Origin of the sequence: Chryseobacterium sp. R2ACT005, assembly GCF_049949215.1 — a bacterium.
Taxonomy (GTDB): Bacteria; Bacteroidota; Bacteroidia; order Flavobacteriales; family Weeksellaceae; genus Chryseobacterium.
The window spans coordinates 4842768-4900438 of sequence record NZ_CP188192.1; the positions used below are offsets into that span (position 1 = coordinate 4842768).

The following is a 57671-nucleotide window of genomic DNA, read 5'->3' on the forward strand; positions in this document are numbered from 1 at the left end:
GCTTATAGATTACCAATGGATCTTTCTGCTCGTAAACAGCTCCTTGTGAAGATCTTCTTAAATCATCCATCTCACGAAGGTGAAGTTTCCAGTTTTCATCAATGATAGATAAAGTGATGTTCTTTTCGAAATCGTTCACTAAACTTTCACAATGTGTATCGTAAGCTTCTTTAAGATCAGCAACAATAGTCATTGTTTTGTGTCCGTCTGTGAAAGGAACCTGGATCATTTTGAACATTGAACCTTGATTTTGGTATACATTCTCAATGATTGGGAATGATTTTTCTTTCAATAGATTCAGTTTCATTCTGTAATCTTCCTGAGCTGCGTTGAATAAGATATTCGTCAGATCCTGAACATTTTTATTATTAAAATCATCTTGGGAAACCGGAGATTCCATTGTAAATGTTTTAATGATTTCGTATTCAAAATCTTTATAACTTCCTGAAGCTTTTCCTTTCGCAACGATAGAATTGGAAACATCGAAAATCATATTCGTAATGTCATACTTCAGGTGGTCTCCGAATAAAGCATTCTTTCTTCTCTTGTAGATTACGTCACGTTGTTTGTTCATTACGTCATCATACTCAAGAAGTCTCTTTCTTGTTCCGAAGTTGTTTTCTTCTACTTTCTTCTGCGCTCTTTCAATAGATTTGCTGATCATAGAATGCTGAATTACTTCACCTTCTTTATGACCCATTCTGTCCATCATTTTAGCGATTCTCTCAGAACCGAACAAACGCATAAGGTTATCTTCAAGAGATACATAGAACTGCGAACTTCCCGGATCTCCCTGACGTCCTGCTCTACCTCTTAACTGTCTGTCAACACGTCTTGAATCGTGTCTTTCAGTACCGATAATAGCTAAACCTCCAGCTTCTTTTACTTCTTTTGAAAGCTTAATATCCGTACCACGACCTGCCATGTTCGTTGCAATAGTTACAACTCCCGGCTGTCCTGCTCCTGCCACGATCTCAGCTTCTTTCTTGTGAAGCTTCGCATTCAATACCTGGTGAGGAATTTTTCTTAACTGAAGTGCTTTTGAAAGCAATTGTGAAATTTCAACAGAAGTTGTCCCTACAAGTACAGGTCTTTTTGCCTCTGTTAATTTTTCTACTTCTTCAATTACAGCATTATATTTTTCTCTGTTAGTTTTGAAAACTAAATCCTGTTTGTCATTTCTTAGAATTGGACGGTTTGTTGGGATAACCACTACATCTAGTTTGTAGATTTCCCAAAGTTCACCAGCCTCAGTTTCAGCTGTACCAGTCATCCCCGCAAGTTTATTGTACATACGGAAATAATTCTGAAGCGTGATTGTTGCAAAAGTTTGAGTAGCTGCCTCAATTTTTACATTCTCTTTCGCTTCAATTGCCTGGTGAAGACCGTCTGAATAACGACGACCCTCCATGATACGCCCTGTCTGCTCATCAACAATTTTTACTTCACCATCAATCACCACATACTCGTCATCTTTTTCGAATAATGTATATGCTTTCAATAGCTGGCTCATTGTGTGAACACGCTCAGACTTTTCAGCAAAGTCCGCAAATAGTCTTTCTTTCGCTTCAAACTCCTCTTCTTTAGAAAGGTTTTTAGCTTCTACTTCAGCAATTTCAGTCCCGATATCAGGAAGAACGAAGAAGTTATTGTCAGAGTTTCCTTGAGACATATACTCAACCCCTTTATCAGTAAGGTCTACCTGATTGTTTTTCTCCTCGATAACGAAGTAAAGATCTTTATCTACAATCGGCATGTCACGGTTGTTGTCCTGCATATATTGCGATTCAACTTTTTGAAGCAAAGCTCTGTTTCCGCTTTCCGATAAGAATTTGATTAATTGTCTGTTTTTTGGAAGACCTCTGTACGCCTGAAGCAATTTAAATCCACCTTCTTTTGTATTTCCTGCAGCGATTAATTTTTTTGCTTCGTTGAAAATAGCAGAAACGGTTTTCTTTTGTACTTCAACAATTCTGTCAATAGAAGGTTTAAGAACATCAAACTCCTGTCTGTCTCCCTGAGGAACCGGACCGGAAATAATCAATGGTGTTCTTGCATCATCTACCAATACAGAGTCAACTTCATCCACGATAGCAAAGTTCAATTCTCTTTGTACCAATTCTGAAGGTGAAGTTACCATGTTATCTCTCAGATAATCGAAACCAAATTCATTGTTCGTTCCGTAAGTAATATCTGAGTTGTATGCTTTTCTTCTTCCGTCTGAGTTCGGCTGGTGGTTATCGATACAGTCGATAGACATTCCATGGAACTGATAAAGAGGACCCATCCATGCGGAGTCTCTTTTTGCAAGATAGTCGTTCACTGTTACAACGTGTACTCCTCTTTCCGGAAGTGAATTTAAGTAAATAGGTAATGTTCCTACCAAAGTTTTACCTTCACCGGTTGCCATCTCGGCAATTTTACCACTGTGAAGAATAACCCCTCCGATAAACTGAACATCATAGTGGACCATATCCCAAACTACTGGAGTTCCGGCAGCATCCCATGAGTTTTTCCAAACAGCTGTGTCTCCCTGAATGCTCACGAAATCTTTTCCTGCATCAGCCAGTTCTCTGTCCCAGTCACTTGCCGTTACACGGATCTCTCCATTCTGTGCCCATCTTCTTGCCGTTTCTTTGATCAATGCAAAAGCTTCGGGAAGAACCTGAATAAGAACTTTCTCTTCAATTTCGTATGATTCCTTCTTTAGAGACTCAATTTTTGAAAAAAGAGCTTCTTTTTCGTCAACATTTGTTGAATTTTTTATCTGCTCTTTTATCTGTTCTATTTGAGCTGTGATCTTGCTGGTTGCAGATTTTATATTCTCTTTAAACTCAGCGGTCTTTTGTCTCAAACCATCATCCGACAATTGTTGAATGTTAGGTTCTACAGCCTTGATTTTTGTTACAACTTTTTTTACTTCTTTTAGGTCCTGCGCTTTTTTGTCTCCCAAAAACCCTTTAAGAACTTTGTTTAAAAAACTCATAAATTTTTTGCTTTATGCTTAATGCAAAATGCTTTAAGCGTTTTAAATAACACTTATCGTGTAGATTAATATATAAAAAGGGCAAAAAAGCTCTAAGCACGCAGCCTAAAGCTTATCGCTTTATTAATATTCGTCCTCGTTCCAAAGGAAATCTTCGTCAGTAGGATAGTCGCTCCATACTTCTTCGATAGATTCATAAATCTCTCCTTCGTCTTCGATTGCCTGAAGGTTTTCTACTACCTCCATAGGTGCACCAGTTCTGATTGCGTAGTCAATAAGCTCTGCTTTTGTCATTGGCCAAGGTGCGTCACTTAGATATGAAGCTAATTCTAATGTCCAGTACATAATTTTCTAATTTTTTGCAAAAGTATAAAAATAGGTTGTATAATAAACTTTTTTATACTTGATTTTCAATTCTTTTTATAATTTTTTCTTATAAACGGCTGTCACAAACTGAATGGCAGCTATGTCAGCAATTTACTTATTGTCGTTTTCTCAAAAACCATTCCACAAATTTTTTTATGCCATTTTGGAAGTCTGTGGCAGGTTTGTACCCTATTAAATCCTTTGCTTTTGTAATATCGGCATTTGTTTTTGTGACATCTCCCGGCTGCATTGGCAGAATTTTTTTGATGGCAGTTTTTCCCAGTACATTTTCTATAGTAGAAACCATCTCGGATAAAGTGATCACCTGGTTTTCTCCGAGATTAAGAATCTCATAAACCCCGGAATTATTTTCCAGGTAAAGGATAGACTTGGTAATTCCGTCAATAATATCATCTATATAAGTATAGTCTCTGGCGGTACTTCCATCACCATAGAATGGAATTTCCTGATCCTTTGAAATAAGCTTTACAAACTTGTGTATTGCGAGATCTGGTCTCTGTCTTGGCCCATATACAGTGAAGAACCTAAGCTGGATCATATCTATATGGTATAGATTGTGGTAAACATGTCCTATGACTTCACCACTTTTTTTAGTAGCTGCATAAGGAGAAATAGGATTATCTACATTATCTGTTTCTGCAAAAGGAATCTTTTCATTGTTTCCATAAACACTTGATGAGGAGGCGCAAATAAATTTTTTGATATTAAAATCCTTACACAGTTCCCAAAGGTTCATAGTACCTCTTACATTGACTTCCTCATATTCTAAAGGACGCTCAATGGAAGGACGTACACCAGCAAGTGCAGCCAGATGAATCACCATGTCGATATGGTGGTTTTTAAAGATGTTTTCAAGACCTTTCTGATCCCGGATATCCTGCCAATAGAGGGAATATTGGTCAGAATGAGCAAGTGATACTAAATGACGGATATCAGTCTCTTTGTCTGAGTATTCAAAATCCGAAATTTTACCAATTGACTCTAAAGTATTTTTAATTTTTACCGGATAATTATAGAAATCATCAAAATTGTCAATGTTTATGACAGAATGTCCATTTCTTAATAATCGTTCAATTAAATGAGATCCGATGAACCCACTACCGCCTGTTACAAGATAAACCATTTGTATTTTTTATGAGTACAAAAATATAAATTTTACTTTTTGAAAAATATAATCATTAAATTTACTTAAAAAAGTAATATAAATATAATATGCAGTTTCAAGGGCAAATTTTAAAGATGACAAGCTACGATGCAAAGCCAATCCAATACTATCTCAATCTTTCAGGAGATCTGGTTCATATGAATGAGTTGATTGGAAAGGAGTTAAGCATCAGGCATACCGGATTCCAATGTGTAAACTGTGGGGAAAACAAGCCTATTTACAGGATGGGATTCTGCAAAAACTGCTTTTTTGAAAGTCCTTATGCAAGTGATACCATTATCCGTCCGGAGCTTTCTACAGCACATTTAGGAGTTGCCGAACGAGATCTGGAGGTTGAAAAACAAATTCAGCTTCAGCCGCACACCGTCTATCTGGCTTATACCGGAGATGTAAAAGTAGGAGTAACAAGAAATACTCAGATTCCAACACGATGGATTGATCAGGGAGCAACTTTTGCATTGCCTATAGCAAGAACCGAAAACCGGTATGAAGCAGGAATGATAGAAGTGGCTTTAAAAGAACACCTGGCAGATAAAACCAATTGGAGAAAAATGCTGCAGGATGATTTTGAAGGGGAAGTAGACCTTGCGGACTTCAGACAAAAAATCAGAGAATATTTTCCTGAAGATTTTCAGAAATTCTATAGAGATGGAGAAGAATTATGGATGTTCGATTATCCTTTTGAAAAACCGGAAAAGGTTACTTCATTTACATTAGATAAAAAACCTGAATTTACCGGAAGGCTTTCCGGCATCAAAGGACAGTACCTGGGATTTGAAGGAGGAAACTTTATCAATGTAAGAGGACACGAGGGATATGTAATAGATCTTGAAATAAGAAATTGATTGATGTAAAATAAAAACCAAATCACAAAATATGGGAAAATGGGTTAAAAGACTATTGATAAGTTTCGGAATCCTGGCAGGAGTTCTTCTGGCTGCGAATTTCGGACTGAATATATGGCTTAAAACCCAGCTTCCAGAGTATATAAAAAAGAATACTGACTACAAAGTTTCCTACAAAACCCTGGATGTAGATTTAGGAACAGGAAATATCTTCTCCTCAGGAATTTCTGTCAACAGTAAAGATCCTCAAAACATAGACGTTATTGGACTGCAGGGAACTATTGATACCCTGAAAATAAGCCGTTTTGGGATTTACGATGCTATTTTTAATAAAAGAATAAGCTCCTCTGATCTGTTGCTGGCAAAACCTAATTTGAATGTCATTCTCGCAAAACCTGTTGATCGTAAAACAGGAAAAAAGAGAAACCCGTTTTTGTTTGAAAATATCAGGATCAGCAACGGGAAAATTGCCATTTTCAAACATACCAAACAGAAATTTTTGTCTGTACAGCAACTGGATCTTTTTGTAGAAAACTTACAGATGACAGAAGAATCTGTTGAAAATAAACTTCCTGTAATTTTCGATCGATACAGCATTAAAGGAGAGAAATTCTTTTTCCGGCCTAATGAAACGTATGCTATTACTATCAGTAGTATCAATACAAGTAATAGGCAGATGTCAGTTGGAAATTTCAGACTGACTCCGCTTCTTTCTTTTGCTCAGTTTAAAAAGTTTTATCCCCAAAAGACTCAATTATTTGAATGCATCATTCCCAAAATGGAATTCAAAGATGTGGTTTTAACTAAAAATAAGGTAGCACTTACCAACGCGGATTTTCAAAATCCAGCTTTTACAGTATATAAAACAGGAATAAAAGCTAAAAAGAATGAAAAAAAATCAAATTTTGAGGTTGATTTAAAAAATATAAAACTAAATAATGCCATAGTTCAGGTCAACAAACCTGATGGTAATACACTTTTGTCTGTCGGAAATCTTAACTTAAATATTAATGAGCTTAAGTTTGATAAGGAAAGTTCAGAACAGGTCATTCCTATCGGATATAAAGATTTTCTGCTTTCGGGAAGGGATATACTATATTCTAATCATCAGAATATTGCAATAAGAAGTCTTGCCCTGAAGCCTACAAATGGTGAAATTCTGGACGTTGTATTGACACCAGGTTCTTCCCCAGCTGGAAAAACAACAGTTAATTTAAAAACAAATCATATTGCTTTTAATATCAATAAGCTGGAATTTGTTGATAAAAAACTCAATCTGGATATCAAAGATGTTCTTGTTGATAATGTAAACGGAACGCTCAAAGCAGGGGAGAAGAAGCAAAATAAAACTTCTGAGCCAGGTATTATACAATCTGTTATTGTAAGGAAAATGTCTTTGAAAAATTCAAATATTACCTATGATAACGGAAAAGAGCCATTGAGTTTTCATGATTTGAATGCCACAATAAATAATATTGAGTTATCACCCAAAGCCAATCAGCAGGGACTATCTTTTAAGGTGAAAGATTATTATCTCACCACCCGGAACTTTGCTTACAAAACACAATTCTATAATATGAGTTTAGGACTGCTGAAGCTTAACAAAAATAAAGTTCAGATCAATAATTTTGCAATGAAACCTCTTGTTTCGAGGGCGCAGTTTATCAAAATGATTCCTGTGGAGAGAGATCTGTATGATATAAAAGCCGGGCAAATAACAGCAGAAGGAAACTGGGACCTGTTTTCTCATCATAAAATGATAAATGCTTCCCATGTCATGATCCAGTCGGCAGATGCCAATATTTTCAGAAGCAAAATTCCGAAAGACGATCCAAAGGTAAAAGCTTTGTATTCCAAAATGCTGCGTTCTATTAAAATTCCGATGACAATCAATAATCTTGATATTAAAAACTCAGTATTAGTATATGAAGAAGATACTCCAGAAAGTATGGGGCCCGGAAAACTGATCTTCAGTAACTTTAATATGAATGTCAGAAACCTGAATTCTGCTAAAATAAAAGGAAAATCCACAAAAGTAGACATCAAAATCAATTGTTCATTCATGAACCTCTCACCACTTTCCGTAAACTGGAACTTTGATGTTGCTGATAATAACGATAATTTTGCAATTTCCGGAAAAACCACCAATCTTCCAGTCAGTGGTATTAATCCGTTTATCAGGCCCTACCTTCATGTGACAGCTATTGCGGGAACAATTCAGGAAATGCTCTTTAATTTTAAAGGAAACCCTGCCGGATTACACGGAACCTTTAATCTTAAACATAAAGATCTGAAAATTGCCGTACTCAATAAGAATAATCATGAGGAAAAAGGCTTCCTTACGGCCGTTGCCAATGTTTTTCTAAAATCAAATTCGGGTAATTTCCCCGAGGCTGTTACCGTAGAAAATGTAGAGCGTGATCCAACAAAATCTTTCTTTAATCTGTTCTGGAAAGGAATTGAACAAGGATTAAAGAAAACCCTTATTGGTAAAAATGTAGAAAAGACAGAAAAAAAGGTAAAAGAGGCAGTTTCTTCTGTGAAAGAAATGAAACAATCCGTAAAAGAAATAAAACAGGAGATCAAAAATAAAAAAGAAGCTCCCAAACCGGAAGCAGAAGAAAAAGAAAAGAAAGGCTTTCTGAATAATATTTTCAAGAAGAAGGAAAAATCTGAAGAATAATTCTTAAACCATTAAGATTGACCCCATTAATTGATGATCATATAAGCAGATGTCTTTTTTAATTTAAAACAACCTTAATGGTTTAAAAAATTAATATAAGTATAGATTCAGTTAAAAGTTGAATTCGTCACTTTCCAGAATGGGAATATCTCTTAAAAATTTATCAAACTCTTCACCGGGATAATTGCTGTCCGCCCCGTAAGAGTCTATAATCATTCCACGGTTTCCGGCACCATCTTTTACGACATAAAGCACCGCGTTGTCATCAGGATTGCTGTCTCCTTCAAAACGATATGTTTTTAAAATTACCAGTTCTGCAGGCTGATAAACTTTATCAGAATTTTCAAACTTCATTTCACATTTTTCGTTCATTCTGAATTCTCTGTGTATTCCTCTTTCAGAAAGCGTTTTCATGACTTCACTTAAAGTTGTCATTGCATCAAAATTCCCTGAATTTTCCATAATAATATTTTTCTTGTTAAGTACAATAATTAAACCATTGCAATCTTTAAATATAAGAAAAATAGTGGATTGTAATTTTCCTAAAAATAAAGTTTAATGTTAACAAAATTTATAATTTAAAAAAATAAAATAGGTATACTTTTTGCAATGCTAACAATATTAAATCAATGAAAATATGAAAAAAGAAGTTGGAGTTCTACTGGCAGGAGGAGTTGGTCTTTTGGCAGTATTAAGTTTAATCAGCATCAAGAAAATATTGACTAAAAAAGATAAAAAATATAGTGATTCCTATTCGGATTATCACAGACACTTTGATGAAAAGAATCAAGAAGATGAAACTCATGGAGTGGAATTTTACGCACTGAAGTAGTAAAAAAATATATTTAATTATGTTAAATCCAACGCTTTTGAAAGTGTTGGATTTTTTTGTGGAAAACTTTAATGTTAAAACTCATTATTTTATACAAATTCCATTCTAATTTTACAAAGGAATGCAAAACGAAAATTTCATAAAAGGTCAGGGCGCTCAGCGAAACGTTATTAATCGTTTCGACAGATATACCTATGAGCCTGAAGATGAAGATTTCGAAACAGTAAAAACCTCCTTCACTGAAGTTTTTCCCAAAACAATTGTTAATCAGGTGAAAAGCGAAGACCTTCCGATGGAATATTCCATGAATCCTTATCAGGGATGCGAACATGGCTGCTCTTACTGTTTTGCAAGACCTACCCACGAGTATTGGGGATACAGTGCCGGGATTGACTTTGAAAGAAAGATCATGGTAAAGAAAAACGCTCCCGAATTACTGGAGAAATTTTTTCAAAAAAGAGGCTATAAAGCAGCCCCAATTCTGCTATCCGGAAATACAGACTGCTACCAGCCCGCCGAAAGGCAATTTGAAATCACCCGAAAACTCCTGCAAGTTTGTCTTGATTACAGACATCCTGTCAATATTCTGACAAAAAATGCAATGGTACTAAGAGATCTTGATATTTTAAAACCCATGGCGGAGCAGAACCTGGTTTCAGTTTCTTTAAGTATTCCCACCATCAACGAAGAACTGAGACGAAAGATGGAACCCAGGACGAGTTCTGCAAAAAATAAATTGAAAGCCGTAGAGATTCTCTCCGGAAACAATATTCCCGTACATGTGATGGTTGCTCCCGTCATTCCCGGACTCAATAGCGATGAGCCGTTGAATATATTAAAAGCGATTTCCGATGCAGGTGCTTCAGGATTCGGATATACCCTGGTGAGATTAAATGATACTGTTGAACCTGTTTTTGTGAATTGGATAGAAACCCATTTTCCGGACAGAGCACAAAAAGTCTTAAATCTTATCCGCTCTATGCGGGGTGGGAAGCTTGGTGATAAAAGATATTTTGAAAGACAAAGGGGAGAAGGTAACATCGCTGAAATGATTCATACAACCTTTAAGATCGGCAGAAAGAAGTTTTTTGAAGGCAAAGAATTTCCAAAACTCTCAACGGCCAATTTTACTGGGACCCGTGATCAACAATTGAGATTGTTCGATTGATTACGACATCCGGGTTGATCCCACCTATTATATATAGTATAAAAAGGAGCTATTTTCAACATTGTTGTTCTTAATAAACTTTCCACTGCTCATGTTTCCTGGGCTTATCATATATATAGTATATAATGCGAATCTTTTTCAGGAGCTATTTCCTGCTATCCATTCATACTCCTCACGCCCGGGCTGTGCGATTCTCAAATCCACCTGCTCTCCAACGCATGCTGCGGGGTACCCATTCCTGTCAGGGCTAGGGGTGAGGTTAATGATGAATTATAAATTATAAATTATGAATTTCCCCCGAATGAAATACCCTATACTAAATATACATCATCACCTGTGCAAATCTGTGTGATCTGTGGTTACCCCAATACTCATTCCATAAGAACGCACTATTATCCTGAGCGTAGACGAAGGGAGCCTGTTTTATAAAAGCTTCCCCCTGCACCTTTCCCCCAAACTTCCCTTTATCTTATATATAATAGAATGTATCTTTCATTACTCATTACTCATTACTCATTACCCATGATTCCCCTTTCACGCTCCAACCCTCAAACGCTCAAATTCTCCCACCCTCCAACCTTCCACTTGGAATCCCAAACAAATGTTTAAAATTTTTCTCCCTGCGTTCCAGTGTATTAGGGTTAAATATTACGGTGGTGTAAAATTTATGTTAAATAAAGTTGTTTTGCGTTGCAATAAGTTGTTATCTTTGCCCCACTGAAAAACGAGAGTAGTTCGGTAGCGCAGGAGAGCTTTTAGATAAGCATAGACATTATGATACTTCAAAAAGAGGCAGACAAAAAACTTTAATTTTTTTATCAAAAAAAGTTGCGAGTTTAAAAAGAGTTTGTATCTTTGCAATCCCAAATAAAGGGAGCGCAGGAGTAGGGTGATTAAGGTTTAGGAGAGGGGTTAAGGTTACTTAAAAAACTTTAAAATTTTCTTTCAAAACATTTGGTCATTAAGAAATAAAGTTTTACTTTTGCACTCGCAAATACGGAGCACCACTGACAGAAGAGAGTGTTTCGTTATAAAGCGAAAGATATAAAGATCATTGACATACAATATAACAACCAAGTAAGGAAAAACTAAAGCGTAAAAAAACTTTGAGTGAGTCAGACAAACATACAATGGAGAGTTTGATCCTGGCTCAGGATGAACGCTAGCGGGAGGCCTAACACATGCAAGCCGAGCGGTATTGTTTCTTCGGAAATGAGAGAGCGGCGTACGGGTGCGGAACACGTGTGCAACCTGCCTTTATCTGGGGGATAGCCTTTCGAAAGGGAGATTAATACCCCATAATATTTAGAATGGCATCATTTTAAATTGAAAACTCCGGTGGATAGAGATGGGCACGCGCAAGATTAGATAGTTGGTGAGGTAACGGCTCACCAAGTCAACGATCTTTAGGGGGCCTGAGAGGGTGATCCCCCACACTGGTACTGAGACACGGACCAGACTCCTACGGGAGGCAGCAGTGAGGAATATTGGACAATGGGTGAGAGCCTGATCCAGCCATCCCGCGTGAAGGACGACGGCCCTATGGGTTGTAAACTTCTTTTGTATAGGGATAAACCTACCCTCGTGAGGGTAGCTGAAGGTACTATACGAATAAGCACCGGCTAACTCCGTGCCAGCAGCCGCGGTAATACGGAGGGTGCAAGCGTTATCCGGATTTATTGGGTTTAAAGGGTCCGTAGGCGGATCTGTAAGTCAGTGGTGAAATCTCACAGCTTAACTGTGAAACTGCCATTGATACTGCAGGTCTTGAGTGTTGTTGAAGTAGCTGGAATAAGTAGTGTAGCGGTGAAATGCATAGATATTACTTAGAACACCAATTGCGAAGGCAGGTTACTAAGCAACAACTGACGCTGATGGACGAAAGCGTGGGGAGCGAACAGGATTAGATACCCTGGTAGTCCACGCCGTAAACGATGCTAACTCGTTTTTGGGTTTTCGGATTCAGAGACTAAGCGAAAGTGATAAGTTAGCCACCTGGGGAGTACGTTCGCAAGAATGAAACTCAAAGGAATTGACGGGGGCCCGCACAAGCGGTGGATTATGTGGTTTAATTCGATGATACGCGAGGAACCTTACCAAGGCTTAAATGGGAAATGACAGGTTTAGAAATAGACTTTTCTTCGGACATTTTTCAAGGTGCTGCATGGTTGTCGTCAGCTCGTGCCGTGAGGTGTTAGGTTAAGTCCTGCAACGAGCGCAACCCCTGTCACTAGTTGCCATCATTAAGTTGGGGACTCTAGTGAGACTGCCTACGCAAGTAGAGAGGAAGGTGGGGATGACGTCAAATCATCACGGCCCTTACGCCTTGGGCCACACACGTAATACAATGGCCAGTACAGAGGGCAGCTACACGGTGACGTGATGCAAATCTCGAAAGCTGGTCTCAGTTCGGATTGGAGTCTGCAACTCGACTCTATGAAGCTGGAATCGCTAGTAATCGCGCATCAGCCATGGCGCGGTGAATACGTTCCCGGGCCTTGTACACACCGCCCGTCAAGCCATGGAAGTCTGGGGTACCTGAAGTCGGTGACCGTAAAAGGAGCTGCCTAGGGTAAAACAGGTAACTAGGGCTAAGTCGTAACAAGGTAGCCGTACCGGAAGGTGCGGCTGGAACATCTCATTTTAGAGCGTCTAAAGACGATAAAAAAACAAAGGTACTTAAATGTACCATGCACTTACTTCAAAGTAAAGCTTTAGTTTTTTGTTTGGTTGGTTATATTAAAAATACAACACCCACTAGAAATTAGTATAGGGAAAGAGATTGAGAAATGAAGAAGAGGAAAAGTATAACTTACTTACTCATCCCCATAACTCATATAAAGTCTCGTAGCTCAGCTGGTTAGAGCGCTACACTGATAATGTAGAGGTCGGCAGTTCGAGCCTGCCCGAGACTACTAATTAAAGCGGCTGGCAAATAGCTTATAGCTTATGGCAAAAATGCCAGAAGCCAGAAGCAAATAGCCAACAGCAACTAGAGGGGGAATTAGCTCAGCTGGCTAGAGCGCCTGCCTTGCACGCAGGAGGTCAAGGGTTCGACTCCCTTATTCTCCACAGTTTTAGAAGACTGATTTAAAAGTTACGGATAGAGCCAAAAACAATATCTGTTCATCAGTTGGATAAAAAGAAATTAAGATCATTGACATTAACGGTAAAGACATCACAAAGAGATAACCGAGCACTTTCGAGTGCCGAGTTTATAAAAATATCGATAAATTAAATTTATCAAAAAATACTGAACTAATATAATTATTAGGAAAGAAATCGTTAAGGGCGTATGGCGGATGCCTAGGCTTTCAGAGGCGACGAAGGACGTGGTAAGCTGCGAAAAGCTGCGGGGATTGGCACACACGAATTGATCCGCAGATGTCCGAATGGGGCAACCCGGCTGGTTGAAGACCAGTCACCTCTAAGGAGGAGCAAACCCGGAGAACTGAAACATCTAAGTACCCGGAGGAAAAGAAATCGAAGAGATTCCGTAAGTAGTGGCGAGCGAAAGCGGATTAGCCCAAAAGCTGATATATGTTTAATAGAATGTTCTGGAAAGAACGGCCGTAGAGGGTGATAGCCCCGTATATGAAAGGCATATTTGAGTGATAAATGAGTAGGGCGGGACACGTGAAATCCTGTCTGAATATGGGGGGACCATCCTCCAAGGCTAAATACTCCTGAAAGACCGATAGTGAACAAGTACTGTGAAGGAAAGGTGAAAAGCACTTCGAATAGAAGGGTGAAATAGAACCTGAAACCGTACGCCTACAAGCGGTCGGAGCAGCATTAAGCTGTGACGGCGTGCCTTTTGCATAATGAGCCTACGAGTTAATTTTACTAGCGAGGTTAAGGTATTAAGTACCGGAGCCGGAGCGAAAGCGAGTCTGAATAGGGCGTATAGTTAGTAGGATTAGACGCGAAACCTTGTGATCTACCCATGGGCAGGTTGAAGCTCTGGTAACACAGAGTGGAGGACCGAACCGGTTGACGTTGAAAAGTCTTCGGATGACCTGTGGGTAGGGGTGAAAGGCCAATCAAACTGGGAGATAGCTCGTACTCTCCGAAATGCATTTAGGTGCAGCGTCGTATATAAGTTTATTAGAGGTAGAGCTACTGATTGGATGCGGGGGTTTCATCGCCTACCAATTCCTGACAAACTCCGAATGCTAATAAATGTTCTACGGCAGTGAGGGCATGGGTGCTAAGGTCCATGTCCGAGAGGGAAAGAACCCAGACCAACAGCTAAGGTCCCCAAATATATGTTAAGTTGAAGCAACGCGGTTGGACTGCATTGACAGCTAGGATGTTGGCTTGGAAGCAGCCATTCATTTAAAGAGTGCGTAACAGCTCACTAGTCGAGCGGTCCGGCATGGATAATAATCGGGCATAAACATATTACCGAAGCTATGGATTTGTACTTTATGTACATCTGGTAGGAGAGCATTCTATTTGCGCTGAAGCAGTACTGTGAGGTATTGTGGAGCGGATAGAAAAGAAAATGTAGGCATAAGTAACGATAAAGCGGGCGAGAAACCCGCTCACCGAAAGACTAAGGTTTCCTCAGCCATGCTAATCAGCTGAGGGTTAGTCGGGACCTAACGCGAACCCGAAAGGGGTAGTGGATGGACAATGGGTTAATATTCCCATACTTGCTCACACTAAAAAGGGGACGGAGTGCCGTACTTACTGGAGACTGACGGAATAGTCAAGGCCTAGCCTTCGGGCGAAGCTGCTGTAGGGAAAGTGCTTCCAAGAAAAGCCGAAGTGAAGCAACCCGTACCAAAACCGACACAGGTAGTCGAGGAGAGAATCCTAAGGTGCTAGAGTGAATCATGGTTAAGGAACTAGGCAAAATAGTCTCGTAACTTCGGGAGAAGAGACGCCATCAGCAATGGTGGCCGCAGTAAAGAGGCCCAGGCGACTGTTTATCAAAAACACAGGACTCTGCAAAATCGAAAGATGCAGTATAGGGTCTGACACCTGCCCGGTGCTGGAAGGTTAAGGAAGGTGCTTAGGGTTAAACCGAAGGCATTGACTGAAGCCCCAGTAAACGGCGGCCGTAACTATAACGGTCCTAAGGTAGCGAAATTCCTTGTCGGGTAAGTTCCGACCTGCACGAATGGTGTAACGATCTGGGCACTGTCTCAACCATGAGCTCTGTGAAATTGTAGTATCGGTGAAGATGCCGATTACCCGCAATGGGACGAAAAGACCCTGTGAACCTTTACTATAACTTCGTATTGACTTTGAGTAAGTAATGTGTAGGATAGGTGGGAGGCTTTGAAGCTTGCACGCTAGTGTAGGTGGAGCCAACGTTGAAATACCACCCTTTACTTACTTGGAGCCTAACTTCTTAATGGAAGGACATTGCGTGGTGGGTAGTTTGACTGGGGTGGTCGCCTCCAAAAGAGTAACGGAGGCTTTCAAAGGTACCCTCAGCACGCTTGGTAACCGTGCGTAGAGTGTAATGGCATAAGGGTGCTTGACTGTGAGACCTACAAGTCGATCAGGTGCGAAAGCAGGACATAGTGATCCGGTGGTTCCGTATGGAAGGGCCATCGCTCATAGGATAAAAGGTACTCCGGGGATAACAGGCTAGTCTCCCCCAAGAGCTCACATCGACGGGGAGGTTCGGCACCTCGATGTCGGCTCGTCACATCCTGGGGCTGGAGAAGGTCCCAAGGGTTGGGCTGTTCGCCCATTAAAGTGGCACGCGAGCTGGGTTCAGAACGTCGTGAGACAGTTCGGTCTCTATCTATTGCGGGCGTTAGATGTTTGAGAGGGCTTGATTCTAGTACGAGAGGACCGAATTGAACAAACCTCTGGTGTATCAGTTGTACCGCCAGGTGCACTGCTGAGTAGCTACGTTTGGAAGAGATAAGCACTGAAAGCATATAAGTGCGAAACTCGCCTCAAGATGAGACATCTTTTAAGGGTCGTTGGAGATGACGACGTTGATAGGCTACAGGTGTAAAGACAGTAATGTCATAGCCGAGTAGTACTAATTACCCGTAGATTTATAGCCTAATATGGCGCACGGAAGTGCAGCAAGGTTACCTCTTTGTGAAAGTTTTTATCGAAAATAACCAGGTAGCAGATGGTAGCTATTGGGAATCAGGTAAAACCTGTATCCTTTTATCTATACCGTGCAACCTTATATACCTTCTTTAGGGTGGTTTTAGCGGTGGGGCTCACCTGTTCCCATTCCGAACACAGAAGTTAAGCCCACCAGCGCCGATGGTACTGCGAAAGCGGGAGAGTAGGCCGCCGCCAGTTTTTATTTTATTTTTAAAAAATCCTTTATCTTATGATAAAGGATTTTTTTTTGCGTTATACCCAAGCCTATACCCAACTCATAAATAATAGGCAATCAGCAATCAATAATGATTGACTGTCCCCTATTGTAATCCAAGATCATTGATTATTTACCGTTTATCATTGATACATACTCCACTCCGTAGGAGTTTATACAATACATTTTATATTCTGTAGTTTATCCTTTGAATCCTTTAGACTCTAATACTTGGATTCCTACGGAATGACATAATTGGGAAAAGGGATATTAGTATGATTTAGAACTCCTCATTTCTCATCCCACAGTTCATACCCAGAATCTCACAACTCATCATTCATAACTTATAATTCATAATTAGCTTTCTCCCTAGCCCCGATAGTAATGGTTACCCCGCAGCATGCCTGGGAGAGCCAGTGGGATGCAGCGCAGGGCAGCCTGGCGTGAGGAGTATGAATGGATAGCGGGAAAAGGCTTCTGAAATTTGTTAAAGTATTTCCTCATCAATCCTATTTTATCGTATATATAAATCTTACTTAAGAATACTTTAAATTTAAGCTTATAAATCGATTATTATACTTGAAGGCTTACTTAGATATAAGAAAGATGTATAACTTACCAAAATCCATCTTATTTTAATTCAAAAGAAATAAAAAACCGCTTCTCTAAAGAAACGGTTCTATTTTATCACATTTTGATTTTCAATCTTACATATCACTGTTTGTGTCCGGGCATTTGAAATCATCACTGCAGGTAGCGCAAACAATTACTCCGCTGCAATAATACATACAGAAATCTGTTTCAGGAAGAGTAGCACCTCCAGAAATGTTTTTTAATTGGTCTTTTTGTAGTTTTTTTAAATTTTTCATATTTTTTTAATTAAAAATTTGTAGGTAAAGTAAAAATAAATAAAATATTTTAAATTAAATAGGATATGGTATATAAAAAAATAAATTTTAATGAAACCAGTGTCTCTTGAATTTGTTAGAAACTCAATTTTATTTAAATATTTGATTATTAAAGGAATAAATATTATTTTTAAGTAAGCGTTATCCGAAAAGCTTATAGAGTAGGAAATACTAAAAATCAAAAACTATGAAAAATCTAAAAAAACTTTCAAGAGAAGACAAGAGAAGTATTGTAGCCGGAGTTGACTTCCCGGCCTATTGTTTTGAAGGCGGAGGCCCAGGAGAAGGAGGATGCTCTGCGGGGGAGATCTGTTCAGGTGGAAAATGTGTGCCTTACGGAGGAAATCCGGGAGGTGGAGGAAATCCTGGTGGTGGTGATTCTTATACCTGTATCTGTCCGTGGGGAACTTTTACACAGCCTACACCATGTCCTGAATTTTATTGTATAACAGGATAGAACAAAATGATTAAACATCAATTTGCTATGTAAATGTGTTTGTATATTTCTTATAATAAGGAATAGAATAAAAAAGGCTGTCTCAACGTTGAGACAGCCTTTTTATTTATTTTTTAATCAATCCTAATTCGATCAAGCGTTCATGCAGGAATTCTCCGGCAGTTGTATCTTCGTATAGTTTTGGATTGTTTTCGTCTACACAATTTTCAAGTGCATTTAATGACATTGCACTGATAGGATGCATAAAGAAAGGAATTGAATATCTTGAAGTACTCCACAGCTCTCTTGGCGGGTTTACCACTCTATGGATTGTAGATTTCAGTTTGTTGTTGGTATGTCTTGAAAGCATATCTCCAACATTAATCATCAGTTCATCCGGTTCTGCAATGGCATCAATCCATTCTCCGGTGTGGTTCTGAACCTGAAGTCCTTTCCCTTGTGCTCCCATTAAAAGAGTAATAAGGTTAATGTCACCGTGAGCAGCAGCTCTTACAGCATCATCCGGCTCTTCAGTAATTGGAGGATAATGAATAGGTCTTAAAATAGAATTTCCTTCTGCTATTTTGTCATCAAAATAAAATTCATTTAAACCAAGGTGCAATGCTAAAGCTCTTAGAACATACTGTCCTGTTTTCTCAAGCATCTGGAATGCTTCTTTACCCACTTCGTTGAATTTCGGAAGTTCTTCAACGATTACATTGTCTGGATACTCAGTTCTGTATTTTGAATCATCAGACAAATATTGCCCAAAGTGCCAGAATTCTTTTAAGTCTCCTCTTTTGAAACCTTTTGCAGTTTCTTTTCCAAATCCTACATAACCTCTCTGGCCGCCAATACCTGGAATCTCATACTTCTTTTTTGTTTCCACTGGCTGTTCAAAAAAGTTTTTTACCTCTCCATACAAATCATCCACTAGGTTGTTATCAAGAAAGTGGCCTTTTAAGGCTACAAAACCAATTTCTTCATAAGCTTTTCCGATTTCATTTACAAATTTCTGTTTGCGTTCCGGGTTGTCCGAAAGGAAATCACGCAGGTCTACACTAGGTATTTTATCCATTTTTAGAAATTTACGAATAGCAAAATTACATTTTTTTTAAATTAAATGATTTTAAAATCATTATTTATAAGTTAAATTTGCTGTATGAAAAAATATTCTTCTAAGAGAAGTATCCAAATACTTGCACATCTTCTTCAACAGTACGGAATTGCTGATATTGTAATTTCTCCGGGGTCAAGAAATGCTCCTTTGGCCATTCATTTTTCAGAGGTAGATAGTTTCAACTGTTACAGTATTGTAGACGAAAGAAGTGCTGCTTTTGTGGCAATGGGGATGGCGAAAAGCGAAAAGAAGCCGGTAGCAATTACCTGTACCAGCGGATCTGCGGTGGTAAATTACTATCCTGCTGTTACTGAAGCTTTTTATCAGAATATTCCACTTTTGGTACTTACTGCTGACCGACCGACTGATTATGTTGATCTGTTCGATGGGCAGACGATAAGACAGAAGGATGTTTTTCATCAGCATTCTTATGGTGACTTCCAGCTTTTGGAAGACAGCAAAGACCATGCAGAAGATATTAATTTCGATATCATTAAAAAAGCCATTGAACTTTGCTTTGAAAAGCAGGGGCCTGTGCATATTAATATTCCTTTGGAGGAGCCTTTGTATGAGCTTGTATCAGAACTTCCTACTTTTCCTACGGTAGAAAAAACAATCAAGCATAAAGAGTATGAAATCCCTTCAAATTTAATTGCAGAATGGCACACTTCACAAAGAATTATGCTGTTGGTAGGAACAAGAGATTACAGTCCTGAGTTGGAAAATCAATTGACGCAATTGGTGAAAAACCATTCTGTTATTGTTTTAAGCGAAGCTAATTCTAACCTGCATCATGAGAAGTTTTTCAAACATATAGACCGTTATATATTTAATTTTACAGAAGAAGACTATAAAACCTATGCCCCCGACCTGTTGATTACAGTAGGGCAGAATGTAGTTTCCAAAAAAGTAAAACAGTTCCTGAGAAGTGCCCGTCCTAAGCAGCACTGGCATCTGGATGAAGTATGGCAGCCGGATACTTATTTCTCACTGACAGAAAAAATTGAAGCTAAGCCTGAAGTTTTCTTCTCAAAATTGTTGAAGTTTATCAATCTGGAGCCTAGACCTTATTTTAACCTTTGGGACGTTTTAAGGGATAAAAAAGATGCTAAACACGAGCAGTTTTTAAATACGATTGATTTCTCAGATTTTTATTTCTTCAATAAGGCTTCACAGACGATTCCTGAAAATTATAACATCCATTTCAGTAATTCTTCCGGGATCAGATATGCACAGCTGTTTGATTTTGGAAAGCGAAAAATGTACTGTAACAGAGGAACCAGCGGTATTGACGGATCTACTTCTACGGCAATGGGGTTTGCTATTAAAAATGAAAACCCTACTTTACTGATCACAGGAGATTTAAGTTTCTTTTACGATATCAATGGACTTTGGAATCAATATATTCCGCCGTTCGTAAGAATTATGATCTTCAATAATGGTGAAGGAAATATCTTTAAAATCATTCCTGGTCCCGGAAATGCCAACCCGAATACATTAGACGAGTTTATTGCTACAAAACACCGTAAAAATGCAGAATCTCTTGCCAAGCACTTTGGGTTCTCCTACGTAAAGGTAGAGGATGAAATTACGCTTGACAGAGTTCTTGAGAATTTCTTCAAACCTGACGCACAGCCAAAAATCCTTGAAGTAAATACTCACGGGAAGAATAGTGCAGATGTACTGAAGTCATACTTTGAATTTATGAAATAATCTTAAAGATCAAGATATTCTTCATTCCCCGGCAGATTGATAATTCTGTCGATAGGATAGATGAACATATCATCAAAATCATTCAATGCATTAATGATCTGGAAATGGGTGAATTGCTTTATATTTTGTAAAGTGATCTCCGTTTCTTTGATCTTTTTATGCTTTAAAAGATGTTGTCTTTGTACCCCGTTCAGAAGATAGGTAGCGGGAGTAAACCAGTCTTTCCCTTTTAAAAATAAAAGGTTGGAAAAAGAGGTATCAGTGATATGATTATTTTTAACGATGATAATTTCTTCTGCTTTGGATTTCATCTTCATTTTATCCAACTCTTTACGGTCTTCAAACTTAAATGAATAATCAAAACTGTTGTTTTCTACCAGCTTGAAATTCTGAATCTCAGGAATAGCATAAGGAATCATCTGTGTCCTGACTCTTTTGTCGAGATCATAAGAAATTCTTAGTTTGAAAAGACCATCCTCGTCATGCTGCAGATTTTTGTAGATCTTGGCCAGATCAATAGAGTCTTCTTTCCCAAAATGGGAAAATGTTTGATTGACACGTTTCTGGTGTAAGTCTAATAGAAAAATCTCCTGATCTTCTACTTTAATGCTTTCAATGAATTGGGACATAGATTTTATTTTTCATTTCCTGATACTCGTCTTCTAACTTACTCATATGCGTTATACCGCCTCCGCTTTTGAAATAGAGTTGATTTCCTTCTTTTTCTATAAAACGGATCATCACACAGCTGTCAACATTTTCGCCGTCAAACCAGCCGCAAACGCCCGTGTAATATCCTCTTTCATACCCTTCCGCATCCAGAATTATTTCCAGCGTTTTAGGCTTGGGAGCTCCTAAAATAGAGCCAGCAGGAAGAAGCTTCTGCATAATACTTCCTACTTTTCCATCAAATTCAGGTTTTATTATTCCTGAAATTTCAGAACTCATTGCATACAGATCCTTTTGCTGGGTTTTGATGAAATCAATGTGCTGGAACTGGTCCACACTTACATCATCAGCCACCATGCTCAGATCATTCCTGAGCAGATCTACTACAGTGTAATGTTCTGCTTTTTCCTTTTTATCATTTTTTAGTATTTCCGCAGCATTTTCAATAGAGGCATCAATAGTACCTTTCATGGGATAGGTTAAAATTTTACCGTTAATGATCTTTACAAAAGTTTCAGGAGAAAAAAATACAAAAAAATCTTTATAAAAAACTTTATACTTTGCATTTGAATGATAAAAAATCTCTTTTAAGGTTAAATTTGTCTCTATTTTCGTTTTTCTAGTATAGTTTACTAAATAAGAGTTTCCCAAACGAATATTTTTCTGAACCTTATCAAAGCCGGTTTTAAAGCTTTCCAACGTTTCAGGAAAAGACTTCCAGAGTACTTTTTTATCTAGCGTGTGTGTTTCTTTTATGTTTGAAAACTCTTGAAAATCAATAATTAAACCTGATTTTTCAATTTCATGTTGCTGATATATTTCGACATTCTCCGAGAGAAAGTCGATTATGAAAAAATAAGGAACCTTCTGAAGAGAAAGCTCGTCCATTTCCATAAATTTTTGATGATTCATTGAAAACATTCTGCAAAAATAATTATTGATGTTTACTTTTGCATAAATTTTTTATGATGCAGAACAAATATCCTCAGAAACCGGGACTAGATTTTATATTGAAGCAGGCTTTTTTTTATTGGAATAAAACACTGGTCTTTCAGTTGATGTTTTCCATCATCTTTTTTGCAATATTGCTTACCGCTGTTATGCTTTTTGGAGCGAAATATGACGTTTTCTCTTACAATAAAGAATTGGAGGAAGCTTTTTTGCAAGGCACTAAGGTGTATCTGAAAAAAATGGAAGAAATAACAGCTACCGAAAATTATCAGATGTTTACACTGGCCATCTGGGGAACTACAGCGTTTTTGTATCCATTAAATCTTGGGATGTTCCAGATCTTCAGGAAAATTGATCTTAAAGAAAATATTGTGATCGGGGATCTGTTCGCAGGGTACAATGGGCTCAACTTTTTTAAATATGTAGGGTATTTTCTTTTCTGGTTCTTTATTTACAGATTTACAATTTCTACCGTAATACTGGCGGTGGTTTGGGTTGCAGTGACCCTATTTGTAGCGCCGCTCATGTTTTTTACGAATAAAAGGATATTTGAAGCAATTTCTCTGAACTTTAAAGCCCTTAAAATGTATTTTGTGGAAATAATGGTTTGTGTAATTGTTGCTTTTCTATTTAAGTATTTAGGTTTTGCTCTGTTTTTGATAGGAGGACTTTTCACATTCCCGTTTTGGAATGCTATGATATATTCACTTTATAAAACCGTTTTTTCAGAGAAAAGTTAAAATTCATTCGTGTTTGATATGATTTTTTATTAAAAAAAGCTAAATTTGGTAAAATCATTAAATATTTAAACTATGTCTGAATTTAACGAATTTGATCAGCAAGGCTCTGTACCTAACAGAGATACGGGGTCGATTATTTCTCATGCCTTTGAAATGTATAAAGGTGTTTTCGGTTACGGAATCGTAGCAATGATTATTTATCTGGTTGGAGGGTCTGTTATTCAGATGCTTACTGGATTTGACTCTGCTTCTATCGTAGAAGATATGAAATCTTCAGGAGGTGACTTCAATTATTGGAGTGCTCCGGGACTTCCTTTGTATATGGGTGCTTCCAGTCTTTTCGGTCTCTTATTATCTCCTTTGTATGTAGGATTGATCTACATGGTGAATAAATATAATACCAAAAGTCCTATTGAGTTTTCTGATCTATTCATCGGATACCGTCAGAATTTTGTAAATATATTGATCTACAGTCTTCTGTCGGGGATTATTTCTTCAGTTGCTCTTGCATTGTGTGTGCTGCCTATTATTTTTGTATATCCTTTCCTTTTATTAGGGTATCCAATTCTGTTATTTGAAAATGCTTCAGCTACAGATGCCTTAGGGAAATCTTTCAATATTGCTAAAGAAAATTATGGGATTTTCTTACTAACCGGATTCTTAGGGTTTCTGATCTCTATTGCAGGGGTTATTCTTTGCGGAATTGGGGTAATCTTAACCGCTCCGTTTATTATGATTGTAATGTACTCTACGTATTGTGCTTTCTTAGGAAAACCAAGACAAATTATGTACAGTAAATAAATATAAAATACATGATGAATAAGGACAAACAAATAAGCAGTGTTGCGATAAAGCAGATGTCGTTGCTGGCCATTATTGTGGTATTGGCAGGGTTGATCTGTTTTAATCTGGCATTGTTTATTCCCTCCGTTTTGGGAGCAATCACCATTTATGTAGTCTGCAGGAAGTATAACTTTTATCTGCAGGAAGAAAAAAAATGGAAACCTTCACTTGCTGCGTTTGCATTAATGTTTGCGAGTCTTATCGTTCTTATTCTTCCTATCTATTTTATTGCTGATCTGATTATTGATAAACTGGGGAATGCGCAGGCTTATATGGCCAAGTTCAATATTTTCCTGGATAAAATACATTCTTATATTTTCTCTAAAACAGGATTTGATATTCTGAGCAAAGAGAATATGGCAAAACTGAAAGATAATGTAGGGAAGTTTTCTACATCTGCAGTCAGTGGTACTTTCAATACGCTTACCGTAGTGATGTCCATGTATTTTATACTTTATTTTATGTTGGAAAGACCAAGACTCTTCGAAAAGATTCTGACTTCTTCCGCACCATTGAAGAGATCCAACATTTCTTTGATTGGCGATAAAATGAGAAAACTGATTATGGCCAATGCTATCGGAATTCCCGTTGTGGCAGTAGGACAGGGGATCGTGGCGCTTATAGGATATCTTATTTTTGGGGCACCGGGAGCAATACTCCTTTTTGCATTAACGGCAGCAGCTTCAGTAATTCCTGTGGTAGGAACTGCTATTATATATGCTCCGGTGTGTATCTTTATGATTGCTGAAGGAAATACGGTACAGGGAGTCGGCTTAGCAATCTATTGTGTTGTGGTGGTTGGTCTTACAGATAATCTTCTTCGTTTTACCCTTTTGAAAAAACTGGAAAATATCCACCCTTTGAATACTGTATTCGGAATTATCATGGGAATGAATCTTTTTGGCTTCATGGGGCTTATTTTCGGGCCTATTCTGATCTCACTGACACTTCTTCTGGTTCAGGTGTACAGAAATGAATTTTCAGACGAAGATACGCCTCCAGACCTCGAATTACCCAATAAGAATGATCTTGAAGAAAAATTAATTTAATTATATAAAAGCGTGGAAGGAATCAATCCGGAAATATTAAAAGAAATCTGTGTCATGAAAATGCCTTTCGGGAAGTATGAAGGAACGGTCCTGGTAGATCTTCCGGTAAGCTACCTGGAATGGTTCAACAGAAACGGAATGCCAAAGGGAAAACTGGGAATGCAGCTTTCAACAGTTTATGAGATCAAATTAAATGGTCTGATGGATCTTTTGACTCCTATCAGAGCAGCAGTAAGAAACGGATTATAAAAATTAAAATATTTCAATCTCAGAATAAAGCTTCGGCGGCATCAAAGATAGGGTAATATATATTTACTTGAATTTGATATAACTTAGCGGAACTAACCCCTCATTGCATAACCAATTCTTTGAGTTTGGTTATAAAATAAAAATGATTGGTTTTACCTGTCTGTGGTAAAACCAATCATTTTTTAGCTTTAAACCTTAATCTATTGTCTTATTAAAGATATTGATGTTTTATAAGGTATAATGGGTTGATAGTTAGGCGGGCATTGTCCCCATGTAATATCAGCATCCTGTAACATAAGTATGCTCATTTTATTTGGCGTTTCTGGCTTAATTCTTAAATAAACAACGCCTTCTTCTCCACAAGCGAATTCGCTCTTGCCTACAAAAGTCATTCTATATGCTTTTAAATCAGGTTGAAAATTTAATCCATCAAAATTGGTTTTTATATCACTAGTTTCATTAAAAGTATTATAGATAACATTTCCGTTAGAATCAGTTACTTTCATTCTCCCAATTAATTTATCTCTTCTTATGCCTATCTCTTCATATATTCCTTTTTTGAATTGAAACTCATAAGTTTTTCCATTATAAATCCCCTTCCAAGTACTAATATATTTGTCTAAAGAGTTATTAATATCCTTTGCGTAGTTATACTGCGGGCAATTAGAGGTTACTGGACATTGTGCGGCGGCCTCTAAAGAAATTACTTGTGCGTTACAAGAAGTAGTTAAAAAGATTAAAGTAAAAAATAAGTATTTCATAATTTTTTTTTTAGTTTGGACAATTTGTTTCTGTTGTATCTGTTTTATCAGTATTAAGGCTAATTTCTGTATTTGTTCCGTCTGTATTCATTCTATACAAACTTACTCCTCTTAAATTCATTCTGTCATTAATGAATTGAAGAAAACCTAATTCTAGTTCTTTTTGTTTGCCAATCCGACTTTCCATAAATGTAGTATAAGCTTGTCTTAAAGCCGTCACATCATCATCAGTAAAAGTTTTTATTTGATATTCGGTTCCAGTAAAACGGATTTGATAATTTACAGAATTTGAAACCATTATCGCATAAACTTCTGCTAAATCATTAAAGTTATCTTTTGCATTCTTTATCATATCCATAAAGTATCGTACATCAGCAGGAGAAAATATTTTTATACCTAATCTTGTAGCATCAGCTCCTTCTGTAGTATCATAATATGTGAAATCGTTTACATGGGTATGTATGTAACCTTTAATATTTTTATTTTCTGGTAAACTAGCATTAGGAAGTCCTAAAGAATTATTTGTCTCAGTGGCTGTAGCATTATCTTTATATTCGTAATTACCATCATTTCTTTGTATAAATCCAGTTTCCATTTTTAATCCTGTATTAGATTCTAGCAAACTCATTTTAGCATAAAAGTCAACATTTCTCCTTTGAGCCTTTATTTTCCCGCAAGGAGTGTTTCTTGGAAGTGGTAGCGTTGGTATTGTAGGAGTTCCCTCATCTGGTCCACTTCCTAATCCTGTAGTGGATCCCAATTCACCACCTCCTGATGAGCCATCATCTCCCAAAGCTGTACTTGCTGTGCAGACTAATGCTACTACTGTAAGGTGTTGAGAGGGATAACCTCCTTGGTTTTGCCAGTTACAGCTTCCCCAACTACTTTCGTTACCTTGGTGATGTTCTCCTGTGTAACAAGAGAAATACATATCAACCGTTTGATAAGAACAAGATTCTGCACCTCCCATACTTCTATTGGAAATCACTCCCCCATAAGTCCCTTTTGCAAGTTCAATCGCTGTTGTTTTGCCAGCTGTTTTCACTCCTTTTCCTGAAAGCAAGTCAAGTTTTTCCTGTGGTGTAAAATTGTAAGTCACTAAAAGTTCCTTATAAGTTCCGTCCGGTAGAGAAGATAATACTAAATTTTCTATAGGAGCATCCTCAGTAGTATTTTCTCGAACTAAATTAAATGTATAGGTGTGGAAAGTAGATCCAGCTTCAATGTAAGTTACATTGTCGGTATCAATCGAAACTCCATTGGCATAATCAACGGATTTGCCTAATACATTAACATTAGTCTTTTGGAGATTGGTTTGTGCTTTTTGTAATTCAGTTTTAAGAACTAATTTGTGTTTACTTTGTTCTAAACGAATTGTTTTAGATGTTGGTCTGAATTGACTACTGTTGCTGTGTGTCTCTTCTTGCTCTGTCGACAGCTCATTCCTACAGGAATATAACAAGACCATAATAGTTACCAAAGAGAGTAACCTCGAAATAACTTTGTTTTTCATTATTTGTATAAAATTTAAAAGCTATTTAGTTTTCTGGGCAACAAAGATATAAAAATCATTAAATCACAAATATGGGAAACCATATTTTGTTTAATAGTGCAAATATATATTGTCAAAGCGACAAAATCGGTCGTATTATTTTTTAGGATTTAGCTTTTTCTTAGTTAAAATATTTTTTCATTCTTTGATTTGTGAGTTTTATACTTGGTAAGAGATAATAAGTGCAACGATACTCTGAATAAGGAATTTAAACAATGTTAAAATTTGAGTTACCTTATTTCACAGTATGCAACATTGCTAAGGTTGTATTAATATGCATTAATAGCATTTCGGCGGCATCTTTGATGCCGCCGAAACTTTTTATAAAACAGTTTTATTTAAGCTTTCAAAGCTGTAATTTCATCTCTCAGTTTGGCCGCTTTTATAAAGTCAAGATTTTTTGCAGCAGCTTCCATTTCTTTCTGCTTCTGCGTAATCATTTTCTCTATATCTTCACTTGCATAGGTTGCTTTTGTTTCGGCAACTTTTTGAAGAATCTCTTTTTGAGTATATTTTTCATCAGGGAAGTCTTTGCTTCTTCCGACAAGATTTTCAGAAATCTTTTTATTTAATGCTTTTGGCTTCAGGCCATGATCATCGTTGTACTGTATTTGTTTAGCACGGCGGTATTCAGTTTCATCCAGGGTAGCCTGCATAGATTTGGTGATTTTGTCAGCATACATAATCGCTTTTCCGTTCACATTCCTTGCAGCACGTCCCACGGTTTGAATCATTGATCTTCTGCTTCTCAGCATTCCTTCTTTATCAGCATCCAGAATAGCAACCAACGAAACCTCCGGTAAATCCAATCCTTCTCGTAATAAGTTAACTCCAATTAGCACATCGAAAAGACCCAGACGTAGATCCTGCATGATCTGAATACGTTCCAGCGTCTCAACATCAGAGTGAATATATCTTGTTCTGATTCCGAATTTAATAAAGTATTTCGTAAGCTCTTCCGCCATTTTCTTCGTTAAAGTGGTTACCAGTACTCTTTCATCAGCATCAGATCTTTTATGGATTTCCTCCATCAAATCATCAATCTGGTTGATAGTAGGTCTTACCTCAATAATCGGGTCAAGAAGTCCAGTTGGGCGAATGATCTGCTCTATATAAGCTCCTCCGGTTCTCTCAAGTTCATAATCTGCAGGAGTTGCAGATACATAGATTACCTGATTCTGAATGGCTTCAAATTCTTCAAACTTTAAAGGTCTGTTATCCATTGCAGCCGGAAGTCTGAAACCATATTCCACTAGTGCTTCTTTTCTGCTTCGGTCACCTCCATACATAGCATGAACCTGTGGAACTGTTACGTGGCTTTCATCAATAACCATTAAAAAGTCTTTAGGAAAATAATCAATCAGACAGAAAGGTCTTGTTCCCGGAAGACGGCCGTCCAGGTATCTCGAATAGTTCTCAATTCCTGAACAATAGCCCAGCTCTTTAATCATTTCAAGATCCAGTTCGGTTCTTTCCTGAAGCCGCTTGGCTTCTAATGGTTTTCCAATAGAGCTAAAGAAATCAACCTGTTTTACCATATCATCCTGAATATCTTTAATGGCACCATTTAAGGTCTCCTTCGATGTTACAAAAAGATTGGCAGGGTATATCTGTATTTGATCAAAATTATCCTCTACATTTCCCGTAACTGGGTCAAAACTTTGGATTTTTTCAATTTCATCCCCAAAAAACTGAATTCTGATCGCATTATCAGTATAAGCAGGGAAAACATCAATTACATCCCCTTTTACACGGAATGTTCCTCGTTGAAATTCATTTAATGTTCTGGAATATAATGCATTGACTAATGAGTGGAGAAGTGCTGTTCTTGTCACTTTTTCACCAATAGTAATGGAAATTAAAGATTTATGAAATTCTGTAGGGTTTCCGATACCATAAATACAGGAAACGGATGCCACAATCAAAACGTCTCTCCTTCCGGAAAGCAGACTGGCTGTTGCAGAAAGACGTAGCTTTTCAACTTCTTCATTGATGCTCAGGTCTTTTTCAATATAAGTTCCTGTTGTGGCAATATAAGCCTCAGGCTGGTAGTAATCATAGTAGCTTACAAAGTATTCCACGGCATTTTCCGGGAAAAACTCTTTAAACTCCATGAAAAGCTGTGCCGCAAGAGTCTTATTGTGTGCCAGAACTAAGGTTGGGCGCTGAACATTTTTTACAACATTCGCAACAGTAAAAGTTTTTCCGGAGCCTGTAACCCCGAGAAGTGTTTGATATTTCTCACCGATCTCTATACCTTCAGTAAGTTTTTCAATAGCTTGGGGTTGATCTCCGGTAGGTTTATATTCTGATTGAAGCTTAAAATCCATAGAAAAGAATGTATACAACAAAAATACAAAAGAAATTATTAGACAGGATAATGTTTTGAAGATGAATATTTTGATAATAAAATTTTAACAGTCTCAACAAGAATAATTGAAATAATAAAAAGCGCTAATTTTTAGCGCTTTTTATTATTAAGGTTTGGTAAAAGTCATTGTTGCGGGGATTTTTAATACCGAAGCGATGGCTTTGCCATCTTTTGTGGCGGGTTTCCAGACTGTTTCGTTGCTTATTGCAGTCATTGTTCTAAGGAATTCCTTATTGAAAACATCGTTGTCACCGGAGGCTGTCACATTGGTTGTTTTCCCTGTTTCGTCTATATGAACATACGCAAATGCTTTTATTGTTCTGTTTACTGAGTTCAGAGTATTGAGATCCATGGTTCTGCCTATTTTTGTTCTAAGGTCTTTCATCCCATTTGGATATTCAGCACTCACAAAGGTTTTGTCTTCCTGTAAGTTTGTGTTTTTACCTTCGCTGCTCATTATATTGTTTTCTCGTGGCGTTATAGTATCCTGAGTTTTTTTTAGCTCTTGTCTTTTAAAGCCCATCATCATTGAAGATTTTCCCTCTTCTTTAGTTTTTGCAAAATAGGGATGGGTCATTAAGCTAACCTGATAAGGCTGAGGATTTTTTGCTGTTTTTGCTTTCGGATAAATTTTGCTGATAGAAACATTTGAAAAATCTGTTTTTTTATAGTTTTTCAAAATGCTGTTTTCAATTTTTTTTGAATCAATCCAGACTGCATACTCATTTTTATTTAAGAATGATTTCAGCTCATTCTCTGTTGGAATTCTTTTTTTCAATTCAGGAAGCGCAAAGAAAGTGATTTTCTGTTCATTCTTTTGATTTTCATTAAGTAAAGGATAGAGTTCTGCCAGCCTTTTTTTATCACTTTCAGCAACGTTTTTTGAAAACTCAGCATATTTCCCATGATTCAGCAAATCTGCATACTTAGCCAATATGTCCTTAAATTCCTGGTAAGAATTCTGGCTATTAGCCTGAACAGAAGTTTCTGCTATTTTTTCAGGCATCTGAACATTCGCTGGATTGCCTGCATAAGTTCTTTCAGAAAGTAATACTGCAGCGACGATCAATGTTGTGATTCCAGCTGTTTTCTTTAACAGACTGAATTTCGATTTTTTTGTTTTCATCATAATAAATCTTTTTTTGGTGTTATTAAAATTAAATGAATGAGTAAGAGGAGGATTTTGGCGGCTAAGAATCTCTTCAAGAATAAGGTTTTGGTATTCCTTAATATTATAATTCTTTTTCAGAACCGCTTCATCTGCTAAAAATTCGTGATTCGTGATCACTGCTTTTTTGTATAAGAAAAGAACAGGATTGAACCATGTAAAAATCTTTAAAAGATTCAGTATTACTAGATCTATGCTGTGTTTCTGGTCAATATGGGTCTTTTCGTGCAGGAAAATCCTTTGGTCAATGACATTATTTTCCATATAACTTTTCCCCATATATATTGTATTCCAAAAGCTGAAAGGAGAAAGGTTTTCACTCGTTAATAGGATATTGTAATCCTCATAAATTTGTTTTTCTCCCTGAATTTTTCTGACAGCTAAAAGAGCGAAAAGGCTTTTTATCAGTAGAAAAAGTGTGATTACAGCATAAATAGCCCATATAATATTCATCCAGTTGAAACTTTCCTGTTCCGGCTGAATAAAGACCATTTGCTGAGCCGTTTCTTCAATGATCATTTGTGGTTTAGTCTCTGCTTCAGGTCTTTGTATGGTAATGTTGATCAATGGAATTATATAAGAAAGGAGTATGGCGCTTAGCAAATACCATCTGTTGAATCTGTACATTCTTTCTTTTTCCAGGAAGAGATAATAAACGGCAATGAAAATAGAAGAACACAGAACTATTTTCAGAATAATGGCTGTCATATTTATTCTTTTATCTGTTCATCTATAATATCGCGGAGTTCTTTCAGCTGCTTTTGGCTGAGCTTGGCATTCGATGTAAAAAAGGATGCAAACTGTGTTACCGAGCTGTTGAAAAAACGATCAATCATGGATGACATTTCCTCCTTGAAATATTCCCCTTTTTCTATTTTCGGATAGTATTCACGGGAATTTCCATACATTTTATAGCCTACAAGTTCTTTGTTCTGCATTCTTTTAAGCAAGGTTGCAATAGTAGTTGCAGCAGGCTTAGGATCTGGGTAGGCCTCCAGAATATCCTTCATGAAAATCTTTTTCTTCTCCCAAAGAATGTCCATGAGAATTTTTTCAGAATCTGTTAATTTAATCTCTTTCATTCTACAATGATGTAATTTGTTCTACAAATGTAGAATAAAAAATAAGACACACAAACTTTATGGCATTATTTTTCCATTCATTGTACAATCACCAATCATAATATTATGAAAATCAATCAATTTTATATCCCGGCACTGAGTTTTTTTCTTATTTTTTCTTCATGCAAAGAAAATCATGCGAATGCTCAGAAGACCGGAAATGATGGAAGTGTAGAAACAGAGAAGCCTAATTCTGACTACAAACCGGCATTTAAAGGGCAGACAAGAATCAAGGCAGTAAAGAGCACAACGGCCTATAATGTAGAGATATTGAATAAAGATTTGGGAAGACCGTGGGGAATTATCAATTTACCTGACGGAAAATTTCTGATCACAGACAAGAAAGGTTACATGAATGTTGTTTCAACAGATGGAAAGCAGGTATCAAAAATAGAAGGCTTTCCAAAAGTAGATTCAAAAGGGCAGGGTGGAATGCTTGATGTAGCTCTTGATCCTGATTTTACCACCAACAGTATTATTTATTTCAGTTTTTCGGAACCGTTTGGAAAAGGAAATTTAACTTCTGTAGCGAAAGGTAAGCTGTCTGCAGATCTCAAAAATATCTCAGAAGTAAAAGTTATTTTCCGTGCGGAACCTTCTTATGACGGAGATAAGCACTATGGAAGCCGTTTGGCTTTTGATAAAGATGGAAACTTATTTGTCAGTACAGGAGAAAGATCAGATAAAGTAACCCGTGTGTATGCTCAGAAAACGGATAATTATCTTGGGAAAATTCTAAAAATCACAAAAGACGGAAAACCGGCTCCGGGAAATCCTTTTATCGGAAAATCTGGCTATAAACCTGAAATTTATGCTTATGGTGTACGTAATCCGCAGGGAATGGCTATTGATCCTAATGGAAATCTTTGGGATGTGGAGATGGGGCCGAGAGGCGGAGATGAGATCAACCTGATTCAACCCGGAAAAAATTACGGATGGGGAGATGTGACGTATGGAATTGAGTATTCAGGAGACAAAGTAGGACAGGGAATCACTCAAAGAGAAGGTACTGAGCAGCCCGTCTATTACTGGGATCCTGTGATTTCACCAAGCGGAATTACTTTTTATACAGGAAATATTGAGGAGTGGAAAGGAAATCTGATTATCGGATGTTTAAGTGGTGAGCATATTGACAGAATTGTAATGAAAGATAATAAAATAGTGGGTGAAGAACGTCTTCTTGCAGATCAGAAAGAACGTTTCCGGGATGTATTGAATGGAATGGACGGAAATCTTTATGCGGTAACCGACAGTGGTAAATTGTATAAGATTTCAAAAAAATAAATAAAAAAACTCCTGAAAATTTTCAGGAGTTTTTATTTTAAGTTAAAACTTAAAGTTAAGTCTGGCAAAAACCTGTCTTCCGGAAAATCCCATCTGAACAGGGTCAAAAATACCTCCGCCTTCTGTATTTCCATCGCTTACATGAGTGGTTTGCAGCGTAGGATATCTGTTGAATAGATTTTTACTACCTAGAGTTAGGTTCAGATTCTTACAAAATTCATAACCAAAAGAAAGATCGGTAGTTACTTTGGGATTATATAGTTGTTCTGTACCATCATAACCAATTAGTGTTGCTTTGTCAAATCTTACCAACTGCAGATTCGCATTGAATTTGTTGATCTTATAATTGAGGTTTAAATTAACTTTTGTTTTTGGAGCAGAAGCAAGGATAAAAGCTTTTTCTCTCTTACTCAGGTAAATATCTTCTTTTCCTGCCAGCTGTTCTGAAGTATTCACTTTGGTAATTTCCATATCATTATAGTTTCCGGCTAAGGTAGCAGTCAGTTTCCCGGAACCAAGATTTTCAGTATAACTTAAAATAAGGTCAACCCCTTTTGTGCGGGTATCTATTGCATTGGAAAAGAACTGCACCTGATCAATAAATGGATTATCTGCCTGAACATCTGCAGGTAAGTCTGCCTGTGCGAAATATCCGGTAAGAACAATTCTGTTTTTTACCTGAATATAATATCCATCCACTGTCGCTGTGAATTTTCCTGTATTGAAAGTAAATCCGGCACTTCCGTTCACAGAGGTTTCCTGCTTCAATTGAGGAATTCCAAGACTGCTTGCAATTTTACTATCGTTAGAAGCTAGCTGAATCGTAACCAACTGCCCACCCTGAAAATTGGTAAACTGCTGGCTGTAGTATTTCTGAGCCAAAGAAGGTGCCCTGAATCCGGTGGAAACGGAACCACGAAAAGCGAATTGCGGTGTGATCGCATATCTTGTCGCAAATTTTCCATTCAGGGTACTTCCGAAATCATTATAATTTTCAAATCTTCCGGCAACACTTATCATCCAGTTTTTTGTAACATCCAACTCGGTGTCTACATAGGCGGCAAAGTTATTTCTGTTTTTGCCTAAATCAATAGAATAGCCGGGAAACCCTTGTGATCCCCCCGGACGATAACGTACAGGATCAGAACCAGGAACTGTTACCCATAAATTTTGAGGAGTATCTTTTGTAACTACATTTCCATTGATATCATACATAGCAAAAGAAGCTTCTTCTCCTTTGATGATATCAAATTTCTCATACCTGAATTCCGACCCGAAAGCAACGTTTAGCCCTTCCAGCACTTTGAACTGTTTCACTGCATTAAAGCCGGTTGTATTCTGTAATAATGAATGTCCTCCGGCATTAAAACTTGTAGGTGATTTGATGCCCAGAGTAGCATTAATTGTATTGTCAATCTGGTAAGTAAATCTGTTGTTGCCAAAAGCATTATAAAAATCTACGTCCCAGCCAGCAACCTTAAATTTCAGACCGTTATCAAACGTAAAATCTGTAATACTTGTATTTTCAATCGGATTAAATCCTGTTGGGTAAACTTCGGGAATATTTCCGTCTGCATCCGGTGTTCTGGTCCATGCGTAGGCTTTGGTGTTTCTATGGGAAAAGCCCTGACGGGAATAGAATTTCAGACCATCAGATAAAGGAAGCTCAATATTTCCGAAAAAGTAAATGTTTTGAGCTTTTGCATCCCCGAAACGCTGCCTTGGTGCAGTATACACATCAGGATTTGCATTTCGTATCGCATAATCTTTGTTCATAAACTCTACTGTAAAGTTTCCAAAACCTCCTTTTGAACCTATTTTAGTTCCTAAATTTCCACTGAAATCAACGGTTGTTCCGTCTATTTTATGATCAGAAACGACATCATTATTTCCGGGACTTTTAAAAAGGTTCATTCCTGTGAATAGATTTCCCTCAAAACCTTTATCACGATCATTCAAAATAACATTGATTACCCCTGCGATAGCATCTGAGCCATATTGAGCTGAAGCTCCGTCACGAAGGACCTCCACTCTTTTTATGGCACCAATGGGAATGGTATTCATATCGTATCCCGTATTTCCTCTTCCTTTAGTTCCGAAAAGATTGATCAGTGAAGACTGGTGATATCTTTTTCCATTTAACAAGAGTAGGGTTTGATCTGGGCCTAAGCCTCTTAAAGTGGCAGGATCTACTGCATCGGCTCCATCAGACCCTGATTGTTTGTTGGAATTGAAAGAAGGTGCAGAAAACTGTAAAAGCTGGTTGATTTCTACTTGGCCAGTTGACTGGCTTACCTGTTTGATGTCGATGATATCAATAGGAACGGGTGTATTTACTACAGTTCTTTTTTTATTACGGCTTCCGGTAATAGCGACTTCGTCTATCTTAGATTCTTTCAGGGTATCCTTTATTTGCTGGGCATAGGATAGGGTGGAAACTCCAAGAAAAATAATGCTGATGTATTTTATTTTCATATAGATAATTTTGAGTGGTGATTTAATCAAAATTATCAATATTTATTTTTAAATCCATACTAAAATTAAATATTTAGTATGGATATCTTAATTTAATAGAGATTAGCGTTAATTTAAGAAAAATAATAACTTATTATTTGAATTTAATGAAAAATTTTAATGTTAAAAGCTGGTAATGATTCTGTTAATTCCTTCTTCTAAAATTTCCTGTGAGGTGGAAAAGCAAATTCTGATATGTCCTTCCGCTCTTTTTCCGAACCATCTTTCTGATCCTGGAACAATGGCAACTTTCCCCTGTTTTAAAACATGTTGGGCAAATTGATCACTGGACATTCCGTTTTCAATCTTTGGAAAGAGTACGAAAGTAGCCTCAGGGAGATTGGGGTTTAGAATTTCTGAGCGGCTTAATAATGTAAACGCAAGATTCCTGTTACTCTGTAAATGTGCTAAAAATTCCTCATACCAAGGTTTTGCTTTCTCCAAAGCTACGCTTCCGGCAATCTGTGACAAAGTAGAAACACCTTCTATCGTTGAATTGAAATTGGATTTCTCTGTAAAATCCTCAAGGATATCCTGATCATGACACAAGACAGCCCCGATTCTCAATCCTGCTATTCCAAATGATTTTGAAAACCCATACACGGTAAAGCTTTTTCTCTTTGCTTTTTCAGAAACAGAAGAATAGGTATGAAAATCTTTGTTGTCATAAATAATATCACTCCAGATTTCATCGCTCATCACCCAAAGATCATGAGCTGAAGCGATCTCTGCTATTTTTATTAATACTTTTTTAGAATAAACACTTCCCAGGGGATTGTGTGGATTGCAAATGCTGATAAGTTTGGTTTTGGAACCAATTAAAGAGACCAGTTTTTCAAAGTCAATGTCTCCGGTTATTGTATTTACAGGACAAAGCATCACTTTTCCACCTGCTGTTTCTACTGATTTTTTGAAAAGAAAATCTACAGGATCCAGAATAATGGCTTCATCTCCCGGATTCAGAACATAAGAAGCAATCAGGAACATTCCCTGAGCAGCACTGTTGACAGCCAGAACATTTTCAGGAGAAAAAGTTCCGTGTTTCTCTTTGTTGAAATGGTCTGCAACACTTTTTTTGAATTCCGGAAGACCAGAAAACGGTCCGTAGCTTAGATAGCCGTCTTTCAGGTATTCAATAATTCCCTGTTCTATTTCAGGGGCTGTCCTGAAGTCCGGATCAGCAGCGGTAAGGGGAATGATTCCTTCTTCCAGGGTTGCCCATCTTCCGTTATAAGCCTTTCTTTTCAAAGCTTCAAAATTGATATCATTATTGCTGAACATAGTTATTTATAAGATATGGGTAAAATATTTTCTGATTGTTGACTAAGTGGCAAGAGGAACTGATTGAGCAATGTTCTTCCGTTGTTGATATGAACTTCAATTTCAGGCTTCCTTTTTTCTTCATATTTTCTGAAGGCTTCCTTTATGTTTTTATCTTCAACTAAATATTTCGTTAATGTAAAGGAATCTTTTAGTGCAGAGGTTACTCCCTGGCTTGTAAAAGGAATCAGCGGATGGGCTGCATCTCCTATGAATACAATATTATCTTTATAAAACGGATTGAGCTTTTCCAACTCATACACACACCATAAATGTACGTTTTTATAGTCTGATTTCTGTATAATTGACGGGACTAAAGGATGCCAGTTTTGAAAAACTTCAAGCATATATTTCCTTAGATTCTCTGGTGAACACTCATTGATCGTGTATTTCTCATTATCAAACTGTGAATACCAAAGAATGGTATCAGCAGAAAGTTTAAGGATTCCAAATGTAAGGCCTCCTTCTTCATGATGGAATTTTATAAAGTCATTTTCAATAGAATCCGCAATTTCCTTATCCTGAATAATATTGACTACTTCACTTTCTCTTACCGCTTTCAGTGTTTCACTTTTGAAGAGACTTCTTCTGATACGGCTTTTGGAGCCATCGGAAACAACAGCAACATCCGCGTCAATATCATTGCCATCCGAAAGTTTCAATTTTCCATTGCGTCTATCATCAGGGATGATCGTTTGTTCATAGGTTATTTTTTCTGGGGAGATGTTTTGTACCAGCAGATCAATTAATGAATGTCTTGAAATGGCGAAGACATTGTTCAGCTCCTTTTCTGCCAGCATCTTTCCTGTATGGGAGTACTGTATGTATTTTTTTAGAAAATTTCCATGCTGAAGAAGAAGATCAGGATCGAGAATCTGATAAAGGTATTCCATCCCTTCCTGTGGAATGAGAAAGCCATGACCTGCCAGATCTTTCTTTTTTCTTCTTTCGTAAATGTGGTAATCAATCTTGTGCTTTTCTAAGTAATTCGCCATGCTTAAACCGGAAATACCGGCACCCACGACAGCAATTTTCTTCATTTTTTTTCGGAATAACGGATTTTTCAGGTTGGTTCTCAAGTATTTTTACATCTGTTTCATCAGATGGATACAAAATTAAAATTAAAAACATTCACTATTTCAAAAAATGGATTAATTTGATTTTGTTTTCTTAAAAATAGAATGAAAAGAATAATATATTGTATGTAATAAATAAATATGCTTGATTTATATTTATTTTTAAAATGCAGTATCTGATTGATTTTGAATTTGTTATTAGTGTGTGTTTTGGAATATAAAAAACAATATTGTCTTAGTATTGGAGGATTTTGAACTTTAAAGCATAAAAAAACCGGAAAAAATTCCGGTTTTATGATTAAGCTTTTTCAAGCTGAACAGTAAAGTGTCTTAAGATTTCCGGCTCCCAGGTGATCTTGTACCCTTTTGCTATTTCTTCACGTCTTTCATAAACGTTCTTGATAGCGGCAGCAATATAATCCATATGGTTATTGGTATAGGTTCTTCTAGGAATTGCCAGACGTACCAATTCTAATTTCGGATAACGGTTTTCTCTTGTTGCAGGATCTCTGTCTGCCAGTAGTGTTCCTATTTCTACGGTTCTGATCCCTGCTTCTTTATAAATTTCAAGACCTAATGTCTGTGCCGGATATTCTTCACGGGAAACATTGGGAAGGAAGTTTAGAGAATCAATGAATACAGCATGTCCTCCGATTGGTTTTTGAACCGGGATTCCATATTCAATCAACTTATTGCCTAAATATTCAACCTGAGAAATTCTGCTTTCAAGATAAGCAAACTCAGTAGCTTCATCAAGACCTACAGCTAATGCTGCCATATCTCTTCCAGCCATTCCACCGTAAGTAATAAAGCCTTCATAAATAATTGTAAAGTTGGAAGCTTTTCTGAAAACCTCTTCATTATTCAAAGCAATAAATCCTCCGATATTTACTAAACCGTCTTTTTTAGAACTCATTGTCATCCCGTCTCCGTAAGAGAAAATTTCCTTGCAGATTTCTTTGATGCTTCTGTTTTCCTGTCCTGCTTCTCTTTTTTTGATGAAGTAAGCATTCTCAGCAAATCTCGCTGAATCAAAGAATACGGGGATTCCATATTGGTCAGAAAGTGCTTTTACAGCCTTCATGTTTTCTAATGATACGGGCTGTCCTCCTGAAGAGTTACACGTAATGGTAATTAAGCAGAAAGGGATGTTTTCTTTAGGGTGGCTTTTATAAACTTCTTCCAGTTTTTCGAGGTTGATATTTCCTTTGAAAGGGTGAAGGTCATTAATGTCAAAAGCTTCATCAATTGTACAGTCGATGGCATGTGCTTTTCTGATCTCGATATGTCCTTTTGTGGTATCAAAATGTGAGTTTCCCGGAACTACATCACCTTCTTTTACCAATACTGAAAAAAGAACGTTTTCAGCGGCTCTTCCCTGGTGTGTAGGTAATAAATATTTGAATCCTGTAATTTTTTCAACAGTTTTCTGTAATTGTTCAAAAGAACGGGATCCTGCGTAGCTTTCATCTCCGGTCATCAAAGCAGACCATTGTTTATCAGACATTGCTCCGGTTCCTGAATCGGTAAGCAGGTCAATATAAACATGTGAAGATCTTAAATTGAAAAGGTTATAATTAGCTTCTTTAAGCCATTGCTCTCTTTCTTCTCTGGTGGATTGATAGATTTCTTCCACCATTTTAATGCGGAAAGGTTCCGCGTACGGTAAATTCATGAGTTAAATTATGTTTTAAATTGTTTGTAAAGAAAATGTGTTTGAAAATAATTTTCAAAATTCATCAATGTATAAATAAGGCTTGGGAAGTATTATTCCGGAGCTTTAAATATGTTTTCATCAGAATGGAATCCGGCTACACCGCCGCTCACTGCAAACTTCATTGCAGAAGCCGCTGTCATTCCCACTACAGGTTTGATGTTTTTTTCTTCAGTAACAATTACCCAGCCCGAGATGGCGTACGAGTGGGGAAGATATACCGCAACGTAATTATGCTTGTCAACGTCCGACATTTCTTTTTGAGTTAAAAAACCAATTCTCCAGATCTCCGGATTTTCATTGGTTTTTACCCATACAGGATCGTTGAATTTTTTCTTATCACCTACAAATGAAGACATCACGTCTTTTGTGGGAGTGTAAATATGTTTTACTCCCGGAGTTTTCTCCAGTAAACTGTCCATAGTATCGAAAAAGAATCTTCCGACCACGAATTTATTTCCCAGATATCCTAAAATAGCTGTAAACAGAATAATGGATACGAATACAAGCCCTGGAATCTGCTTGGCCAGCGAAGGAACAAGATTGTCAATGGCGCTTACAATATACCAGATTACAAAAATGGTAAGCCCGATAGGGCCAATGATAACGAGTCCCTGAAAAAAGTTTTTCAGAAATAGATTGGCAATATTTTCAAAGCTTGGCTTCTTCAATGTGTATTCTTTACTGTTTCTATTTTAACCGTGAATAGTTTCTTTGTTTCCGTAGGATTTAATAATATTAGCTTCATATTCCAGCCATTCTTCCCAACGTTTGTTTACTTTCTCCGGATCTCCAAGCTGTCTTGCAAATCCAATGAATGTAGTATAATGATTAGCTTCAGAAATCATAAGTTCTTTGTAAAAAACTTTAAGTTCTTCGTCTTTGATGTTTTCGGTAAGAACCTTAAATCTTTCGCAGCTTCTGGCTTCAATCATAGCAGCAAAAAGCATTTTGTCTACGATGAGGTTGTCTCTTGTTCCCTGAACGATAAATTTCGCCAGTTCATTCACGTAATCATCTTTTCTTGCTCTTCCAAAGGTATATCCTCTTTTCTTAATGATCTCATGAACCTGATTGAAATGATCCAGTTCTTCCTGTGCAATGGCAAGAAGTTCTGTTACAATCTCAGGATATTCCGGAAGCATTGTAATCAGGCCTATGGCATTAGTAGCTGCTTTTTGCTCACACCAGGCATGATCTGTTAAAATTTCTCCGATGTTTCCTTCTGCAATATTTGCCCACCTTGGATCGGTAGGGAGTTTCAACTTAAACATGTTGTAAAATTTCTGTAAATTTAAACAAATTGAGGTAAGAAATGTTACTTTATTTCAATTTGATCATTAAAGTCTTAAGAGGCGGTCTTTCTTCTTAGGAATTCCAAAATATTCCAACCCCAGATATCTACTTTTTTTAATCCGGCAGAGATAACAAAAGCTAAAACGATATTAATCCCATAAATAATGATCATTAAAATCCACCATGACATATTTTCTTTTAACGGAACGACCAGAAAATACACCAATGAAGAACTGATGCCCTGTGCAAAGTAGAAGAAAATAGCATTCTTCCCGATGTGGGTGATAAAATTTTCTTTTGTGATTTTTAATCGGTTATAAAGGACAAATAATGTTACGAGTGAGAATAATGTCCAGATGATATAAGGGATTTTTGGTGGGAATTTGTTTTTGTTGATTTTATAGAAAATTTCTCCCCCATAGTACCAGAACATCCATATAAGAGCTGCCCCAACACATGCATATAGTATAGGAATTGCTTTGGCTGGAATTTTTTTTCCTCGCATCCTGTGACCAATTAAAAATACAGCAAGATAAAAAGCTACATACCCCACCTGTCCTGTTGGATAATATTCCGGGAAAAGATTGAATAATAAAGTAAGCCCCATACAAAGCCCGATGAACCAATTGATATGTTTCGGGAAGAACCTTAAGATAAGGACACCAAAAACAGTGAGAACATAATAAACTTTAAGATACCAGAAGCTTCCCATCACTACAGGAAAAGTGTCAGCATTGGTATATTGATGAAGGTACCAGTTGCCCAGATTTTCCCATTGAGGAGTTGCTGAAATACTGGTGGCCGAGTATTTAGACCCAAATGTGGAATAAAAGTTTTGAAGCCATTCCATGGAAAAGAAGTTCAGTCCAAAAACTTTAAAGAAGTAATCTAAAAAGAACAGGAAAGTCACAAATATCATATAGGTAATCTGCAGTTTCAATAGCCGGTACAATGTTTTTTCAATATTGGCTCCGGAAGTGATTCCACTCAGGGCATAAAAAAGAGCAACATCAAAAACAAGCGAGAAGACTCTTACTTCTGCGGGAATATAAAACTGTCCAGACCAGAAAGCGGTATGGATAAAGATGATAGAAAGTGTTGCCAGTCCTTTGGCGAAATCAATATAGAGATCTCTGTTCATTATAGATTGCTTGGAAGATTTTTATTTTTTCAAAAATACAAACAAATTGATTTTATAGAACATAAAAGATTTTAAAAACAAAAAAGGGGCGGAACATACTGTCCGCCTCCTTTCTTAAATATGCTAAAAATGAATGTTCTCGTTTATTGAAGATGTTTAAACTCTTCTGCGGAAATTTCTCCGGACTGAATTTTTCTCAGCTCATCAATATATTGACTCATATATGCGTCAATTTCAGGATTTACTGTATTCTTAGCCATCTTATAAGTTCCGTTTAATACTCCCTGATAATAATAGAAGAAGTTATAATCGAAATTTGATGCATTAAGATCATATTGTCCTAAAAGGAATCCTAAACGCACTGCTGATCTTCTTTGAGCAGGAGTTCCGTGGTGTCCCGGACTGGTGGTCTGATAATCTCCGATGCTTTGTGCAAACTCGTAAGCTGCTGCAATTTCAGGAAAGCTGGTTTTATTATAACCATTAGGTCTTCTCAGGTAGTATCCTGCAAAGCCATCAGCTTCAAGCTCGTTAGGTCTGGCTGTATTTTCATTTACAGAAGGAAGTCCAAAAATATACTGCAGTTGATGCCCGTATTCATGAGCAAGAATCATCGCATTCACAATATCTCCGCCTTTTGCTTTTGCATCATAATAGATGGCATATCCATAATAGATCTTTCCGGTAGAATAGGAAATTGCATTGTACGTTGAATTGAAATTGGATGCATCATTCACAAATCTCAGTGTAGGATTGCTTCTTCCCCACAAACTTGCGATTTTAGTCATCTGACTATTCATAAAATTGGTATCTGTGGAGTTTTGTAGACCGGTTAATAAAACCGAATTGTTGCTCCAGTTGTTGTCTACATAGGAGCAGATTTTTTCAAGATCTCCAGGCTGATCAATTTTTGCACTAAGTTCTTGCTGAGGTTGAACACTGTTGTCCATTTGGTCATCACTACATGCTGTCAGTGAAGTGACAGCAATGACACCTGCTAGTAAGCAGAGATTAAAGTTTCTTTTCATATATAAATTCAATTTGGTAAAACGAAGGTATGAAATTATCTCTTAAGTGTGAGTGCTTTATTAAAAAAAATTATTCAAAACATAGTGAATAGGATTTATATTAAAAAAACATTACTTTGATTGTAAGCTATTTAGAAAATTATATGTATATTTGCACCTCGAAATAACTAAAAATTTATAAACAATGTTTGCAATTGTAGAAATAGCAGGGCTTCAATACAAAGTTGAGCAAGACCAGAAGTTGTTTGTAAACCGTTTAAAAGGAGATAAAGGAGGAAAAGTTTCTTTCGATAAAGTTCTTCTTACTGTAAACGGAGCAATCACTGTAGGCGCCCCAGCTGTAAATGGAATCACTGTAGAAGCAGAGATCCTTGACCACGTAAAAGCTGATAAAGTAATCGTTTTCAAAAAGAAAAGAAGAAAAGGTTACAAAGTGAAAAACGGTCACAGACAATCTTTAACTAGAATCGTAATCACTGGTATTACTGGTTTTGAAGGTGGAGCTAAAAAAGCTGCTGCTAAAAAAGAAACTGTGAAAGGTGAAGTTCTTTCTGACAACGCAACTGTTAACTTTGGTGAAGATCATGAATTGAACTATCACTTAAAGAAAAACAACTTGTCTCAGTCTAAAGAGAACAGAGAAACTTTAATTACTTTAGGTAAAGCAGTTAAAGTTGAATTAGAAAAGAATATTCTTACTCATGAAGAAGTAGATGCTGCTATCATTAAGAATATCGATCAATTTAAAGCACTTAATAAATAATCCAGTAATAAAATGGCACACAAGAAAGGAGTCGGTAGTTCCAAGAACGGTAGAGAGTCTCACTCTAAAAGATTAGGTGTGAAGATTTTCGGAGGACAAGCAGCTATTGCCGGAAATATTATTGTTAGACAAAGAGGTACTCAGCACCACCCAGGTGATAACGTGGGAATCGGTAAAGATCACACTTTGTTTGCATTAGTAGATGGTAAAGTAGTTTTCAGAAAGAAAGCAAACAACAGATCTTTTGTATCTGTAGAGCCAAACGCATAATTTTTAAGCGTTTTATAAAAATTAAAGCCTCAGCATTTGCTGGGGCTTTTTTGTTATTTCTACTGTAATAATTTTTTCTGGATATTCTATTGTTTGTGAAATATTTTTATATTTGTTAACTGTCCAATTATGAGTCAGTTGCGAGAACCGAAAAGCATAAAGAGTAGGCACGTATTAAAACAAAATATCTATGAAAAATCTAAAAAAATTAAGCAAAAAGAATTTAAAAGAAATAACCGGAAGAGTAGCGGCAGTCTGCCCTTCTATGTTTCAATCCTGTGATGAATGGTGCAGATGGTCACCATGGCAAAAATCACACTGTATACTTTCTCAGCCCTGTACAGAATGTTTTGAATGATATTAAATGAGATCTCTTTGAGATTTTTTAGAGCTGAATCTTTAAACAGGGTTCAGCTTTTATATTGAGTTAAAAAAACTTAAAAAATATCCTATAATAGTGAAATAATTATATATTTGTTTATAATCAACTAGAAATCGTTGCGGAAGCCGAAAAGCAGAGAGAGTAGGCAACAAAATAAAACTAAATATAATCATGAAAAATTTAAGGAGATTAACGAAAAAAAATCTGAAGAGTATTAACGGAGGTGCTGTATGGTGCCCGCCAAAACCTATTACATCATGTAGTACATGGTGTGGGCTGACAAAGGAACAGAAAATGCGTTGTCTGCTTGATGTAGAAGAGCCTTGTGAATGCTTTTAATATCTTATATAAGTTAGAAAATAAAAGTTCGGCGGCTTCAAAGAAGCCGCCGAACCTGTTTTTGTATTGTATTTTGTTTAGAATCCTACCTGGAATCCTGCTTTAACACCGAATTTTGAAATATCCGGCCTGTCAAGATAATTTCCTCTCCAGTTGAAATCTACCCTGAAAATTCTAATGTTTCCGATTCCTATATTTTCAATTCCGAATCCATATTCATAATAAATATGTTCGCTTGGCGCTGAGTATCTAAAACCTTCTACGTTGATTGCCTTAGAAGCATCGCTTAGCGTTCCGTAGGCTCCTCTGATGAATGCTACTTCCCTGAATTTCAGCTTTTTAATCAAAGGAATATAAGAAAGGATCTTACCGTTAAAATGATGTTCCAGTTGAAGCGTGGTATAAGCATCAGTCACAAATTCATAATAGTTAAGCTGAGAGAATGTATTCGGTACCAAACCATATGAAAGGTTGGCCGGAATGATATTCTGTAATGCTAAAGGAACTGTACTGAAGTTCTTTCCAGCCTCAAAATTTACTACCAGTTTTCCCATGCTTCCAATCAAAAACGGCTTATAAAGCATAAACTGAAGCTTGTCATAATTGAAGTCGGCATTAAATAAACCTTCAATACCTCTGGTGTATCTTAAAACAATGGTTGGTGCCAGGTTTCTGGCCTGATAGCGGTCAATTCCGGTTTGAGAAAATTTAGCGCCCGGTTTAGCAATTAAACTGATGGTAACATGTGAGTCATTCACTGTTTGCCTTAGTCGGCCATCTTTGTAATACATCAGGTTGAATTTCTCCGGAATAGCGGATTTAATGCTCTGCATCACTCCATCCACTCTTATCTGAAAGTTTTTCCAGGGTTCAATAGCCGCAAAAACACTTGTTTTGTTTACAGAACTCAAAGAAATGTTTTCTCCTCTAGCAAAAAAGGTACTGGAAGATGAAGATTGTGGGGTGACACCATCACCGGATGTAAGCTGGCCTCCAAGCTGAACGATGTCTCTGCTGGTTCCTGCTCCAATCATAAATCGGTTAAGCTTATTGAACATATATCTTGCCTCCACTCCATATTTAAACTGCTGATCTTTGAAACCATAGGCTGTATAAAACTGAGCCCTCCAGGTATCATTCAATCCGAAATAAGTTCTTGCTCCTAATCTTATTCTGTCTCCCTCCACTTCATTCCTTCCGTAAATAGAGAAAATAGGACCAATATCTATTCCTTTAAAGGCATTGTAATACCGTGAGCCAAGGGTTTCGAACAGTTTTACCATTCGGTTGAATTTTGGCGTCTGCTGAAGCTGATCAAGCATACTGTAAACACCCTGTTCTGCTTTGGATAAAGTATCAGGTCGGGCTTTGGTCCAATAGGCATCATCTTTATTGGTAAATTTGTCTTCATATTCCTCTTCCGTGCGTTTGAATACTTTCGGATCAAGAGGTTTATTAAACTCATATTCGGAATAATCTACCGACCTTTTGGCTATAATACTTTTCGATCCTTTCTTTTTTGAAAAAGGGCTCATTTCAAATTCTGTAACCAGTTTTTTGGGAAGGAAAGTCGTTTCATCAGGATTGTCATACTCCACCTGTGTATAGACACTGTTGACGAAATTGACATTGATTTTTTGGGTTGACTTTAATGTTGCCCCTAAAACGGCATAGGTGTCCGTATCTATATAAAGATTTCCCTGAAAGGCGAGGATATCTTTTCTTTTAGGCTGATATCTGATCTGAAAGGCTTTCTCACCACGAACAGTAATGGTATCCATAAGACTGTAGTCGTAGGTACTGAATCCATCTGTTCCCACAGGGCTTTGGAATCCGATATCAAAATAATTTAAGGTATTGTCGTAGATATTAATATCACGATATAAATTTTTAGCTGAAACGGTAATTACCTGATTGTCCTGGAATCCCGAAGTTTTCTGAGCAACCAATGTTCTTTTGCTGTCTTTGTCTGGTTTGTTTTTACCATAATTTTCATAAACAGCTTCGTTCAGGAAAACAGGAAGTCCAAGTCTTCCGCTTGCAGTGGAATCAGCATAATCGAAAATGAAATCCAGTTTATTGAAAATCTTTTTCTTCATGAAAGCACTATCCAGGTTGTTAAGGTCAAATTGGGTTTTTTCGTATTCTTTATACGAGTAGGTATCAAACTTTTCTAACCCATTGTTTCTTTTTTGTGCCCAAACTTTTTGCATAATGGCGTAAGCAGGGTTTTCTTTTTTATTCTTGTATTTAGTCTTACCACTTTGAAGAACAATCTCCTGAATATCACTTACTTTAGCCTGAGAAAGCTGCACAAAAATATTTTCAGCATTTTCAGGGGTAATGTCAAGTGTTTCTGTAGTGTAACTTTTTCTGGAAAATTTTAACTGATGGATAATACTGTCTGACTGAATAGTGAAGCTGCCTGAAGTTGTCGTCAGGGATGGAGTCTTATCATTGTTGATAAAAATATCAACTTTATTGAGTTCTTTATTGCTTTTTTCGTCAACTATCTTGCCGCTGGCCCGGTTTTGAGCACATACGGAACTGGAGAGAATCAGGAAAAAAAATAAAAGATAGTGTTTTTGGGAGTTATTGTTTAACATCATTCGTTTCTTCAGGCAATTAGCATAAACAAAAAGTATGCAGTTTATTAAAAAAAATAGGTAAAAAAATAAAATATTTTTAGTATACCCTATAAAACGGCAAATGTAGGAAAAATTATATATGTGATTATTAAAATTAAATGAGAAATTTTAATGCTTAAAGGATAATAATCAGGGTATTAATAGAGTAAGGGAGATACTGTGTTAGCGGGATGCTGTTTGCTGCTGCGCTAAAATTATAAACAAAAAAAAGACCTACATTTCTGTAAGTCTTTTTGCTCCTCCTGCTGGGCTCGAACCAGCGACCCTCTGATTAACAGTCAGATGCTCTAACCAACTGAGCTAAGGAGGAATGTCCTTTGTTTTAAGTGGTGCAAATATAATAGGAATATTAATATCAGTCAAGTCTTTCTCCTTATTCAGGGTGACTTTTGACTAAATGTATTGAATTTCAATAAGAAATATTTCTGAATATTTTTATTTAGATCTAGAGGTCTTCAAATAAATGTTGAAAATACCGCTCCGGTGCTTCTAAAAAATTCTTTGTTAACTGATAATGCTCTGTTTCTTTATAGTGGATTTTTTGAATTTTGTCATCAAGTGCATAAATTTCAGCAGATGGGTAACTCATTAATATGGGTGAATGGCTTGAAATTATAAACTGAGCCTTTCCTGTTTTTTCTAATTTATGAATAATAGATAGCAAAGAAAGTTGTCTTTGTGGTGATAAAGCAGATTCCGGTTCATCAAGAATATAAATACCATGCTGGAAATGGTTATGGAATAATGATAAAAAAGCTTCACCGTGAGATTGCTGGTGCAAAGATTTTCCTCCATAGGCTTCCAGAACTCTTTGATCTTCTTCCGCCACTTCATCAATATAGGTAGCAAAGTTGAAAAAACTTTCTGCTCTCATGAAAAAGCCTTGAGAAGTCTTATTACGCCAGGAAAGAGTAAGATAATCTGACAGTACAGACTCTGTTTTATGAAAATTATAATGATGATTGCGGCTTCCACCGGCCACATTGAAATTACATTGGTCTGCAATGGCTTCAAGCAATGTGGATTTTCCAATTCCATTTTCGCCAATGAAAAAGGTAACATTGCTTTTTAGCCTTATATCTAAACCGTTGCGTAGAAAAGGCAGATTGAAAGGAAAGTCTTGTGGATGATTATCTTTTAAATAAATCTTTGATAAGTAAGGCATTTTGCTTGATAGAATTATTTATCCTATCAAGCAAAATATGTGCAAAAAATAAGAGCAATATTCTTAATTCTTATTTCTTTAAATCCTTAAGTATTTCCTGAACAGCTCTTTCCAGCTGAGGGTCATTGTCCTGAAGACGGTCCAGAAAGGTATTTTTAACATAGATATCAGGTTTCACGCCCGTTTTTTCAAGATTTTGTCCGTCCAAAGTATACGTTCCCCATGAAGGCAGTCTGTAAGAAGATCCGTCTACCAAACCTTTAGCTGAAGTGAAAATAATCCAGCGATAGGTGTCCTGGCCAATAATTTTACCCAGTTTTAGTGCTTTAAATCCGGCTGCAGTCATCTCGGCATCGCTTAGTGAAGCTTCATTAATCAGAAGTACAATAGGTTTTCCGGAAGGAGCAAAGTTAGGCTGTGTCGTCATTTTTCCTTCACGATATTTCCATTGTAAATAAGGCTTCTGAGAAAGGAAATTTAAAACCTTATCATGAACATTTCCGCCTGTATTGTAACGCAGATCAAGAATTACAGCGTCTTTTCTGTTTTCCTGTTCTACCATATCCAGAAGGAAACGGTCCAGCTCATCTGTAGACATATTTTTCATGCAGGAATAGGCAATACGGTTGTTGCTAAGCTTATCAACACGCTGGTGATTGTTGTAGATCCAATCATCATAAAGCAATCCTTTCAATTCTCCATTAGAAATCGGATGTACTTTGGTGGTTATATTTTTACCATCACGGTTAAAAGTAAGAACAAGTTCTTCCTGTTTTTTGGGGCTTGTAAAATACGTTTCGATATTTTCGTTTAGATCCACCTTTTTCCCGTTTACAGAAATCAGCTGGTCGCCAGGCTTAATATCAACTCCTGAGCGGAAAGCCGGAGATTTTCTTACAATACTTTCTACAGTGTAAGGCTGATCTTTTTTGAAGATAATTCCTGTTTCGTTAGTGAAATAGTTCAGGTACATTGTTTCTTCTTTTCCGGTTGAAGAAAATCCGGTGTGTGAAGAATTAAGCTCTCCTAAAAGATCATTTAATAAAATTCTCAGATCATTTCTGTTATGTACATACGGAAGATATTTGGCATACTGTTCCTTTTTTGCTTTCCAGTCAATCCCATGGAACTTCTCATCATAAAAATTTTCTTCCACACCAGTCCATGCTTCAGCAAACATCTGAGTAAATTCTGATGCCAGGTCTTTATCAAAACTATATTGAATATTTATTTTCTCAGGTTTTAAAGCAGCTACAGTTGTTTTATAAATATTACCTTCTATCAGCGCAAACAGGTTTTTCTCATTTTTGGTAAGATAATACGCTGCTTTATCGAAAACTTTTTCGGATTTGGCAGGCTCAAAATCTGTGAACACTTTTTTATACAACTGTCTTTTCCCATTATCCTGATTAGAATTGAATAATAGAATTTCCTTTTTTTCGTCTGCAAAAACTGCAGGATCATCCTGATATCCATATCGGTCGGTTACCAGTTCTATTCTGTCTAGGGTATCTTCAGGATTTACTTTCAGTTCTTTAATTATTGGTTCTTTTTCTTCCTTTTTCTCCTTATCGTCCTCTTTTTTGTCCTTCTTGTCTTTATCTTTCGCTTTATCAGTAGATTTTGTTTCCTTCTTTTCTTCAGTAAAGAGAGTATCGAATTTTTCAGATTTAAAAGGTTCGTCAAACCAGTCTAAAGCCATACGGTAAATGTTAGACTTCTGCATGCCTAAAGGATAGGACGGATTGGTCCTGTCGCTGGCAAAATAAATGTATTTGCCGTTTGGAGACCATACAGGATCTTCCTCTGAAACACCTGTATTGGTAAGATTTAGGGTTTGTCCTTTTTTGATGTTATAGATGAAAATATCCAGTTCAAAGTTTCTTTTTGCAGAGAACAGAACGTATTCATTGTTTGGCGAAAAAGAAGGTCTTGAGTTTTGGAAAGCCCATATTTCGTCTTTTACGATCGTTGTAAATTTGAAATTTTTTAAATCCAGCAATCTTACTTCATCACGACCGCTTAAATAAACCGCTTTTGAAAGGTCGCTATTAAGCGTGATGCTTCGGTTATTGCGTAAATCTTCTGTTAATTGTTTGAGCTGGCCTTTTCCGTCTGCTGAAATAGTAAACCAGTTTTGGTATCCATTGTAGGTCTGACTGTAAAGCAGGGTACGGTTGTCTTTCAGCCATTTTACTTCCATGGCACGTTCTTTCCCATCAGAAACCTGTTGTGCAAATTTTCCTTCAATATCAGATACAAATAAAACACCGCGGCTTATAAAGGCCATTTTTTTACCATCCGGAGATACATCATAATAGGAAATATTATTTTCCACGTTGAAGTTTTGTTCTTTTTCCAGCGTTTTATTAGTATTCAGGCTTACATTCAGAGGTTTTGCATTTTTTGAAGCGATATCGTAAATATAAAGCTGATAATCTTTTTCAAAAATGACTTTAGATCCGTCTGCTGAAACAAAAGGTTTTTTAATAGAAGTGTCAAATTGGGTTAAAGAAGTCTTCTTACCATTTTCGAGTTGATAAAGATTGTATTCTCCATTATTCTCATCGGAAATAAAGTAAATAATACCTTTTTTATCTACACTTGGGTTGAAATCTTTTCCTTCATAGTTGGTGTACTGTTTGAAAGAATTGCTTTTGGGGTTGTATCCTAAAATATCAGGATTGTTTTCTCCTTTATAGCGTTTGCGTTGTACCTGATGGGCACTTTCTGAAGAGCTGGTGAAAAGATATTCTCCTGCCGGTGTTTCTACAAGTCCATTGGTGTTGTTAAAATAATTATTGAAAAGCTTTTGTGGTGTTTTTCCTTCAATTGTAGTTTTAAAACTGCCGAAATTATTATTTCTGCTGGAAGTAAAATAAATGGTTTTGCTGTCCCATGCCCAGCTTTCCATTTCGTCTCTTCCGGTGTGGAAAGTTAACTGCTTGATCATTCCCCCTTCTGCAGGCATTACATACACATCATAATTTCCATATTGGTTAGAACTGAATGCAAGCCATTTTCCATCCGGTGAAAGGCGGGGATTGATTTCTTCTCCATCCAGGGCTGTAATTCTTGAAGCGTTTCCACCATTTGAATCTACTTTCCAGATATCGCCGTCATAAGAGAAATAGGCTGTCTTGCCATCCGGACTCAATGAGGGGCCTGATAAAAAATAAGACTTTTCCTGTGCTGAAATCCCTATAATAGAAAATGCTGTTAATAACGAAATAATAGTTTTCTTCATGGTATAATAAGGTATTTATAAAATACAATAATGATTTTGTTATTTTTTTAGATGCAAGTTATTAGAGAAGTATTTATAAGATGTTAATTTCTCAAATTCTATAATTCCTTAAGTAAGAATAGTCGGATTATTGGGGAAATCGTTACATGAAAATACCCGAAATGGTGGGTGATATTCCGTAAAACAGATAAATAGTTCATAAAAACTTAAGGTAAGTTACAAATATCTATCTTTTTAAATGATATCTTCAGATGAAAGCACAAAAAAAAGACTTACATTTCTGTAAGTCTTTTTGCTCCTCCTGCTGGGCTCGAACCAGCGACCCTCTGATTAACAGTCAGATGCTCTAACCAACTGAGCTAAGGAGGAATGTCCTTTGTTTTAAGTGGTGCAAATATAGGACGAATATTTATACCCTACAAATATTTTTAAGAAAAATTTCGAAAAAATTATAAAGTTCCTGAAAGCCATTTGAAAATATCGCTACCGAAAATCAGTAACATTAATCCTAACAGGAAGATAACTCCAATCATCTGAGCGTTTTCCAGCACTTTCTGAGGAATCGGTTTTCCTACAATCATTTCGTATAACGTAAATATAACGTGTCCACCATCAAGTCCGGGAATAGGAATAAGATTTAAGAACGCCAACCATACGGAGAACATTGCTGTAAAGCTCCAAAACATAGTCCAGTTGATAGAAACAGACCCATCTTTAGATTTCTCTACCGGCATATTTTTTACAATCGCGATAGGACCTCCCACTTTTTTATAACCTTGAACCTTTTTATTGAAAATCAGTTTAAACTGTTTGATTTGATAGGTTAAACTCTCAATACTTCTTGTATATCCTCTGCCAATTGATTGTGCAAAAGTAAAATGTTGAGTATTGGCATATTTTTCCAATTGCTTATAAGACCCGATGCCTAGTGTTCCTTCTTTAGAAACTTCAAGATTCAGGGGTTGTACAGCTCCTGATCTTAGTACCCCTACATTCATTGTCTTTCCTGCATTTTTCCCTACAAGGGCTTGTAGCTCGTCATAAAAGCTAATTTTCTGTCCGTTTACAGAAACAATCTGATCACCTATTTTTAATCCAGCTGCAGCTGTTTTTGGGTTCATAATAGTATCTATTATAGGAGAATATCTTGGCGTAAGAAATGCTCTTGGGTTGTCATCCTTAAATGCCATTGCCTTTCCGTCATCATTCGTTTCGAAAGTCACTTCTTTACCCTGCCTTAAAACAGTAATCTGGTCACTCAGTAAAATATCCAGAGAAAGTTTATCTAAGCTGTTTTGAACTTTGCCATCTACTTTTAATATCTTATCACCATCCTCAAAGCCCATTGCTTTCGCAATCTTTGTATAGTGCATAGGCGCTTCTACTCTTGTAGTGTCAAAAGAGGTTTCTCCATTGAAGTAAGACAGACATCCGTAAATCAACCATGCAAGGAAAAAGTTAACAGTAACCCCTCCCAACATAATAATAAGCCTCTGCCAGGCCGGTTTCGATCTGAATTCCCATGGTTCTGCCGGTTTTTTCATTTGGGCAGTATCCATACTTTCATCCACCATTCCTGCAATTTTTACATACCCTCCAAAAGGAAGCCATCCAATTCCGTATTTGGTTTGTTCAGGATGTTTTCTCCAGTCATTGTCCGGTAGTTTTGATATATCGATAGGAACTTCTTCCTTCTTTCCGTTTACCTCTATTACTTCAGAATCCGGCAGGTTCTTTGATAAAAACTTATACTGCCATTTCCCGTTGATTTTCTTCATGGAGAATATGGAGAAGTAAGGATCAAAAAACAGGAAAAACTTCTCTGCTCTGGTCTTGAACCATATTGCCGGTAAAAAATGCCCAAGCTCATGAAGAAGCACAAGTATAGAGATGCTCAGAATGAACTGAAAAAGTTTGATTGCTATTTCCATTAATAAATTTTAGATTTTAATTTGCAAAGGTAACAATTATCAAAACTATGCCAAATAAAAAAGCTCCCCGAAACGAGAAGCTTTGTCATATTTAAAGACGATTTGATTATAAATTGAAAGAAACACCCAGACTGCCATTATTACCTACTTCTGCAAATACCCCTATTTTCTCTGTGAAGAAATAACGGGCTCCAATGTGAGCGCCAACTCCGAAGTCTCTTCCGAGAACTCCAAGGTCTACACCAGGGTAGATATCCCATTTTGAGGGAAGGTTCAGTGCTTCCTGTAAATGAAAGTTCAGTCTCCCGAAAACAAAAACACGATTATCCTTATCGTTGTTTTTATAATTGTCAAAATAGCCGTTGATTCCGGCTCCTACTGAAATAAGTTTATTGAGCCCATAGTCGTAGGTTCCCGTTACTCCGGTTCCATATCCCCAGGCACTCAGCCCCAGTTGTACTTTCTGATCCCCTTTTCCCGTCCAGGCCTGAGCATTAGCCATGGCCCCAAAAAAGAAAATCGTCACCATAAAAAACAATTTCTTCATAAATTTTAAATTTTTAAGGATAGTAATAAAAAATATCTCTATCAAAAATGAAACCGAAAGAGAATCCGTATTATAAAAATGAAAGACTTTAATAAATTATTATGAAATATTGTTTGATATTGGAGAAGGAGACGCTGTTTTTCTGCAGTTGAATTCTCCTGAGAGTTTTCTTTTTGTAATGATAAAAGGCGTATTTTTATACTTCAGATTTGAAATAATTTAAAAAGAATAAAAGATGAAAGTTGTAGGACTTAATTTAGATATCATCTGGAAAAATAAAGCTGAGAATTTTAAACTCATAGAAAATGAGCTTCATAATGTGGAAGCGGATCTGTTTCTTCTACCCGAAATGTTTTCTACTGGCTTCTGTATGGACGCTTCTGAAGTTTCGGACAGAAATAATGAATCACTGGAATTTTTGAAGAAACTTTCAAAAGATAAAAATGCAGCATTTTGTGGAAGTGCTCCGGTAGAACAGAACGGAAACTTTTACAACAGAATGTATTTCGTACGGCCGGGTGGTGAAGTTTCTTTTTATGATAAACGGCATCTGTTCTCTTTTTCAGGAGAAGATAAAGTATATACACCTGGAAAAGAGCGGGTAGTTGTTGTGTATCAGGGAATACGATTTCTGCTTCAAGTATGTTATGACCTTCGTTTTCCTGTTTTTGCCAGAAACAATAATGACTACGATGCTATTTTATATGTGGCCAACTGGCCCGAGAAAAGAGTAGGAGCATGGGAACATTTGCTAAAAGCCCGGGCTATTGAAAATTTATCTTTTGTATTTGGCTTAAACAGAATTGGAACTGATGGAAACAATTTGTTTTATCAGGAAAGTTCTCACTGCTTCTTTGCAGACGGAAAAGAAATTTCTGAAAAACAAGGGAATCTTGTGTCTGCAGAACTGAATATAGATGAATTGAAAGATTTCAGAACCCATTTTCAGTTTTTAAATGACCGGGATAGTTTCTCTATTCAATTGTAATAAAAAATAAAGGCTGAAATTCATTTGAATTTCAGCCTTTATTTTGGTCCTTATCTAAGCATATTGCTGGAGAAGATTAGTGAGTGTATTCACATCATGCACACCACTTTCTTTCCATAATAGTTCTCCTTTTTTGAAAATGGCAAGAGTAGGAACTCCACGGACTCCATATTGAGCTGCTAATGCAGGATATTGGTCTACATCTACCTTGATGATTCTTGCTTCTTCGCCAATATTCTCCTTTACCGTATTTAATACTGAAGACTGTACTTTACAAGGTTGACACCATGTTGCGAAAAAATCGATCAGTACAGGCCTTTCGGAATCAATGATTTCCTGAAATTTTTGTGACATAGTTTTGGTTTTATTAGTTTACTTTTTTGTTTGTTTCGTCCTGGATTGCTTTTACATTCTTCCAGCTTGTACCATCATAGGCTTCCACTCCGTTTTTCTTCAGAATTTCCATAGCCTGATCTGCCTGAACTCCTTTATTACAGAACACAACAACTTTTTTACCTTTCAAGGTTTCTATATTGCTTTGAAGCTCTGCTAATGGTATGTTGACAGCATTTTTTGCCGTTCCTGCAGCATACTGTTCCGGAATTCTGACATCCACCAATGTTACATCAGAGCTGTTGACTACTTCTTTGATGTTAGCTTTGGGCGTGAAAGCGGTATGAGATGTTTTACAGGCACTTAGCGTAAAAGCCATTGCTAAAGCAAGTCCAAAAAACTGTATCTTCATGATCTTATGACGTTTTAGATTGGCATACAAAATCTGTAGTCGGGAATTTTTCCGTCTTTTTGATGCCGTTAAAACCTCCTTCTATTTCGGTAAAGTTTCTGATTCCGTGTGAGTTAAGGATGCTTGCTGCGATCATGCTTCTGTATCCGCCTGCACAGTGAAGAAAGAAATGTTCTGAATCATCCATAGTGCGGGCCCAGTCACTGATCGTATCCAGTGGCCTGTTATAAGCGTTGTCAATATGCTCTGCAGAATATTCAGTCAGTTTTCTTACATCAATTACTTTTGCATCTTCTGTAAACTGTTCAGCAAACTCAGATGGGGTAATTCTTTTGATCTCATCAGTTTCCTTACCTGCACTTTTCCAGCCTTCAAAACTTCCTTCCAGATAACCTACTACATTATCAAAACCTACTCTGCTTAGTCTGGTAATTACTTCTTCCTCGGTTCCTTCATCTGCTACCAGTAATAGAGGATGTTTTACATCCACGATAAGATTTCCTACCCATGGGGCGAAATCACCTTTCAATCCTATATTGATAGAGTTGGGAACAAATCCTTTATGGAAGTCCGCCGCTCCTCTTGTATCTAAAATTAATGCTCCGGTTTCTTCAGCCAGTGCCTCAAAATCTTCCGGCGCTACAGGTTGTAATCCTTTGTTCATTACAACATCCAGACTTTCATATCCACCTTTGTTTAATGCGACATTCATTCCGAAATATTTCGGTGGTGCTGTTAAGCCATCAAGAACCTCTCTGATGAAAGAGGCTTTATCGGGTTGATTAAGCGCATAATTCGTCTTCTTTTGGTTTCCTAAAATATCTACCGTTTCCTTCTGCATGTTTTTTCCGCAGGCAGAACCTGCCCCGTGAGCAGGATAAACGGTAATGCTGTCATCCAGAGGCATAATTTTGTTCTGAAGACTGTCGTATAGAATTCCCGCAAGGTCTTCCTGGGTAAGATTGGTTGCTTTCTGTGCAAGATCTGGTCTTCCGACATCTCCTAAAAATAAGGTGTCACCTGTAAAAATTGCAGTTTCAATACCGTTTTCATCTATTAAAAGATAAGTGCTGCTTTCCATGGTGTGTCCGGGTGTGTGCATTACCTTTATTTTTACTTTTCCGATCTCAAAAATCTGATTGTCTTCGGCAATAATTGCTTCAAATTCGGGAGTAGCAGTAGGTCCATATACAATTGGAGCACTTGTTTTCTTGCTTAAATCCAAATGGCCTGATACAAAATCTGCATGGAAGTG

At 37.0% G+C, this 57671-nt stretch carries 45 protein-coding genes, 4 tRNA genes and 3 rRNA genes (2 of these 52 cut by a window edge); 21 read left to right on the top strand and 31 right to left on the bottom strand.

Going from position 1 to position 57671, the window contains the following annotated elements; translation table 11 throughout:
• The 3 genes from secA to ACPF63_RS22275 form a co-directional block, all read right to left on the bottom strand.
• Window positions 1–2986: the 5' portion of a preprotein translocase subunit SecA gene (gene secA, locus ACPF63_RS22265; protein WP_426481365.1), read on the bottom strand. Its footprint begins 89 nt before the window's first position; the window shows 2986 of its 3075 coding nt (coding positions 1–2986); its start codon is at window positions 2984–2986; its stop codon lies off the left edge, out of view.
• Between the two features lie 123 nt (window positions 2987–3109).
• Entirely contained in the window at window positions 3110–3331 is a 222-nt protein-coding gene (locus ACPF63_RS22270) for a DUF2795 domain-containing protein (RefSeq protein WP_002662059.1), read from the bottom strand.
• A 136-nt stretch (window positions 3332–3467) separates the two neighbouring features.
• A complete protein-coding gene (locus ACPF63_RS22275) occupies window positions 3468–4496 on the bottom strand; it encodes a GDP-mannose 4,6-dehydratase (protein WP_426481366.1) in 1029 nt (342 codons plus the stop codon).
• 89 nt (window positions 4497–4585) lie between these two features.
• Between ACPF63_RS22275 and ACPF63_RS22280 the strand changes: the two genes are divergently transcribed.
• Together ACPF63_RS22280 and ACPF63_RS22285 are read left to right on the top strand one after the other, a co-directional pair.
• Window positions 4586–5383 carry a DUF2797 domain-containing protein gene (locus tag ACPF63_RS22280; protein WP_426481367.1) on the top strand — a complete coding sequence of 266 codons (798 nt, stop codon included), beginning with the start codon at window positions 4586–4588 and terminating at the stop codon, window positions 5381–5383.
• A 31-nt stretch (window positions 5384–5414) separates the two neighbouring features.
• Window positions 5415–8066 (top strand): hypothetical protein, encoded by a 2652-nt coding sequence (locus ACPF63_RS22285; protein ID WP_426481368.1) that lies wholly within the window; start codon window positions 5415–5417, stop codon window positions 8064–8066.
• A 111-nt stretch (window positions 8067–8177) separates the two neighbouring features.
• Here ACPF63_RS22285 and ACPF63_RS22290 read toward each other — a convergent pair whose 3' ends face one another.
• Window positions 8178–8528 (bottom strand): hypothetical protein, encoded by a 351-nt coding sequence (locus ACPF63_RS22290; protein ID WP_047379955.1) that lies wholly within the window; start codon window positions 8526–8528, stop codon window positions 8178–8180.
• A 175-nt stretch (window positions 8529–8703) separates the two neighbouring features.
• On the opposite strand from ACPF63_RS22290, the gene ACPF63_RS22295 reads away from it, so the two are divergent.
• From ACPF63_RS22295 to rrf, 7 genes are all read left to right on the top strand, one after another.
• Entirely contained in the window at window positions 8704–8898 is a 195-nt protein-coding gene (locus ACPF63_RS22295; protein WP_047379954.1) for a hypothetical protein, read from the top strand.
• Between the two features lie 121 nt (window positions 8899–9019).
• On the top strand, window positions 9020–10066 hold the full coding sequence (locus ACPF63_RS22300) for a PA0069 family radical SAM protein (protein ID WP_426481369.1): 1047 nt from the start codon (window positions 9020–9022) through the stop codon (window positions 10064–10066).
• A 1127-nt stretch (window positions 10067–11193) separates the two neighbouring features.
• Window positions 11194–12710 (top strand): 16S ribosomal RNA (locus tag ACPF63_RS22305).
• A gap of 197 nt (window positions 12711–12907) precedes the next feature.
• Window positions 12908–12981 (top strand) — tRNA-Ile (locus ACPF63_RS22310).
• An 83-nt stretch (window positions 12982–13064) separates the two neighbouring features.
• Window positions 13065–13138: transfer RNA gene (locus ACPF63_RS22315), tRNA-Ala, on the top strand.
• A gap of 203 nt (window positions 13139–13341) precedes the next feature.
• Window positions 13342–16100: ribosomal RNA gene (locus ACPF63_RS22320) — 23S ribosomal RNA — on the top strand.
• A 143-nt stretch (window positions 16101–16243) separates the two neighbouring features.
• A 5S ribosomal RNA gene (rrf, locus tag ACPF63_RS22325) occupies window positions 16244–16351 on the top strand.
• The 16S, 23S and 5S rRNA genes sit together here with 2 tRNA genes alongside, the layout of an rRNA operon.
• A 723-nt stretch (window positions 16352–17074) precedes the next feature.
• Here the strand turns inward: rrf and ACPF63_RS22330 are convergent.
• Entirely contained in the window at window positions 17075–17236 is a 162-nt protein-coding gene (locus ACPF63_RS22330; RefSeq protein ID WP_426481370.1) for a bacteriocin-like protein, read from the bottom strand.
• 226 nt (window positions 17237–17462) lie between these two features.
• Here ACPF63_RS22330 and ACPF63_RS22335 point away from each other — a divergent pair, with 226 nt between their 5' ends.
• The gene (locus ACPF63_RS22335) at window positions 17463–17732 is read left to right on the top strand and encodes a bacteriocin-like protein (RefSeq protein ID WP_426481371.1); all 270 of its coding nucleotides are present in this window, start codon (window positions 17463–17465) and stop codon (window positions 17730–17732) included.
• A 106-nt stretch (window positions 17733–17838) separates the two neighbouring features.
• Here the strand turns inward: ACPF63_RS22335 and ACPF63_RS22340 are convergent, their stop codons facing one another.
• Window positions 17839–18789 (bottom strand): isopenicillin N synthase family dioxygenase, encoded by a 951-nt coding sequence (locus tag ACPF63_RS22340; protein ID WP_426481372.1) that lies wholly within the window; start codon window positions 18787–18789, stop codon window positions 17839–17841.
• A gap of 84 nt (window positions 18790–18873) precedes the next feature.
• Between ACPF63_RS22340 and menD the strand changes: the two genes are divergently transcribed.
• Window positions 18874–20544: a 2-succinyl-5-enolpyruvyl-6-hydroxy-3-cyclohexene-1-carboxylic-acid synthase gene (gene menD, locus ACPF63_RS22345; protein WP_426481373.1), complete on the top strand. Its 1671-nt coding sequence runs from the start codon at window positions 18874–18876 to the stop codon at window positions 20542–20544.
• A 2-nt stretch (window positions 20545–20546) separates the two neighbouring features.
• Here the strand turns inward: menD and ACPF63_RS22350 are convergent, their stop codons facing one another.
• Both ACPF63_RS22350 and ACPF63_RS22355 read right to left on the bottom strand, forming a co-directional pair.
• Window positions 20547–21173, bottom strand: a complete 627-nt coding sequence (locus ACPF63_RS22350; protein WP_077419385.1) for an aminotransferase class IV — start codon at window positions 21171–21173, stop codon at window positions 20547–20549.
• A complete protein-coding gene (locus ACPF63_RS22355; protein ID WP_426481374.1) occupies window positions 21157–22134 on the bottom strand; it encodes an aminodeoxychorismate synthase component I in 978 nt (325 codons plus the stop codon). The genes ACPF63_RS22350 and ACPF63_RS22355 overlap by 17 nt, the downstream gene beginning before the upstream one ends.
• Before the next feature lie 47 nt (window positions 22135–22181).
• Between ACPF63_RS22355 and ACPF63_RS22360 the strand changes: the two genes are divergently transcribed.
• From ACPF63_RS22360 to ACPF63_RS22375, 4 genes are all read left to right on the top strand, one after another.
• Entirely contained in the window at window positions 22182–22904 is a 723-nt protein-coding gene (locus ACPF63_RS22360; RefSeq protein WP_426481375.1) for a hypothetical protein, read from the top strand.
• Between the two features lie 72 nt (window positions 22905–22976).
• Complete coding sequence (locus tag ACPF63_RS22365; protein WP_047381924.1) at window positions 22977–23705, top strand: beta-carotene 15,15'-monooxygenase; 729 nt, start codon at window positions 22977–22979, stop codon at window positions 23703–23705.
• Window positions 23706–23716: 11 nt separating this feature from the next.
• On the top strand, window positions 23717–24796 hold the full coding sequence (locus tag ACPF63_RS22370; RefSeq protein ID WP_426481376.1) for an AI-2E family transporter: 1080 nt from the start codon (window positions 23717–23719) through the stop codon (window positions 24794–24796).
• Window positions 24797–24817: 21 nt separating this feature from the next.
• Window positions 24818–25045, top strand: coding sequence for a DUF3820 family protein (locus tag ACPF63_RS22375; RefSeq protein ID WP_077419572.1), 228 nt, complete (start codon window positions 24818–24820; stop codon window positions 25043–25045).
• Between the two features lie 200 nt (window positions 25046–25245).
• Here ACPF63_RS22375 and ACPF63_RS22380 read toward each other — a convergent pair whose 3' ends face one another.
• The 5 genes from ACPF63_RS22380 to ACPF63_RS22400 form a co-directional block, all read right to left on the bottom strand.
• The gene (locus tag ACPF63_RS22380) at window positions 25246–25806 is read right to left on the bottom strand and encodes a DUF6705 family protein (RefSeq protein ID WP_426481377.1); all 561 of its coding nucleotides are present in this window, start codon (window positions 25804–25806) and stop codon (window positions 25246–25248) included.
• Between the two features lie 10 nt (window positions 25807–25816).
• Entirely contained in the window at window positions 25817–27319 is a 1503-nt protein-coding gene (locus ACPF63_RS22385; RefSeq protein ID WP_426481378.1) for a hypothetical protein, read from the bottom strand.
• Between the two features lie 377 nt (window positions 27320–27696).
• Complete coding sequence (uvrB, locus tag ACPF63_RS22390) at window positions 27697–29688, bottom strand: excinuclease ABC subunit UvrB (protein WP_426481379.1); 1992 nt, start codon at window positions 29686–29688, stop codon at window positions 27697–27699.
• Window positions 29689–29835: 147 nt separating this feature from the next.
• Window positions 29836–31605, bottom strand: coding sequence for a M56 family metallopeptidase (locus tag ACPF63_RS22395; RefSeq protein ID WP_426481380.1), 1770 nt, complete (start codon window positions 31603–31605; stop codon window positions 29836–29838).
• A 2-nt stretch (window positions 31606–31607) separates the two neighbouring features.
• The gene (locus ACPF63_RS22400; protein ID WP_426481381.1) at window positions 31608–31979 is read right to left on the bottom strand and encodes a BlaI/MecI/CopY family transcriptional regulator; all 372 of its coding nucleotides are present in this window, start codon (window positions 31977–31979) and stop codon (window positions 31608–31610) included.
• A 105-nt stretch (window positions 31980–32084) separates the two neighbouring features.
• Between ACPF63_RS22400 and ACPF63_RS22405 the strand changes: the two genes are divergently transcribed.
• Window positions 32085–33302, top strand: coding sequence for a PQQ-dependent sugar dehydrogenase (locus ACPF63_RS22405; RefSeq protein WP_426481382.1), 1218 nt, complete (start codon window positions 32085–32087; stop codon window positions 33300–33302).
• Between the two features lie 42 nt (window positions 33303–33344).
• Here the strand turns inward: ACPF63_RS22405 and ACPF63_RS22410 are convergent, their stop codons facing one another.
• The 8 genes from ACPF63_RS22410 to ACPF63_RS22445 form a co-directional block, all read right to left on the bottom strand.
• Window positions 33345–35777, bottom strand: a complete 2433-nt coding sequence (locus ACPF63_RS22410; protein ID WP_426481383.1) for a TonB-dependent receptor plug domain-containing protein — start codon at window positions 35775–35777, stop codon at window positions 33345–33347.
• Window positions 35778–35939: 162 nt separating this feature from the next.
• Window positions 35940–37097 carry a pyridoxal phosphate-dependent aminotransferase gene (locus ACPF63_RS22415; protein ID WP_426481384.1) on the bottom strand — a complete coding sequence of 386 codons (1158 nt, stop codon included), beginning with the start codon at window positions 37095–37097 and terminating at the stop codon, window positions 35940–35942.
• A gap of 2 nt (window positions 37098–37099) precedes the next feature.
• Window positions 37100–38176, bottom strand: a complete 1077-nt coding sequence (locus tag ACPF63_RS22420; RefSeq protein ID WP_426481385.1) for an FAD-dependent monooxygenase — start codon at window positions 38174–38176, stop codon at window positions 37100–37102.
• 334 nt (window positions 38177–38510) lie between these two features.
• Window positions 38511–39887 carry a tryptophanase gene (locus tag ACPF63_RS22425; RefSeq protein WP_047377239.1) on the bottom strand — a complete coding sequence of 459 codons (1377 nt, stop codon included), beginning with the start codon at window positions 39885–39887 and terminating at the stop codon, window positions 38511–38513.
• Between the two features lie 92 nt (window positions 39888–39979).
• Window positions 39980–40597 (bottom strand): DUF502 domain-containing protein, encoded by a 618-nt coding sequence (locus ACPF63_RS22430; RefSeq protein ID WP_047377240.1) that lies wholly within the window; start codon window positions 40595–40597, stop codon window positions 39980–39982.
• Window positions 40598–40621: 24 nt separating this feature from the next.
• The gene (locus tag ACPF63_RS22435; protein ID WP_077419396.1) at window positions 40622–41200 is read right to left on the bottom strand and encodes a tRNA-(ms[2]io[6]A)-hydroxylase; all 579 of its coding nucleotides are present in this window, start codon (window positions 41198–41200) and stop codon (window positions 40622–40624) included.
• Window positions 41201–41274: 74 nt separating this feature from the next.
• Complete coding sequence (locus ACPF63_RS22440; RefSeq protein ID WP_426481386.1) at window positions 41275–42363, bottom strand: acyltransferase family protein; 1089 nt, start codon at window positions 42361–42363, stop codon at window positions 41275–41277.
• Window positions 42364–42506: 143 nt separating this feature from the next.
• Window positions 42507–43391 carry a metalloprotease gene (locus tag ACPF63_RS22445; protein ID WP_426481387.1) on the bottom strand — a complete coding sequence of 295 codons (885 nt, stop codon included), beginning with the start codon at window positions 43389–43391 and terminating at the stop codon, window positions 42507–42509.
• Between the two features lie 184 nt (window positions 43392–43575).
• Here ACPF63_RS22445 and rplU point away from each other — a divergent pair, with 184 nt between their 5' ends.
• From rplU to ACPF63_RS22465, 4 genes are all read left to right on the top strand, one after another.
• The gene (gene rplU / locus ACPF63_RS22450; RefSeq protein WP_077419399.1) at window positions 43576–44154 is read left to right on the top strand and encodes a 50S ribosomal protein L21; all 579 of its coding nucleotides are present in this window, start codon (window positions 43576–43578) and stop codon (window positions 44152–44154) included.
• Window positions 44155–44166: 12 nt separating this feature from the next.
• A complete protein-coding gene (gene rpmA, locus ACPF63_RS22455; RefSeq protein ID WP_027372929.1) occupies window positions 44167–44424 on the top strand; it encodes a 50S ribosomal protein L27 in 258 nt (85 codons plus the stop codon).
• A 190-nt stretch (window positions 44425–44614) separates the two neighbouring features.
• On the top strand, window positions 44615–44782 hold the full coding sequence (locus ACPF63_RS22460) for a bacteriocin-like protein (protein WP_426481388.1): 168 nt from the start codon (window positions 44615–44617) through the stop codon (window positions 44780–44782).
• 195 nt (window positions 44783–44977) lie between these two features.
• Window positions 44978–45145 carry a bacteriocin-like protein gene (locus tag ACPF63_RS22465; RefSeq protein WP_175627300.1) on the top strand — a complete coding sequence of 56 codons (168 nt, stop codon included), beginning with the start codon at window positions 44978–44980 and terminating at the stop codon, window positions 45143–45145.
• 77 nt (window positions 45146–45222) lie between these two features.
• Here the strand turns inward: ACPF63_RS22465 and ACPF63_RS22470 are convergent, their stop codons facing one another.
• The 7 genes from ACPF63_RS22470 to ACPF63_RS22500 form a co-directional block, all read right to left on the bottom strand.
• On the bottom strand, window positions 45223–47754 hold the full coding sequence (locus ACPF63_RS22470) for a DUF5686 family protein (RefSeq protein ID WP_232539025.1): 2532 nt from the start codon (window positions 47752–47754) through the stop codon (window positions 45223–45225).
• A 275-nt stretch (window positions 47755–48029) separates the two neighbouring features.
• Window positions 48030–48103 (bottom strand) — tRNA-Asn (locus tag ACPF63_RS22475).
• A 135-nt stretch (window positions 48104–48238) separates the two neighbouring features.
• A complete protein-coding gene (locus ACPF63_RS22480; protein WP_077419401.1) occupies window positions 48239–48958 on the bottom strand; it encodes an AAA family ATPase in 720 nt (239 codons plus the stop codon).
• A gap of 70 nt (window positions 48959–49028) precedes the next feature.
• Window positions 49029–52205, bottom strand: coding sequence for a S41 family peptidase (locus ACPF63_RS22485; protein ID WP_426481389.1), 3177 nt, complete (start codon window positions 52203–52205; stop codon window positions 49029–49031).
• A gap of 295 nt (window positions 52206–52500) precedes the next feature.
• Window positions 52501–52574, bottom strand: a tRNA-Asn gene (locus tag ACPF63_RS22490).
• 80 nt (window positions 52575–52654) lie between these two features.
• The gene (rseP, locus tag ACPF63_RS22495; RefSeq protein ID WP_426481390.1) at window positions 52655–54136 is read right to left on the bottom strand and encodes an RIP metalloprotease RseP; all 1482 of its coding nucleotides are present in this window, start codon (window positions 54134–54136) and stop codon (window positions 52655–52657) included.
• A 106-nt stretch (window positions 54137–54242) separates the two neighbouring features.
• Window positions 54243–54683: a DUF6646 family protein gene (locus ACPF63_RS22500; RefSeq protein ID WP_047377248.1), complete on the bottom strand. Its 441-nt coding sequence runs from the start codon at window positions 54681–54683 to the stop codon at window positions 54243–54245.
• A 235-nt stretch (window positions 54684–54918) separates the two neighbouring features.
• On the opposite strand from ACPF63_RS22500, the gene ACPF63_RS22505 reads away from it, so the two are divergent.
• Window positions 54919–55671, top strand: coding sequence for a nitrilase-related carbon-nitrogen hydrolase (locus ACPF63_RS22505; RefSeq protein WP_426481391.1), 753 nt, complete (start codon window positions 54919–54921; stop codon window positions 55669–55671).
• Between the two features lie 54 nt (window positions 55672–55725).
• On the opposite strand, the gene ACPF63_RS22510 is transcribed toward ACPF63_RS22505, so the two are convergent.
• The 3 genes in view from ACPF63_RS22510 to ACPF63_RS22520 are tightly spaced (at most 13 nt apart) and all read right to left on the bottom strand, a layout consistent with a single transcriptional unit that may run on beyond the window.
• Entirely contained in the window at window positions 55726–56025 is a 300-nt protein-coding gene (locus ACPF63_RS22510; RefSeq protein WP_236852526.1) for a thioredoxin family protein, read from the bottom strand.
• Between the two features lie 13 nt (window positions 56026–56038).
• A complete protein-coding gene (locus ACPF63_RS22515) occupies window positions 56039–56416 on the bottom strand; it encodes a rhodanese-like domain-containing protein (protein ID WP_180564808.1) in 378 nt (125 codons plus the stop codon).
• A gap of 4 nt (window positions 56417–56420) precedes the next feature.
• Window positions 56421–57671, bottom strand: the 3' portion of a protein-coding gene (locus ACPF63_RS22520; protein WP_426481392.1) for an MBL fold metallo-hydrolase. The gene runs 159 nt beyond the window's last position; the window shows 1251 of its 1410 coding nt (coding positions 160–1410); the start codon falls outside the window, past its right edge; it ends in the stop codon at window positions 56421–56423.

What these genes read in the sequence shown, in the direction of transcription:
- ACPF63_RS22290 (WP_047379955.1), bottom strand. Translation starts at nt 8,528, where the DNA reads ATGGAAAATTCAGGGAATTTTGATGCAATGACAACTTTAAGTGAAGTC.
- ACPF63_RS22340 (WP_426481372.1), bottom strand. Translation starts at nt 18,789, where the DNA reads ATGGATAAAATACCTAGTGTAGACCTGCGTGATTTCCTTTCGGACAAC.
- ACPF63_RS22275 (WP_426481366.1), bottom strand. Translation starts at nt 4,496, where the DNA reads ATGGTTTATCTTGTAACAGGCGGTAGTGGGTTCATCGGATCTCATTTA.
- rplU (WP_077419399.1), top strand. Translation starts at nt 43,576, where the DNA reads ATGTTTGCAATTGTAGAAATAGCAGGGCTTCAATACAAAGTTGAGCAA.
- ACPF63_RS22335 (WP_426481371.1), top strand. Translation starts at nt 17,463, where the DNA reads ATGAAAAATCTAAAAAAACTTTCAAGAGAAGACAAGAGAAGTATTGTA.
- menD (WP_426481373.1), top strand. Translation starts at nt 18,874, where the DNA reads ATGAAAAAATATTCTTCTAAGAGAAGTATCCAAATACTTGCACATCTT.
- ACPF63_RS22370 (WP_426481376.1), top strand. Translation starts at nt 23,717, where the DNA reads ATGATGAATAAGGACAAACAAATAAGCAGTGTTGCGATAAAGCAGATG.
- ACPF63_RS22460 (WP_426481388.1), top strand. Translation starts at nt 44,615, where the DNA reads ATGAAAAATCTAAAAAAATTAAGCAAAAAGAATTTAAAAGAAATAACC.
- ACPF63_RS22270 (WP_002662059.1), bottom strand. Translation starts at nt 3,331, where the DNA reads ATGTACTGGACATTAGAATTAGCTTCATATCTAAGTGACGCACCTTGG.
- rpmA (WP_027372929.1), top strand. Translation starts at nt 44,167, where the DNA reads ATGGCACACAAGAAAGGAGTCGGTAGTTCCAAGAACGGTAGAGAGTCT.
- ACPF63_RS22300 (WP_426481369.1), top strand. Translation starts at nt 9,020, where the DNA reads ATGCAAAACGAAAATTTCATAAAAGGTCAGGGCGCTCAGCGAAACGTT.
- ACPF63_RS22510 (WP_236852526.1), bottom strand. Translation starts at nt 56,025, where the DNA reads ATGTCACAAAAATTTCAGGAAATCATTGATTCCGAAAGGCCTGTACTG.
- ACPF63_RS22360 (WP_426481375.1), top strand. Translation starts at nt 22,182, where the DNA reads ATGCAGAACAAATATCCTCAGAAACCGGGACTAGATTTTATATTGAAG.
- ACPF63_RS22405 (WP_426481382.1), top strand. Translation starts at nt 32,085, where the DNA reads ATGAAAATCAATCAATTTTATATCCCGGCACTGAGTTTTTTTCTTATT.
- ACPF63_RS22425 (WP_047377239.1), bottom strand. Translation starts at nt 39,887, where the DNA reads ATGAATTTACCGTACGCGGAACCTTTCCGCATTAAAATGGTGGAAGAA.
- ACPF63_RS22440 (WP_426481386.1), bottom strand. Translation starts at nt 42,363, where the DNA reads ATGAACAGAGATCTCTATATTGATTTCGCCAAAGGACTGGCAACACTT.
- ACPF63_RS22480 (WP_077419401.1), bottom strand. Translation starts at nt 48,958, where the DNA reads ATGCCTTACTTATCAAAGATTTATTTAAAAGATAATCATCCACAAGAC.
- uvrB (WP_426481379.1), bottom strand. Translation starts at nt 29,688, where the DNA reads ATGGATTTTAAGCTTCAATCAGAATATAAACCTACCGGAGATCAACCC.
- ACPF63_RS22295 (WP_047379954.1), top strand. Translation starts at nt 8,704, where the DNA reads ATGAAAAAAGAAGTTGGAGTTCTACTGGCAGGAGGAGTTGGTCTTTTG.
- ACPF63_RS22515 (WP_180564808.1), bottom strand. Translation starts at nt 56,416, where the DNA reads ATGAAGATACAGTTTTTTGGACTTGCTTTAGCAATGGCTTTTACGCTA.
- ACPF63_RS22285 (WP_426481368.1), top strand. Translation starts at nt 5,415, where the DNA reads ATGGGAAAATGGGTTAAAAGACTATTGATAAGTTTCGGAATCCTGGCA.
- ACPF63_RS22365 (WP_047381924.1), top strand. Translation starts at nt 22,977, where the DNA reads ATGTCTGAATTTAACGAATTTGATCAGCAAGGCTCTGTACCTAACAGA.
- ACPF63_RS22350 (WP_077419385.1), bottom strand. Translation starts at nt 21,173, where the DNA reads ATGTCCCAATTCATTGAAAGCATTAAAGTAGAAGATCAGGAGATTTTT.
- ACPF63_RS22500 (WP_047377248.1), bottom strand. Translation starts at nt 54,683, where the DNA reads ATGAAGAAATTGTTTTTTATGGTGACGATTTTCTTTTTTGGGGCCATG.
- ACPF63_RS22395 (WP_426481380.1), bottom strand. Translation starts at nt 31,605, where the DNA reads ATGACAGCCATTATTCTGAAAATAGTTCTGTGTTCTTCTATTTTCATT.
- ACPF63_RS22415 (WP_426481384.1), bottom strand. Translation starts at nt 37,097, where the DNA reads ATGTTCAGCAATAATGATATCAATTTTGAAGCTTTGAAAAGAAAGGCT.
- ACPF63_RS22400 (WP_426481381.1), bottom strand. Translation starts at nt 31,979, where the DNA reads ATGAAAGAGATTAAATTAACAGATTCTGAAAAAATTCTCATGGACATT.
- ACPF63_RS22420 (WP_426481385.1), bottom strand. Translation starts at nt 38,176, where the DNA reads ATGAAGAAAATTGCTGTCGTGGGTGCCGGTATTTCCGGTTTAAGCATG.
- ACPF63_RS22470 (WP_232539025.1), bottom strand. Translation starts at nt 47,754, where the DNA reads ATGATGTTAAACAATAACTCCCAAAAACACTATCTTTTATTTTTTTTC.
- ACPF63_RS22505 (WP_426481391.1), top strand. Translation starts at nt 54,919, where the DNA reads ATGAAAGTTGTAGGACTTAATTTAGATATCATCTGGAAAAATAAAGCT.
- ACPF63_RS22385 (WP_426481378.1), bottom strand. Translation starts at nt 27,319, where the DNA reads ATGAAAAACAAAGTTATTTCGAGGTTACTCTCTTTGGTAACTATTATG.
- ACPF63_RS22465 (WP_175627300.1), top strand. Translation starts at nt 44,978, where the DNA reads ATGAAAAATTTAAGGAGATTAACGAAAAAAAATCTGAAGAGTATTAAC.
- ACPF63_RS22330 (WP_426481370.1), bottom strand. Translation starts at nt 17,236, where the DNA reads ATGAAAAATTTAAAAAAACTACAAAAAGACCAATTAAAAAACATTTCT.
- ACPF63_RS22485 (WP_426481389.1), bottom strand. Translation starts at nt 52,205, where the DNA reads ATGAAGAAAACTATTATTTCGTTATTAACAGCATTTTCTATTATAGGG.
- ACPF63_RS22380 (WP_426481377.1), bottom strand. Translation starts at nt 25,806, where the DNA reads ATGAAATACTTATTTTTTACTTTAATCTTTTTAACTACTTCTTGTAAC.
- ACPF63_RS22280 (WP_426481367.1), top strand. Translation starts at nt 4,586, where the DNA reads ATGCAGTTTCAAGGGCAAATTTTAAAGATGACAAGCTACGATGCAAAG.
- ACPF63_RS22410 (WP_426481383.1), bottom strand. Translation starts at nt 35,777, where the DNA reads ATGAAAATAAAATACATCAGCATTATTTTTCTTGGAGTTTCCACCCTA.
- ACPF63_RS22435 (WP_077419396.1), bottom strand. Translation starts at nt 41,200, where the DNA reads ATGTTTAAGTTGAAACTCCCTACCGATCCAAGGTGGGCAAATATTGCA.
- ACPF63_RS22445 (WP_426481387.1), bottom strand. Translation starts at nt 43,391, where the DNA reads ATGAAAAGAAACTTTAATCTCTGCTTACTAGCAGGTGTCATTGCTGTC.
- ACPF63_RS22355 (WP_426481374.1), bottom strand. Translation starts at nt 22,134, where the DNA reads ATGTTTTCAATGAATCATCAAAAATTTATGGAAATGGACGAGCTTTCT.
- rseP (WP_426481390.1), bottom strand. Translation starts at nt 54,136, where the DNA reads ATGGAAATAGCAATCAAACTTTTTCAGTTCATTCTGAGCATCTCTATA.